The sequence below is a fragment of the Dyella sp. SG562 genome, from assembly GCF_011759495.1.
Taxonomy (GTDB): domain Bacteria; phylum Pseudomonadota; class Gammaproteobacteria; order Xanthomonadales; family Rhodanobacteraceae; genus Dyella_D; species Dyella_D marensis.
In genome coordinates this window covers 56,806-111,658 of record NZ_JAAOYS010000007.1, presented here as the reverse complement: position 1 = coordinate 111,658, position 54,853 = coordinate 56,806, and the positions used below count along the sequence as shown (strand labels likewise).

General features: G+C 65.4%; 62 protein-coding genes (2 of these 62 running past the window's edge). 52 read left to right on the top strand and 10 right to left on the bottom strand.

Annotated features, from left to right (window positions below):
• Window positions 1-2,274, bottom strand: partial view of an ATP-dependent RNA helicase HrpA gene (hrpA, locus tag FHW84_RS14150; RefSeq protein ID WP_167256585.1) — the 5' portion only. 1,788 nt of this gene lie to the left of the window's left edge; only the first 2,274 of its 4,062 coding nucleotides appear in the window; its start codon is at window positions 2,272-2,274; its stop codon lies off the left edge, out of view.
• Window positions 2,275-2,408: 134 nt separating this feature from the next.
• Between hrpA and FHW84_RS14145 the strand changes: the two genes are divergently transcribed.
• The 4 genes from FHW84_RS14145 to FHW84_RS14130 all read left to right on the top strand — a co-directional run bounded on the left by FHW84_RS14145 (window position 2,409) and on the right by FHW84_RS14130 (window position 11,469).
• Window positions 2,409-2,876: a Dps family protein gene (locus tag FHW84_RS14145; RefSeq protein ID WP_167256583.1), complete on the top strand. Its 468-nt coding sequence runs from the start codon at window positions 2,409-2,411 to the stop codon at window positions 2,874-2,876.
• Window positions 2,877-3,135: 259 nt separating this feature from the next.
• The gene (locus tag FHW84_RS14140) at window positions 3,136-5,739 is read left to right on the top strand and encodes a glycosyltransferase family 2 protein (RefSeq protein WP_167256581.1); all 2,604 of its coding nucleotides are present in this window, start codon (window positions 3,136-3,138) and stop codon (window positions 5,737-5,739) included.
• A 202-nt stretch (window positions 5,740-5,941) separates the two neighbouring features.
• On the top strand, window positions 5,942-7,708 hold the full coding sequence (locus FHW84_RS14135) for an autotransporter assembly complex family protein (protein ID WP_167256579.1): 1,767 nt from the start codon (window positions 5,942-5,944) through the stop codon (window positions 7,706-7,708).
• 11 nt (window positions 7,709-7,719) lie between these two features.
• Window positions 7,720-11,469: a translocation/assembly module TamB domain-containing protein gene (locus tag FHW84_RS14130; RefSeq protein WP_167256577.1), complete on the top strand. Its 3,750-nt coding sequence runs from the start codon at window positions 7,720-7,722 to the stop codon at window positions 11,467-11,469.
• 56 nt (window positions 11,470-11,525) lie between these two features.
• Here FHW84_RS14130 and FHW84_RS14125 read toward each other — a convergent pair whose 3' ends face one another.
• From FHW84_RS14125 to FHW84_RS14115, 3 genes are all read right to left on the bottom strand, one after another.
• A complete protein-coding gene (locus FHW84_RS14125; protein ID WP_167256575.1) occupies window positions 11,526-12,695 on the bottom strand; it encodes a hypothetical protein in 1,170 nt (389 codons plus the stop codon).
• A gap of 214 nt (window positions 12,696-12,909) precedes the next feature.
• Complete coding sequence (locus tag FHW84_RS14120; protein ID WP_167256573.1) at window positions 12,910-13,650, bottom strand: thioredoxin family protein; 741 nt, start codon at window positions 13,648-13,650, stop codon at window positions 12,910-12,912.
• Between the two features lie 22 nt (window positions 13,651-13,672).
• Window positions 13,673-15,136: an MFS transporter gene (locus FHW84_RS14115; RefSeq protein ID WP_167256571.1), complete on the bottom strand. Its 1,464-nt coding sequence runs from the start codon at window positions 15,134-15,136 to the stop codon at window positions 13,673-13,675.
• A gap of 313 nt (window positions 15,137-15,449) precedes the next feature.
• Here FHW84_RS14115 and FHW84_RS14110 point away from each other — a divergent pair, with 313 nt between their 5' ends.
• The 3 genes from FHW84_RS14110 (at window position 15,450) to FHW84_RS14100 (ending at window position 21,136) form a co-directional block, all read left to right on the top strand.
• The gene (locus FHW84_RS14110; RefSeq protein ID WP_167256569.1) at window positions 15,450-18,785 is read left to right on the top strand and encodes a GH92 family glycosyl hydrolase; all 3,336 of its coding nucleotides are present in this window, start codon (window positions 15,450-15,452) and stop codon (window positions 18,783-18,785) included.
• Window positions 18,786-18,805: 20 nt separating this feature from the next.
• A complete protein-coding gene (locus FHW84_RS14105; RefSeq protein WP_168647875.1) occupies window positions 18,806-20,296 on the top strand; it encodes a serine hydrolase domain-containing protein in 1,491 nt (496 codons plus the stop codon).
• Window positions 20,297-20,842: 546 nt separating this feature from the next.
• Window positions 20,843-21,136, top strand: coding sequence for a hypothetical protein (locus FHW84_RS14100; protein ID WP_167256565.1), 294 nt, complete (start codon window positions 20,843-20,845; stop codon window positions 21,134-21,136).
• A 154-nt stretch (window positions 21,137-21,290) separates the two neighbouring features.
• On the opposite strand, the gene FHW84_RS14095 is transcribed toward FHW84_RS14100, so the two are convergent.
• Both FHW84_RS14095 and FHW84_RS14090 read right to left on the bottom strand, forming a co-directional pair.
• Window positions 21,291-22,322 (bottom strand): NADP-dependent oxidoreductase, encoded by a 1,032-nt coding sequence (locus FHW84_RS14095; protein ID WP_167256563.1) that lies wholly within the window; start codon window positions 22,320-22,322, stop codon window positions 21,291-21,293.
• An 82-nt stretch (window positions 22,323-22,404) separates the two neighbouring features.
• Window positions 22,405-23,007, bottom strand: a complete 603-nt coding sequence (locus FHW84_RS14090) for a TetR/AcrR family transcriptional regulator (RefSeq protein WP_167256561.1) — start codon at window positions 23,005-23,007, stop codon at window positions 22,405-22,407.
• 126 nt (window positions 23,008-23,133) lie between these two features.
• Between FHW84_RS14090 and FHW84_RS14085 the strand changes: the two genes are divergently transcribed.
• The gene (locus tag FHW84_RS14085; RefSeq protein ID WP_167256559.1) at window positions 23,134-25,191 is read left to right on the top strand and encodes a M13 family metallopeptidase; all 2,058 of its coding nucleotides are present in this window, start codon (window positions 23,134-23,136) and stop codon (window positions 25,189-25,191) included.
• Between the two features lie 318 nt (window positions 25,192-25,509).
• Here FHW84_RS14085 and FHW84_RS14080 read toward each other — a convergent pair whose 3' ends face one another.
• Together FHW84_RS14080 and FHW84_RS14075 are read right to left on the bottom strand one after the other, a co-directional pair.
• Window positions 25,510-26,091, bottom strand: coding sequence for a hypothetical protein (locus FHW84_RS14080; protein WP_167256557.1), 582 nt, complete (start codon window positions 26,089-26,091; stop codon window positions 25,510-25,512).
• A 3-nt stretch (window positions 26,092-26,094) separates the two neighbouring features.
• Window positions 26,095-26,649, bottom strand: coding sequence for a helix-turn-helix transcriptional regulator (locus FHW84_RS14075; protein WP_167256555.1), 555 nt, complete (start codon window positions 26,647-26,649; stop codon window positions 26,095-26,097).
• A gap of 111 nt (window positions 26,650-26,760) precedes the next feature.
• On the opposite strand from FHW84_RS14075, the gene FHW84_RS14070 reads away from it, so the two are divergent.
• From FHW84_RS14070 to FHW84_RS13965, 23 genes are all read left to right on the top strand, one after another.
• A complete protein-coding gene (locus FHW84_RS14070; protein ID WP_167256553.1) occupies window positions 26,761-27,117 on the top strand; it encodes a helix-turn-helix transcriptional regulator in 357 nt (118 codons plus the stop codon).
• A gap of 2 nt (window positions 27,118-27,119) precedes the next feature.
• Complete coding sequence (locus FHW84_RS14065; protein WP_167256551.1) at window positions 27,120-27,410, top strand: hypothetical protein; 291 nt, start codon at window positions 27,120-27,122, stop codon at window positions 27,408-27,410.
• Window positions 27,407-27,859, top strand: coding sequence for a hypothetical protein (locus tag FHW84_RS14060; protein ID WP_167256549.1), 453 nt, complete (start codon window positions 27,407-27,409; stop codon window positions 27,857-27,859). The genes FHW84_RS14065 and FHW84_RS14060 overlap by 4 nt, the downstream gene beginning before the upstream one ends.
• Window positions 27,859-29,811, top strand: coding sequence for a transposase domain-containing protein (locus FHW84_RS14055; RefSeq protein ID WP_167256547.1), 1,953 nt, complete (start codon window positions 27,859-27,861; stop codon window positions 29,809-29,811). The genes FHW84_RS14060 and FHW84_RS14055 overlap by 1 nt, the downstream gene beginning before the upstream one ends.
• Window positions 29,812-29,888: 77 nt before the next feature.
• Window positions 29,889-30,851 (top strand): AAA family ATPase, encoded by a 963-nt coding sequence (locus FHW84_RS14050; RefSeq protein WP_167256545.1) that lies wholly within the window; start codon window positions 29,889-29,891, stop codon window positions 30,849-30,851.
• A 50-nt stretch (window positions 30,852-30,901) separates the two neighbouring features.
• On the top strand, window positions 30,902-31,102 hold the full coding sequence (locus FHW84_RS14045) for a hypothetical protein (RefSeq protein WP_167256543.1): 201 nt from the start codon (window positions 30,902-30,904) through the stop codon (window positions 31,100-31,102).
• A gap of 3 nt (window positions 31,103-31,105) precedes the next feature.
• Window positions 31,106-31,477: a hypothetical protein gene (locus FHW84_RS14040; RefSeq protein ID WP_167256541.1), complete on the top strand. Its 372-nt coding sequence runs from the start codon at window positions 31,106-31,108 to the stop codon at window positions 31,475-31,477.
• On the top strand, window positions 31,474-31,794 hold the full coding sequence (locus tag FHW84_RS14035; protein ID WP_167256539.1) for a hypothetical protein: 321 nt from the start codon (window positions 31,474-31,476) through the stop codon (window positions 31,792-31,794). Before FHW84_RS14040 ends, FHW84_RS14035 begins: the two co-directional genes overlap by 4 nt.
• 2 nt (window positions 31,795-31,796) lie before the next feature.
• Window positions 31,797-32,033 carry a hypothetical protein gene (locus tag FHW84_RS14030; RefSeq protein ID WP_167256537.1) on the top strand — a complete coding sequence of 79 codons (237 nt, stop codon included), beginning with the start codon at window positions 31,797-31,799 and terminating at the stop codon, window positions 32,031-32,033.
• Complete coding sequence (locus tag FHW84_RS14025; protein WP_167256535.1) at window positions 32,030-32,638, top strand: hypothetical protein; 609 nt, start codon at window positions 32,030-32,032, stop codon at window positions 32,636-32,638. Before FHW84_RS14030 ends, FHW84_RS14025 begins: the two co-directional genes overlap by 4 nt.
• Entirely contained in the window at window positions 32,635-32,868 is a 234-nt protein-coding gene (locus FHW84_RS14020) for a hypothetical protein (protein ID WP_167256533.1), read from the top strand. Before FHW84_RS14025 ends, FHW84_RS14020 begins: the two co-directional genes overlap by 4 nt.
• On the top strand, window positions 32,865-32,999 hold the full coding sequence (locus FHW84_RS23400; protein ID WP_279589741.1) for a hypothetical protein: 135 nt from the start codon (window positions 32,865-32,867) through the stop codon (window positions 32,997-32,999). The genes FHW84_RS14020 and FHW84_RS23400 overlap by 4 nt, the downstream gene beginning before the upstream one ends.
• A 9-nt stretch (window positions 33,000-33,008) precedes the next feature.
• Window positions 33,009-33,623 carry a DUF3164 family protein gene (locus FHW84_RS14015; RefSeq protein WP_167256531.1) on the top strand — a complete coding sequence of 205 codons (615 nt, stop codon included), beginning with the start codon at window positions 33,009-33,011 and terminating at the stop codon, window positions 33,621-33,623.
• Window position 33,624: 1 nt separating this feature from the next.
• Window positions 33,625-33,831 carry a hypothetical protein gene (locus FHW84_RS14010; RefSeq protein ID WP_167256529.1) on the top strand — a complete coding sequence of 69 codons (207 nt, stop codon included), beginning with the start codon at window positions 33,625-33,627 and terminating at the stop codon, window positions 33,829-33,831.
• Entirely contained in the window at window positions 33,828-34,259 is a 432-nt protein-coding gene (locus FHW84_RS14005) for a hypothetical protein (protein ID WP_167256527.1), read from the top strand. The genes FHW84_RS14010 and FHW84_RS14005 overlap by 4 nt, the downstream gene beginning before the upstream one ends.
• On the top strand, window positions 34,256-34,471 hold the full coding sequence (locus FHW84_RS14000; protein WP_167256525.1) for a hypothetical protein: 216 nt from the start codon (window positions 34,256-34,258) through the stop codon (window positions 34,469-34,471). Before FHW84_RS14005 ends, FHW84_RS14000 begins: the two co-directional genes overlap by 4 nt.
• An 8-nt stretch (window positions 34,472-34,479) precedes the next feature.
• Complete coding sequence (locus FHW84_RS13995; protein ID WP_167256523.1) at window positions 34,480-34,917, top strand: regulatory protein GemA; 438 nt, start codon at window positions 34,480-34,482, stop codon at window positions 34,915-34,917.
• Window positions 34,917-35,111 (top strand): hypothetical protein, encoded by a 195-nt coding sequence (locus FHW84_RS13990; RefSeq protein WP_167256521.1) that lies wholly within the window; start codon window positions 34,917-34,919, stop codon window positions 35,109-35,111. Before FHW84_RS13995 ends, FHW84_RS13990 begins: the two co-directional genes overlap by 1 nt.
• Window positions 35,111-35,353 carry a hypothetical protein gene (locus tag FHW84_RS13985; RefSeq protein WP_167256519.1) on the top strand — a complete coding sequence of 81 codons (243 nt, stop codon included), beginning with the start codon at window positions 35,111-35,113 and terminating at the stop codon, window positions 35,351-35,353. The genes FHW84_RS13990 and FHW84_RS13985 overlap by 1 nt, the downstream gene beginning before the upstream one ends.
• A 3-nt stretch (window positions 35,354-35,356) precedes the next feature.
• The gene (locus FHW84_RS13980; RefSeq protein WP_167256517.1) at window positions 35,357-35,965 is read left to right on the top strand and encodes a hypothetical protein; all 609 of its coding nucleotides are present in this window, start codon (window positions 35,357-35,359) and stop codon (window positions 35,963-35,965) included.
• The gene (locus FHW84_RS13975) at window positions 35,949-36,359 is read left to right on the top strand and encodes a Mor transcription activator family protein (protein ID WP_167256515.1); all 411 of its coding nucleotides are present in this window, start codon (window positions 35,949-35,951) and stop codon (window positions 36,357-36,359) included. Before FHW84_RS13980 ends, FHW84_RS13975 begins: the two co-directional genes overlap by 17 nt.
• 215 nt (window positions 36,360-36,574) lie before the next feature.
• A complete protein-coding gene (locus FHW84_RS13970) occupies window positions 36,575-36,901 on the top strand; it encodes a putative holin (protein WP_167256513.1) in 327 nt (108 codons plus the stop codon).
• A complete protein-coding gene (locus tag FHW84_RS13965) occupies window positions 36,898-37,665 on the top strand; it encodes a transglycosylase SLT domain-containing protein (protein WP_167256511.1) in 768 nt (255 codons plus the stop codon). Before FHW84_RS13970 ends, FHW84_RS13965 begins: the two co-directional genes overlap by 4 nt.
• Here the strand turns inward: FHW84_RS13965 and FHW84_RS13960 are convergent.
• Complete coding sequence (locus FHW84_RS13960) at window positions 37,623-38,015, bottom strand: hypothetical protein (protein ID WP_167256509.1); 393 nt, start codon at window positions 38,013-38,015, stop codon at window positions 37,623-37,625. The genes FHW84_RS13965 and FHW84_RS13960 overlap by 43 nt on opposite strands.
• On the opposite strand from FHW84_RS13960, the gene FHW84_RS13955 reads away from it, so the two are divergent.
• The 20 genes from FHW84_RS13955 (at window position 37,984) to FHW84_RS13860 (ending at window position 51,310) form a co-directional block, all read left to right on the top strand.
• Window positions 37,984-38,301, top strand: coding sequence for a hypothetical protein (locus tag FHW84_RS13955; protein WP_167256507.1), 318 nt, complete (start codon window positions 37,984-37,986; stop codon window positions 38,299-38,301). The two genes, FHW84_RS13960 and FHW84_RS13955, sit on opposite strands and share 32 nt — an antisense overlap.
• Entirely contained in the window at window positions 38,298-38,525 is a 228-nt protein-coding gene (locus FHW84_RS13950) for a hypothetical protein (protein ID WP_167256505.1), read from the top strand. Before FHW84_RS13955 ends, FHW84_RS13950 begins: the two co-directional genes overlap by 4 nt.
• A complete protein-coding gene (locus FHW84_RS13945; RefSeq protein WP_167256503.1) occupies window positions 38,522-38,761 on the top strand; it encodes a hypothetical protein in 240 nt (79 codons plus the stop codon). The genes FHW84_RS13950 and FHW84_RS13945 overlap by 4 nt, the downstream gene beginning before the upstream one ends.
• Window positions 38,758-39,060: a DUF2730 family protein gene (locus FHW84_RS13940; RefSeq protein WP_167256501.1), complete on the top strand. Its 303-nt coding sequence runs from the start codon at window positions 38,758-38,760 to the stop codon at window positions 39,058-39,060. The genes FHW84_RS13945 and FHW84_RS13940 overlap by 4 nt, the downstream gene beginning before the upstream one ends.
• Window positions 39,061-39,372 (top strand): ArsR family transcriptional regulator, encoded by a 312-nt coding sequence (locus FHW84_RS13935; RefSeq protein ID WP_167256499.1) that lies wholly within the window; start codon window positions 39,061-39,063, stop codon window positions 39,370-39,372.
• A 31-nt stretch (window positions 39,373-39,403) separates the two neighbouring features.
• On the top strand, window positions 39,404-39,928 hold the full coding sequence (locus FHW84_RS13930) for a phage protein Gp27 family protein (RefSeq protein WP_243868119.1): 525 nt from the start codon (window positions 39,404-39,406) through the stop codon (window positions 39,926-39,928).
• A complete protein-coding gene (locus FHW84_RS13925) occupies window positions 39,925-41,547 on the top strand; it encodes a hypothetical protein (protein ID WP_167256495.1) in 1,623 nt (540 codons plus the stop codon). Before FHW84_RS13930 ends, FHW84_RS13925 begins: the two co-directional genes overlap by 4 nt.
• On the top strand, window positions 41,541-43,118 hold the full coding sequence (locus FHW84_RS13920) for a DUF935 domain-containing protein (protein ID WP_167256493.1): 1,578 nt from the start codon (window positions 41,541-41,543) through the stop codon (window positions 43,116-43,118). The genes FHW84_RS13925 and FHW84_RS13920 overlap by 7 nt, the downstream gene beginning before the upstream one ends.
• A 22-nt stretch (window positions 43,119-43,140) precedes the next feature.
• Window positions 43,141-44,421: a phage minor head protein gene (locus tag FHW84_RS13915; RefSeq protein ID WP_167256491.1), complete on the top strand. Its 1,281-nt coding sequence runs from the start codon at window positions 43,141-43,143 to the stop codon at window positions 44,419-44,421.
• A 99-nt stretch (window positions 44,422-44,520) separates the two neighbouring features.
• A complete protein-coding gene (locus FHW84_RS13910) occupies window positions 44,521-45,003 on the top strand; it encodes a hypothetical protein (protein ID WP_167256489.1) in 483 nt (160 codons plus the stop codon).
• A 4-nt stretch (window positions 45,004-45,007) separates the two neighbouring features.
• Window positions 45,008-45,586 (top strand): phage virion morphogenesis protein, encoded by a 579-nt coding sequence (locus tag FHW84_RS13905; RefSeq protein WP_167256487.1) that lies wholly within the window; start codon window positions 45,008-45,010, stop codon window positions 45,584-45,586.
• A 256-nt stretch (window positions 45,587-45,842) separates the two neighbouring features.
• The gene (locus FHW84_RS13900) at window positions 45,843-46,958 is read left to right on the top strand and encodes a phage protease (RefSeq protein WP_167256485.1); all 1,116 of its coding nucleotides are present in this window, start codon (window positions 45,843-45,845) and stop codon (window positions 46,956-46,958) included.
• Between the two features lie 65 nt (window positions 46,959-47,023).
• Complete coding sequence (locus tag FHW84_RS13895) at window positions 47,024-47,428, top strand: hypothetical protein (protein WP_167256483.1); 405 nt, start codon at window positions 47,024-47,026, stop codon at window positions 47,426-47,428.
• A 78-nt stretch (window positions 47,429-47,506) separates the two neighbouring features.
• Complete coding sequence (locus FHW84_RS13890; protein ID WP_167256481.1) at window positions 47,507-48,403, top strand: Mu-like prophage major head subunit gpT family protein; 897 nt, start codon at window positions 47,507-47,509, stop codon at window positions 48,401-48,403.
• A 76-nt stretch (window positions 48,404-48,479) separates the two neighbouring features.
• On the top strand, window positions 48,480-48,743 hold the full coding sequence (locus FHW84_RS13885) for an HI1506-related protein (RefSeq protein ID WP_167256479.1): 264 nt from the start codon (window positions 48,480-48,482) through the stop codon (window positions 48,741-48,743).
• 82 nt (window positions 48,744-48,825) lie between these two features.
• Window positions 48,826-49,338, top strand: coding sequence for a DUF1320 domain-containing protein (locus tag FHW84_RS13880; RefSeq protein WP_167256477.1), 513 nt, complete (start codon window positions 48,826-48,828; stop codon window positions 49,336-49,338).
• Complete coding sequence (locus FHW84_RS13875; protein ID WP_167256475.1) at window positions 49,335-49,802, top strand: hypothetical protein; 468 nt, start codon at window positions 49,335-49,337, stop codon at window positions 49,800-49,802. Before FHW84_RS13880 ends, FHW84_RS13875 begins: the two co-directional genes overlap by 4 nt.
• Window positions 49,803-49,804: 2 nt before the next feature.
• Window positions 49,805-49,993, top strand: coding sequence for a hypothetical protein (locus tag FHW84_RS13870; RefSeq protein ID WP_167256473.1), 189 nt, complete (start codon window positions 49,805-49,807; stop codon window positions 49,991-49,993).
• 3 nt (window positions 49,994-49,996) lie between these two features.
• The gene (locus FHW84_RS13865; protein ID WP_167256471.1) at window positions 49,997-50,761 is read left to right on the top strand and encodes a hypothetical protein; all 765 of its coding nucleotides are present in this window, start codon (window positions 49,997-49,999) and stop codon (window positions 50,759-50,761) included.
• Window positions 50,762-50,764: 3 nt separating this feature from the next.
• Window positions 50,765-51,310: a DUF6631 family protein gene (locus tag FHW84_RS13860; protein ID WP_167256470.1), complete on the top strand. Its 546-nt coding sequence runs from the start codon at window positions 50,765-50,767 to the stop codon at window positions 51,308-51,310.
• Between the two features lie 166 nt (window positions 51,311-51,476).
• Here FHW84_RS13860 and FHW84_RS13855 read toward each other — a convergent pair whose 3' ends face one another.
• Complete coding sequence (locus FHW84_RS13855; RefSeq protein ID WP_167256468.1) at window positions 51,477-51,758, bottom strand: zinc-ribbon domain-containing protein; 282 nt, start codon at window positions 51,756-51,758, stop codon at window positions 51,477-51,479.
• Between the two features lie 57 nt (window positions 51,759-51,815).
• On the opposite strand from FHW84_RS13855, the gene FHW84_RS13850 reads away from it, so the two are divergent.
• Window positions 51,816-54,853, top strand: the 5' portion of a protein-coding gene (locus FHW84_RS13850) for a phage tail length tape measure family protein (RefSeq protein ID WP_167256466.1). Its footprint extends 247 nt past the window's final position; only the first 3,038 of its 3,285 coding nucleotides appear in the window; the start codon lies at window positions 51,816-51,818; the stop codon falls past the right edge of the window.

Here is a 54,853-nt window from a genome sequence, read left to right as displayed (position 1 = left end):
GGCCTGCTGCTCGATCCACAGCGGCTCCACGCGGGCGCACATCATGCCCCACACCTTGCCGCCGACATCGAGGATCTGCGCGGCGAAGATCCAGTTCGGCGGCACTTTCGCCAGGGCCGAGCCGGGGAACACCTGGAAGCGGCGTTCGCGGGTGCCGCGGTAGAGGCCTTTTTCGTCCTTGTGGCCGACCTGGGTGGGCAGGCCTGCCAGAAGGCTGCGATGCACGGCCTCATACAAACGCTGGTCGGCGTCGTCACTCCCTCTCCCCTCCGGGGAGAGGGCTGGGGTGAGGGGCCGGGGCTCGCGGGAAGGTTTGTTCGGAGCGGCTTTTTTTGCCTGAGGCGCTGACAGAGTCTGTCGCACCCGTGGCCCCTCACCCCGGCCCTCTCCCCCGTGCACAGAGTTGGTAAACGGGGGAGAGGGAGAAGTGTGGTTCCACCCTAATTCCTCCGACACCAGCAACAACTGCCGATGCAGCTCCCGCCACTCCCGCATCCGCATGAAGCTCAGGAAATGGCGCGAACACCAATCCCGCAGCTTCGACTGCGTCAGCTCCTTGTGCGACTCGTCATAAGCCCGCCAAAGATTCAGCACCCCAGCAAAATCCGACTTCGGATCGCTGAACTGCGCATGCGCCTGATCCGCCTGCTGCCGTGCATCGGCCGGCCGCTCGCGCGGGTCCTGGATACTGAGGAAGGCCACCAGCACCAGCAGTTCGCGCAGGCTGCCCAGCTGGTTGGCTTCCACCAGCATGCGCGCCAGCTGCACGTCGATCGGCAGCCGGGCCAGGGTGCGGCCCACCGGCGTCAGCTTCTTGTGCTCGTCGATCGCCGAAATCTCGGCCAGGCGCCGATAGCCGTCGGCCACCACGCGCGGATCCGGCGTCTCCAGGAACGGGAACTCGTCCACCTCGCCCAGCTGCAGCGACAGCATGCGCAGGATCACGTTGGCCAGCGAGGAGCGCAGCAGCTCCGGGTCGGTGAAGGCAGCGCGCGCGTGGTAGTCCGCCTCGTCGTACAGGCGGTAGCAGATGCCCGGCCCGACGCGGCCGCAGCGGCCCTTGCGCTGGTCGGCCGCGGCGCGCGACACCGGCTCCACGTGCAGGCGTTCGAGCTGGCTGCGCTGGCTGTAGCGCTTGACGCGCGCCAGGCCCGAGTCGATCACGTAGCGGATGCGCGGCACGGTCAGCGAGGTCTCGGCCACGTTGGTGGTCAGCACCACGCGGCGCCTGGGGCCGGGCTTGAACACGCGGTCCTGGTCGGCGGCGGACAGGCGCGCGTACAGCGGCAGGATTTCCGTCTCGCGGTATTGCCGGCGCGACAGCAGCAGGTGCGCGTCGCGGATCTCGCGCTCGCCGGGCAGGAACACCAGCACGTCGCCGCGCGGGTCCTCGCGGGTGAGTTCGTCTAGCACCGCGGCCACGTGCTCGGCGCCGCCCTGCTGCATGTCGCGGCCGCGGCGTTCGCCCAGTTCGTCCAGCGAGCGCCAGCGCACGTCCACCGGATAGGCGCGGCCCTCCACCGACACCACCGGCGCGTTGCCGAAATGCTCGGCGAAGCGCGCGGTGTCGATGGTGGCCGAGGTGACGATGATCTTGAGGTCCGGCCGCTTCACCGCCAGGCGCTTCAAGTACCCCAGCAGGAAATCGATGTTGAGGCTGCGCTCGTGCGCCTCGTCGATGATGATCGTGTCGTAGGCCGACAGCCACGGATCGCCCTGCGTCTCGGCCAGCAGGATGCCGTCGGTCATGAACTTGACCAGGCTGCGCTCGGACACCTGGTCGTTGAAGCGCACCTGGAAACCGACCTGGTCGCCGAGCTGGGTGCCCAGTTCTTCCGCCACGCGGCGCGCCACCGAGCGGGCGGCCAGGCGGCGCGGCTGGGTGCAGCCGATCATGCCGGCCTCGCCGCGGCCGGCGGCCAGGCACAGCTTGGGCAGCTGGGTGGTCTTGCCGGAGCCGGTCTCGCCGGCGATCACCACCACCTGGTGGCGGCGGATCAGCTCGACGATCTCCTCGGCGCGCGCGGCGATCGGCAGCGATTCGTCCAGGCGGATCGCCGGCTTGGCCTCGGCGCGGACGCGGCGCTTTGCCGCGGAACGCTCGATGTCGCCGGCCAGCGCCTCCAGCTTCTTGTCGTCGGCACGGCGCGACAGGCCGCGCCAGCGCCCCAGCAAGCGGCCGAAATCGCGGCTGGAAACGCCGTCCAGCGCCTTGCGCAGGCTGCGCAGGCGGGCATCGGGCGGAACGGGGCGGGAGGCAGGTGTGTCGCTCATCGGACCGCACATTGTACCGGCAGCGCGGCCGTCATAGCCCACAACTATCGCGCGCATCGGAAGCATTCATTTCTTCCTAACGGGACGCCCCGCTAAGCTCGACGACAGACTTTCATCACTCAAGGAGTACGGCCATGGCCATCGATATCGGCATTGCCAAGAAAGATCGCGAGCAGGTCGCCAAGCACCTGTCCAAGCTGCTGGCGGACACCTACTCCCTGTACCTGAAGACCCACAGCTTCCACTGGAACGTCACCGGCCCGCAGTTCAACAGCCTGCACGCCATGTTCGAGACCCAGTACAACGAGCTGTGGCTGGCCGCCGACGAAGTGGCCGAGCGCATCCGCACCCTGGACGTGTTCGCCCCCGGCTCCTACAGCCAGTTCGGCAAACTCACCACCATCAAGGAAGAAGCCGGCGTGCCGGACTGGAAGGACATGGTCGGCCAGCTGGTCGAGGGGCATGAAATCGCCGCCCACACCTCCCGCGAGACCATCAAGGTGGCCGATGCGGCCGGGGACGAGGGCACGGCGGACATGGTCACCGGGCGGCTGAAGGAGCATGAGAAGACGGCGTGGATGCTGCGTTCGCTATTGAAGTGAGGGGCCGGCGGCCTCTCACAGGTAGGTTGGGGTGAGCCTCCGGCGAACCCCAACGGCGCTCGGGCCCGGCAGGCCGGACATGAGCTCGTTGGACGCATATGTTGGGGTTCGCCTGCGGCTCACCCCAACCTACGCCGGGTCCCCCGCCCTGACCTCGCGCTGACCACCTGCCCCCCGCCTTTATTGAGCCTGCTGCCCACCCTCGGTAAGCTCCTCAAGCTTTGGCGCCTCGTGTGAGAGGCAACCACGGGGATCGTTCTTGAGCGCTACCGCTGCAGCAGCCACCCATCCCAGCCGGTCCACGCTGTTTTCAGCCATTCTGCTGGCGCTGGTCGTCGCGGCGCTGAATGTCGGCCTGTGGTGGTGGGGCAACCTTCCGAACGGTCCCAAGGACTGGAGCGGCCCGGTCGGCGGCTTCGCCCTGTCGGCCTTCCAGCGCTACCAGAACCCGCTGAAGAACGATTTCCCCAGCGAGGAGGAGATCGAGGGCGACCTGAAGCTGCTCAGCCGCTACACCTCGCGCATCCGCACCTATTCCACCCTGCAGAATCCCCAGGTCTACCGCCTGGCCGAGCGCGACGGGCTGGACGTCATGGCCGGCGCCTGGATGGACCGCCGCCTGGACAACAACGAGCTGGAGCTGGACGCGCTGATCGCCCAGGCCCGCCGCTACCCCAATTCGATCACCCGCGTGATCGTCGGCAACGAGGTGCTGTTCCGCGGCGACCTCACCCCCGAGCAGCTGATGGCCTATGCCGACCGCGCCCGCGCGGCGCTGAAGCAGCCGGTGTCGATCGCCGAGCCCTGGCATATCTGGGCCATGTACCCGGAACTGGCCGACCACGTGGACTTCATCACCGTCCACCTGTTCCCGTACTGGAACGGGGTGCCCCGCGCCGACGCCGTCGTGGACGCGATGAAGAGCTACGAGGCCCTGCAGCAGCTGTTCCCGAACAAGCACATCGTGATCGGCGAGATCGGCTGGCCGTCCAACGGCGACCGCTTCAAGTACGCCCAGCCCTCGGTCTCCGACGAAGCGATCTTCCTGCGCCTGTGGTTCAACAAGGCCAAGCAGGAAAAGCTCGACTACTACGTGATGGAAGCCTTCGACCAGCCCTGGAAGGAAAAGCTGGCCGGCCGCACCGAAGCCTATTGGGGCATGTTCAATGCCGACCGCCAGCCCAAGTTCCCGTTCACCGGCCCGGTGACCGAGGACACCGGCTGGCCGTGGAAGGCGCTGGCCGCCGGCCTGCTGGCACTGGTGCCGATGATCTGGTTCGGGCGCCGCTTCGCGCGCTTCAAGCTCACCGGCCGCTTCTTCTTCGCCGCGCTGATCCAGCTGGCCTGCGGCCTGGTGGTGTGGTCGGCCACCCTGCCCTTCAATTTCTACCTGAGCTGGATCGACTGGACCATGCTGGTCCTGCTGTTCCCGGCGCAGATCGCCATCCTGGCCATCCTGCTGATCAACGGCTTCGAATTCACCGAAGTGCTGTGGCGGCGCTCGTGGGTGCGCCACGCCGGCATGCTGCGGCCGGATCCGCCGGCGAAGCAGCCATTCGTGTCGATCCACCTGGCCTGCTACAACGAGCCGCCGGAAATGGTGATCGTCACGCTCGACTCGCTGGCCGAGCTCGAGTACGAGAACTACGAAGTCCTGGTGATCGACAACAACACCAAGGACCCGGCGATCTGGCAGCCGGTGCAGGAATACTGCGAAAAGCTCGGCCACCGCTTCCGCTTCTTCCACCTGGAGCCGTGGCCCGGCTTCAAGGCCGGCGCGCTGAACTTCGGCCTGAAGGAAACCGATCCGCGCGCCGACGTGGTGGCGGTGATCGACGCCGACTACGTGGTGCGCCAGGACTGGCTGGCCACGCTCACCGGCCACTTCCACGACCCCAAGGTGGCCGTGGTGCAGTGCCCGCAGGCGCACCGCGATTTCGAGCACAACCGCTTCCGCCGCATGACCGCGTGGGAATACGACGGCTTCTTCCGCATCGGCATGCACCACCGCAACGAGCGCAACGCGATCATCCAGCACGGCACCATGACCATGGTGCGCCGCTCGGCGCTGGAAGGCACCGGCGGCTGGTCCGAATGGACCATCTGCGAAGACGCGGAACTGGGCCTGCGCCTGATGCATGCCGGCTACGAGCTGGTCTACGTCGACGAGCTGATGGGCAAGGGCCTCACCCCGGCGGACTTCAAGGCCTACAAGAGCCAGCGCTACCGCTGGGCCTTCGGCGCCATGCAGATCCTCAAGGGCCGCTGGGACTGGATGACGCGCAAGGGTCCGCTCTCGGTGGGCCAGCGCTTCCACTTCCTCACCGGCTGGTTCAGCTGGTTCGCCGACGCGCTGCATCTGATCTTCACCCTGATGGCGATCTTCTGGACCGCCGGCATGGTGGCCGCGCCGAAGCTGTTCACCCTGCCGATGCAGCTGTTCCTGATCCCGGTGATCGGCTTCTTCTTCGCCAAGGCCATCTTCGGCATCGTGCTGTACCGCGCCCGCGTGCCCTGCAGCTGGTACGACACCTTGATGGCCTCGCTGGCCAGCATGGGCCTGTCGCACGCCATCGCGCGCGGCATCCTGCATGGCCTCACGCGCGAGAAGACCTCGTTCGTGGTCACCGCCAAGAGCCGCCGCCTGGGCGGCAGCAACTTCGCCGCCTTCGCGCCGGTGCGCGAGGAAATGCTGATGGCCATCGCCCTGCTGCTGTGCGTGGTGGGCATGGGCATGGCCTACGGCACGCACTACGTGGAGAGCAAGCTGTGGATGTTCATCCTCAGCGCGCAGGCGATTCCGTACGTGTCGGCCGTGGTCGGCGCGTGGATCGCGCACAAGGCCGGCGACAAGGCCGGCTGATCCCCGCCGCGCCGGCGTAGGTTGGGGTGAGCGCCAGCGAACCCCAACACCGCAGTACCCTCCACGCGCGTTGAAGTTCGCATTCGCCCACCCCACCGCACGAACCCGCGAACGGCAGCCCGAGGTTGCGGTCTCACCTCCACCCGCTAAGCTCGGACCAGGCGATGCATTCGCCTGCCGCCCCAATGGATGGAACCCCCGCATGCGCCGACAACGACGCCTGGGCCTGGCCGCCCTGCCCCTGCTGTTGCTGAGCCCGTTCGCGCGGGCCGGCGTGCAGCTGGTGGTGGACGGGGTGGACGACACGCTCAAGGCTCCGGTGATCGCCGGCGTCGAACTCTCCCAGTACGCCAACCGCGACGTGAGCGAAGCCCAGGTGCGCCGCCTGTTCGAGCGCGCGCCGGAGCAGGTGCGCAGCGCGCTGGAGCCCTACGGCTATTACGAAGCCAGCGCCGCAGGCGACATCCAGCAGAACGGCGCCGACTGGCGCGTCACCCTGCACGTGAAACCGGGTGAGCCGGTGCTGGTCAGCGCGGTCGAGGTCAAGCTCGACGACGAGGCCATGAAGATTCCCGCCGTGCGCCGCGCCGAGCGCGCGGTGGAACGGCTCAAGAGCCAGCAGCTCAATCACGGCACCTACACCAGCACCCGCGACGCGCTTGCCGGCGCGCTCACCGCCAACGGTTATCTGTCCGCGCGCATGGTCACCCACCGCGTGGAGGTCAACCGCGGCGAGCGCACCGCCACCATCGCGCTGGCGTGGGAAGCCGGCAAGCGCTACCGCTACGGCGAAGTGCACTTCGAAGGCTCGCAATTCAAGCAAGGCTTCCTGCAGCGCTACGTGCCGTTCAAAAGCGGCGACTATTTCCAGCAGGACCAGCTGCTGCAGCTGCAGCAGGCGCTCAACGGCGCCGACTATTTCTCGGTGGTCAATGTGCTGCCCGACGTGGACGAGGCCAGGGACGGCGTGGTCGACGTCACCGTGCAGCTGGCGCCGGCCAAGCGCACCATCTACACCGGCGGTCCCTTCGTCGGCACCGACACCGGCGCCGGCGTGCGCGCCGGCATGGAGCGGCGCTGGATCAACCGCAGCGGCCATAAGTGGAAGAACGAACTGGTGCTGGCGCAGCGATTGAAGACGCTGTCCACGCTGTATTCCATCCCCATGCCGGGCGACAACCAGCGCTCGTTCAACTTCGGCGCCAACTTCCGCGACGCCAACACCGACACCTCGAAATCGCGCACGCTCGAACTGGTCGCCAACGAAACCCGCCTGTGGCACGGCTGGACGCGCACCGTCGGCCTGCATGCGCTGTCCGGCACCTTCACCGTGGGCAAGCAGGCCGGCGAGAACGACAACGTCGCCGGCATCGAGCACGGCCGCAGCACGCTGTTCTATCCGGAGGCCTCGCTGTCGCGCAAACAGGCCGACAATCCCACCTTCGTGCGCAACGGCTGGGCGATCGACATCTACGCGCGCAGCACGGTCGGCACCTTGCTGTCCGACGCCAGCTTCAGCCAGCTCGCCGCGGATGCGAAGTGGATCCGCGCCTTCACCAAACGCGACCGCCTGATCCTGCGCGGCAGCGTCGGCTATACCTGGACCAACGACTTCAACGCGCTGCCGCCGCAGCTGCGCTTCTTCGCCGGCGGCGACCGCTCGGTGCGCGGCTACGGCTTCCAGACCATCGGCCCGCGCAACGACTTCGACCGCGTGGTCGGCGGGCGCAACCTGCTTGTGGCCAGCTCCGAGGTGGAGCACTACTTCACCCGCAACTGGGGCATGGCCGCCTTCGTCGACGCCGGCAATGCTTTCGACGGCACCGATTACCGGCCGCGCGTCGGCGCCGGCCTGGGCGTGCGCTGGCTGTCGCCGGTGGGCATGATCCGCGTGGACGTCGGCACGCCGGTCAATGACAAGCGCGAACACGGGGTGCAGTTGCATCTCGTGATCGGGCCGGACTTGTGAGGAACATGACGATGGCCAAGTGGCTCAAGCGCATCGGCATCTTCCTCGGCATCGTGGTGCTGTTGCTGGCGGTTGCGCTGTGGTGGCTGCTGGGCAGCGCGTCCGGCCTGCGTTTCGCCTTGGCGCGCGCGCAAGCCTTCACCGATGGCGCGCTTACCGTGCAGCAGGCGGATGGCCATCTCGCCGGCCCGCTGCAGCTCAAGGGCCTGCGCTACGCCGACGGCCAGGGCATGGAAGTGAAGGTGGCCAGCGCCACGCTCGACCTGCGTCTGTGGCCGCTGCTGCGCAAGCGCGCGCATGTGCTGAACCTGGACGCCGACGGCATCGAGGTCGCGCTGCCCAAGCCGAAGGAAGAAGAAAAACCCGGCGAAAGCAGCTTCTCGCTCAAGCCGCCGCTGGACATCGTGCTCGACCGCGTCCACGTCGGCGCCGTGCGCATCGCGCAGGCGGGTGAGCCGCTGTTCGTTTCCAACCGCCTGGACCTGGCCGGCCAGTGGACGTCAGCGGGCATCGAGCTGCACCAGCTCAACCTGCTGGCGCCGGATGGCCACGCCGACCTCAACGGCAAGCTCGTCATTGCCGCCGGCGAACAAGGCGACGGCGCCGCGGGCTTCGCCTGGAAGGTAGCAGGCGTGGAATACGCCGGCAGCATCGAAGCGCACGGCGACGGCAAGCGCATCAAGACCGAACTCAAACTCACCCAGCCCACCGCGCTGCAACTCACCGTGGACGCCGCGCAGCGCGGCGACTACGACTGGAACGCGCGCCTGGACGCGCCGCGCTTCGATCCCAAGCCCCTGCTCGGCGACAGCTCGCTCACCGCGCTGGGCCTGGCCCTGCAGGGCAGCGGCGACCGCCACGGCGGCACGCTGCAGGGCAAGGTCGATCTCAACGACTACCAGCTGCTGCTGCAGCCGCTGAGCGCGCGCTTCAGCGACGACTTCAAGACGCTGCAACTGCAGAAGCTCACCCTGGGCTCGCCGCAGATCAAGGGCCAGCTCGAAGCCAACGGCACCGTGCAGCTCGGCGCGCAACCGGTGAGCGGCGACCTGACCATCGCCTGGAAAGACCTGCTGCTGCCCGCGTCGCTCGCCGGCCAGGACCTGGCCAGTCAGGGCAGCCTGAAAGCACGCGGCAGCGCCGATGCCTTCCATGCCGAAGGCGATGTGGACGTCGGCCCGCCCGGCAAGCTGGCCAAGCTCGCGCTCAATCTGGACGGCACGCCGAAACTCATCACCCTGCACACGCTGGAACTCAAGCAGCCGCAGGGCGGCATGCAGGCCAAGGGCACGCTCACCCTGCAGCCCGCGCTGGCCTGGCAGCTCGAAGCCACGGCGAACAAGCTCGACCCGGGCCAGCTGCTGGCCGGCTGGAACGGCGCGCTCGATTTCGACATCGCCACCGACGGCACGCTGCCGCAGAACCAGCCCGACGCCACGCTGGATATCCGCAAGCTCGCCGGCACCCTGCGCGACCGACCCGTGCGCGCGCAGGGCAAGCTGCATCTCACGCCGCAACAAGTGGTGGACGGCAAGCTCGATCTCGCCTCCGGCGGCAGCACGGTCAAGCTCGACGCCAAACCCGGCGCCAGCAACGACGCGCAGCTCGACCTGGCCATCGCCTCGCTGGGCGACTGGCTGCCGGATGCGCAAGGCCGCGTGCAGGGCGACCTGCGCCTGCGCGGCAAGGCGCCGAAGTTCTCGCTCGACGCCAGGCTGCAAGGCAATGGCATCGCCTACGCCGGCCAGACCGTCGACAGCCTGCACCTCAACGCCAGCCTGCCCGACCTCAGCAACCCGGGTGGACAGCTAGACCTGGAAACCGGCGCCGCCAGGCTCGGCGGCCTGGATTTCAAGCGCATCGACCTGCACGGCGAAGGCAGCTCCGCACGCCACAGCCTCACCCTGCAGGCCAGCGGCCAGCAGCTTTCCACGCGCGTCGCGCTCAGCGGCGGCATGAAGGGCAGCGCGTGGAACGGCACGCTGTCCACGCTGGACCTGGAGCCGCAGGGCATTCCGCGCTGGCATCTGCAGCAGCCCTCGCAGCTGGGCTACGACAACGGTGCGATGAGCCTGTCCGAGCTGTGCCTCACCGCCGGCGAGCCGCAGCTGTGCGTGGCCGCCAGGCAGGACAAGGCCGGCAATCTCGACGCCAACTATCGCCTGCGCGACTTGCCGCTCGCGCTGCTGATGACCTTCGCCGGCCCCGGCATGCCGATCCGCGCCGACGGCACCCTCGGCGGCAGCGGCAGCATCCGCCGCAACGCGGCCGGCGCGCTCAGCGGCAGCGCCTCGATCACCTCGCCGCGCGGCACCGTCACCTATGTCGACCGCGCCGACCAGCCGCTGCTGTCCTACAACGAACTCGCGCTGCAGGCCCAGCTCAGCCCCTCCAGCCAGAACGCCACCTTGCACGCGGGCCTCAACGACGGCGGCCGCGTCGACGGGCAGGTCTCGATCAACGGTGCGCAGCAGGCGCTGGGCGGGCAACTGGAACTGCACCTCAACAATCTCAAGTTCATCGAACTCTTCAGCAATGAAGTCGCGGAAGTGAAAGGCGCGGCCAACGGCAGCTTCCGCTTCGCCGGCACCGTGGCGCAGCCGCTGGTTTCGGGCCAGGCGGCCGTCACCGGCTTCGCCGCCGAAGTGCCGTCGGCAGGCTTGAAGCTCAGCCAGGGCCAGCTCACCGTCAGCACCACCGACGCCAGGCAGTTCCTGATCGGCGGCAGCGTGCAGTCGGGCAAGGGTTCGCTGCGCATCGACGGGCATGCGGGCGTCGGCGAAGGCGCCACCACCGCGATCAACGTCAAGGGCAGCCAGTTCACCGCCGCCGACATTCCCTCGGCCAAGGTGATCATCTCGCCCGACCTGCAGATCACCCAGGACGCCAAGGGCATCAACGTCGGCGGCGACGTCACGCTCGACACCGCCGACATCGACGTCTCCCGCCTGCCCGGCGCGGGCGCCACGCAGGCCTCGCCCGACGTGGTGGTGGTGGACCAGGAGCAGCAGGCGGAGAAAGCCAAGGCCTTGCCGATCACCGCGTCGGTGAAGGTCGATCTGGGGCGCAAGACGCATCTGGTCGGCTTCGGCCTGGACGGCCGCCTCAGCGGAACGCTTACCGTCAGCGAGCGTCCCGGCCGCGCCACCACGGGCCAGGGGCAGATCACCGTCGACGGTATCTACAAGGCTTACGGGCAGAGCCTGCAGATCGAGCAGGGACGCTTGCTGTTCGCGAGCACGCCGGTCGACAACCCCGGCCTGGATATCCGCGCGGCACGCAAGCTCAATCCGAATGCCACCATCGACGAAGGCCAGAAGGTGGGCCTGATGGTGTCCGGAACGGCGCAGCGCCCGGTGCTTACCGTGTTCTCCAATCCGGTGATGGAGCAGTCGGATGCGTTGTCTTATCTGATCACCGGCAAGCCACTGTCGCAGGTGAAAGGCGGCGAAGGCGATATGGTCGGCGCGGCGGCGCAGGCGCTGGGTTCGGCGGCGGGCGATCTGCTGGCCAAGAGTGTGGGCAGCAAGCTCGGTATCGACGACGTGGGGGTTTCGAGCAACGAGGCGCTGGGCGGAACGTCGGCGTTTACCGTCGGCAAATTCCTGTCGCCGCGTTTGTATCTGAGCTATGGCGTGGGGCTGTTCGAGCCTGGGCAGGTGGTGACGCTGCGTTATCGCTTGAGCCACCGGTGGAATTTCGAGGCGCAGAGTGCGACGGATTTCAATCGGGCGAGTTTGAATTACCGCCTGGAGAAATAGCATCAGATATCGCGCACGGGCGCCGCAGCCAGGCGCCCGTGCACCGGCGATGCGCTTCAATTCAGCGGCACTACCGCTTCGGCTTCGGCGGACATCGCCTCAGCCCGCTCCCTCCAAAGACGCGCCATATTCGCGACGCCAGGCTTTCCCAGGGCCACTCCGTGCGTGTCCTTCACCGCAGGATTCGAGTAGTAATTCACCCGCTTGCTCTGCGTCTGGTATCCCTGCGTATGACTGCAGAGGATCGTGAGGGATTTGCCATTGTCATAACCATGCCGATAACTGGCATCGCCCTCCGCGCAGTGATGGCCGCCGACGATATGACCTATTTCGTGCTTGAAAACATGCTTGAACTTCACGGTCTGTATGCTCGCCCGGCCTCCCGTCCACGCCATGCCTTCGGTCCCGTCTTCGGCCGTGGTATCGAAAAAGCCGGCGAACAGATCGGCTCCCTTATCGAACATGTCCTGCTCGAACAGATCGTAGCTCTTGTCCAGGTTCTCCGCGCTGATGATGAAGTCCTGCTTGATGGTCCGCACTCCCACCAGCCGCAGGCGAACCTTCTGCACCTTCGAGTTCTGCAAGGCCCGGTTGACCGAAGCGACCTGGGCGAGCGCATAGGCTTTCGCGTCTCCGACTTTCTTGACGGCAGCCTCCGAAAATCCCGCGAAGACATCGATCACGATAAAGCCCTTGGAATCGACGTCCGCTTTTCCAGCACGGTCCGCCGGCTTGGGCGGCCGGGGATTTTCGATACCGTCCGGATCCTTGAAGCCGTTGCCGCCATCGTCGTCGGCCGCATCGCGCATGCGTTGCAACCCGTGGCGGTCTCCGGCAATCAAGCCGCTTCGATGCGGCGCTTCGAGCATGGCGAGAAACTCGCCGTTATCGCGATTTACCACCACCAGAGAACCTTGTACTTCGCCGCGCCCGTCGGTCAGAACGCTGCTCGCGACCCGGTAGTCCTCGTATCGATCAACCCAGCCATCGGGCGAAACCGTCAGGTCGTGCAGGACCGGCGACCCCTTGCCGAAACTCGAACCGACCAGCCCCCTGGGCGAGGCGGCCGGAAAAGCAAGAATACCCGGATCAAGAAAATGCCCGACCGATGGCGCCTGTTCTTCGGCGGCGATCGCGGTGGCCATGCTTCCACCGATCAACAACAGCATGGCGCCGATAAAGTAATACCTGCGCATAAATCCCCCGACATCCTGGCTTCGCTGCACGCCGCGCCACCTCGCCGTGGCGACGGCGCTCCCAAGGTCTGCAGCGTGCCGGCTCGAAGCCGGCTCAACAGGGCCGCAGCCTTGTGGACCAAGCTTTGACTCACCCCTGGTTTGCGGGCAAGAGCAGCCGGTGGCGAGGGGATGCAAAGCGCATCAAAGACGTACTCAGAAATCGCGAGAGCCCGATATCCGCTTATCCGGAGCCGCGATGGCTTCAGGACGAAGAGTCTTTGCACCCGCATCCTGTCGAAGATCCATACCTGTCGCGCAATCGCACCCAATCCCCCAGCGACCGATACGGCCCGTTCTCGGCACGCCCCTTCGGCATCACATCCAGAAACCCATAGATCCCGAGGAACTGCTCGCCACCGCGCCCGAAAGTCGAGTACGTATGGAAGATCCTGCCATCCGCATCCTTGTAGAACACACTGTCGCCCGAGTAATCCGTGCCCTCCGGTTTCTCTTCGCGATAGTTGTAGGTCGCCTTGCCCTGGGCCATCTGCTCCGGCGTGAACGACACCTGGAAGTCGTAGTTGAAGTCGCTGCGATGCGACGAGACGAACGGAAACTGCCAGCCCATGCGTTGCCGCAGCGCTTCTATCTCCGCGATCGGCGCGCGCGCTATCGCCACATACGCCACGTCGTGGTTTTCCAGATGCACCAGGATGCCGGCCAGATGATCCACTTCGAAGGAGCAGCCGATGCAGGGATTCTCCTGCCCCGGCCGCAGCATGAAGTGCTTCACGAACAGCTGGCTGCGCCCGCCGAACAGCTCGGCCAGCGTCACCGGACCCTGCGGCCCGTCGAACACATAGGGCTCGGTTACCTCGACCCACGGCAGCTCGCGCCGCGCGGCGCTGAGCTCGTCCTTCAATCGCGTGAACTCCTTTTCCTTCTCCAGCAAGGCCACGCGCGCTTTTGTCCAGGCGTCGCGCGATACGGTCTGATGTTCCATCACGGCATCTCCTCGCAAGGTTTCAATGCGCCGACGCGGGCGCTTCGGCAGCCGCCGCTTCGCGCGGCCGCAGCAGCGTCGCGCCCAGCACCGCGCCCACCGCGGCAAAGCACGCGCCGGCCAGGAAGGCCGTGCTATAACCGGTCAGCAAGGCCGCGCCGCGCTCGACGCCACCGGCCAGCGCGGTGCCGGTCTGCGAGGCGGCAAGACTGGCCAGCACCGCCAGGCCCAGCGCGCCGCCCATCATGAAGGCGGTATTGACCAGGCCGGAAGCGAGTCCCGATTCCGACGGCTCCACATCGCCCATCGCCGCCAGCAGCAACGGATTGAACGCGATGCCCGCGCCCAGCCCCAGCAGCACCATGCCCGGCATGATGTCGATCAGGTAATGCCCGTCCTGCGGCGCACGCGCGAACAACAGCAGGCCCAACGCGGCAAACGCCAACCCCGCCGCCAAGGGCTTGCGGATGCCGAAGCGCATCACCAACCTGGCCGAGATGCCAAGCGAGAACACCGCCATGATCAGGTTGGCCGGCAGAAACGCCAGGCCCACTTCCAGCGGCCCATAGCCCAGCACCAGCTGCATGTAGAGCGCGGACAGGAAGAACCACGCGAACATCGCCGCCGCCCACAGCACACCCACCGTGTTGGACACCGCGATATTGCGCCGTACGAACAGGCGCAGCGGCATCAGCGGCTTGCGCACGCGCGCCTCGATCACGAAGAAAACCGCCAACAGCAGCACCGCAACCGCCAGCTCGCCCAGCGTGCGCGCGGAAGTCCAACCCAGCTCATTGCCGTTGACGATGGCGTACACCGCCAGCATCAGCGCACTGGTGACGGTGATCGCACCGCTGACGTCGAGATGGCGCGTATCCGACACGCCCTTGGTCGACGGCAGCAGCTTCGGCGCGAACGCGATCACCGCGATGCCGATCGGCAGGTTCACCAGGAACACCCAATGCCAGGTCAGCGTGCTGGTCAGCACGCCGCCGAGCATCGCGCCCAGGCTGCCGCCGCCCGCGCAGACGAAGCCATAGATGCCCATCGCCTTGGCGCGATCGGCCGGCTCGGTAAACAGATCCATGATCAGCGACAGCGCCACCGCCGTAACCACCGCACCGCCCAGGCCCTGAATCGCCCGCGAGGCGATCAGGAAGCCCTGCGTCTGCGACAGCCCGCAGGCCAGCGAGGCCAGCGTGAACAGCGCGATGCCGAGCAGGAAGAACCGCCCGTGGCCATACAGATCGCCCAATCGCCCGCCGAGCAGCAGGAAGCCGCCGTAGGTAAGCATGTAGGCGTTGACCACCCAGGCCAGCTCGATGTCGCTGAACTTCAGGTCGGTTTTGATCGAGGGCAGCGCCACGTTCACGATGGTCGTGTCGAGCACGATCATCAGCACACCCATGCAGAGCACCAGGAGTGCGATCCAGCGTCGGCGCTCGGGGTGGTCGGCGTGCGTTCCGGGGGAAACGTCGTTCGTCATGTTCGGCTCGCTTGCGGGGGAGTTGGCCGGGGCATCTTGCGCCGGGTTTGTGAGGATGACGAATGTGGATGGCCGGAATCGACATCGGCTCGCGCAGTTCGATCGGCGTAGGTTGGGGTGAGCGGAGCGAACCCCAACGCGGGGATCGCGGTGGCGCGCGATGTTGGGGTTCGCTCCGCTCACCCCAACCTACGCCCGCATCCCGCACGCATTGCTGCGGCGCGGTTTGACAGACCTCATTTAGAACGATTCAAATCGGGCCTCCCGCGCCCGGTCCCCTCGCACCGCGCGCCCACGAGGGGAAGACCTACGCATGCGCCACCGCCTCCGCATCTCCGCTGTGAACCTCCTGACCTGCGCCCTGCTGCTCGCCCTGCCCCTGGCGCATGCCAGCCAGGACGGCGCCTTCTTCAGCTCGTTCGAACCGGGCGACCCGGCGCTGCAGACGTCCAAGTCCCCGCTCGCCGTCGACATCGCCGGCGGCCCGGATAAAAACGTGGTGCTCACCGCCAAACCCGGCGTCGGCTTCACCGGCCTGCACTCGCTGCATTACCGCGGCCAGGGTGGCAAGGCGCAGGAAGCCGCGCTGTTCGACGTCAATCTGCCGGTCGGCGCGCATACGCAACTCTCCTACCTGCTGTTCCCGGTCACCGTGGGCGACAACCTCGCCAACCCGTCCACCTACACCGCGGTGGACCTGGTCTTCGACGACGGCTCGCATCTCTCGACCCACACCGCCTACGACCAGCGCCACGTCGCCGCCACCGCGCGCGCGCAGGGCGAAGGCCGCACGCTCTATCCCAACCAGTGGAACCGCCTCGTCATCGACGTGGGCGCGGTGGCGCAGGGCCGCACCATCAAGCGCATCGTGCTCGCGCAGGACGGCCCCGCCGGCACGGTGGAAGGTTTCCTCGACGACGTGCGCATCGGCGAAGCGCCAGCGGATACCGCCACGCGCCCCAGCGACTACGTCAGCACCCTGCGCGGCACCAACTCCAACGCCGACTTCTCGCGCGGCAACAACGTCGTCGCCACCGCCCTGCCGCATGGCTTCAACTTCTGGGCGCCGGTGACGGATGCCGGCTCCGACTGGATGTACCAGTACCAGCAGCGCAACGGCGACGACAACCGCCCGCGCCTGGAAGCCCTGGTGCTGTCGCACGAACCCAGCCCGTGGATGGGCGACCGCCAGACCTTCCAGCTGATGCCGGCCAGCGTCGCCAGCGGCGCGCCCACCGCCAACCGCAAGGCACGTGCGCTGAGCTTCGGCCACGACCACGAGGTGGCGCGCGCCGATTACTACAAGGTGGCGTTCGACAACGGCATCGTCAGCGAGATCGCGCCCACCGACCACGCCGCGATCTTCCGCTTCACCTTCCCCGCCGCGCGCGGCCAGCTGGTGTTCGACAACCGCACCGACCAGGGAGGCATTACGCTCGATCCTTCCGGCCGCAGCTTCAGCGGCTACTCCGACGTGAAGAGCCGCCTTTCCACCGGCGCCACGCGTCTGTTCTTCTATGCCGAAGCCGACCAGCCCGTCAGCGAAAGCGGCAAGCTCGCCGGTGAAGGCCGCGACCACGTCGCGGCCTGGTTCGGCTTCGACACGTCGAAGAACAAGACCGTCAACCTGCGCATCGCCACCTCGCTGATCGGCGTCGACCAGGCCAAGCACAATCTCGAACTGGAGATCGCCAAGGGCGATACCTTCGACGCAGTGCGCGAACGCGCGCGCAAGCGCTGGGACGAACAGCTCGGCATCGTTGCGGTCAAGGGTGCCAACCACGACGAGCTGGTCACGCTGTATTCCAACCTGTACCGCCTGTTCCTCTACCCCAACTCCGCCTACGAGAACACCGGCGACCAGGCCAGGCCCGTCTACCGCTACGCCAGCCCGTTCTCCGCCGCCACCGGCGACAACACGCCCACCCATACCGGCGCGCGCGTGCTCGACGGCAAGGTCTACGTCAACAACGGTTTCTGGGACACCTACCGCACGGCCTGGCCCGCCTACACCTTGCTGGCGCCGCGGCAGGCCGGCGAGCTGATCGACGGCTTCGTGCAGGAGTACCGCGACGGCGGCTGGATCGCGCGCTGGTCCTCGCCCGGCTATGCCGACCTGATGGTCGGCACCAGCGCCGACGTGGCCTTCGCCGACGCCTGGCTCAAGGGCATCCGCAACTTCGACGTGCGCAGCTTCTACCAGGCCGCGCTGAAGGACGCGACCGTGCTCAGCCCGATCGCCGGCACCGGCCGCAAGGGGCTGGACCGCTCCAACTTCAACGGCTACGTGGACACCGGCACCAAGGAAGGCCTGTCCTGGTCGATGGACGGCTATATCAACGATTTCGCCATCGGCAACCTCGCCGCCGCGCTGGCCGCCGACCAGAACACCAAGGATCCCTACCGCGCCAACTACGCCGCCGACGCCGCGTATTTCCACTCGCGCGCACAGGACTACGTCAACCTGTTCAGCCCCGAGATCGGCTTCTTCGTCGGCCGCGATGCCAAGGGCCAGTGGCGCTACACCAAGGCGCAGTTCGACCCGCTGCGCTGGGGCGACGACTACACCGAGACCAATGCCTGGAACATGGCCTTCCACGCCCCGCACGACGGCGCCGGCCTGGCCGCGCTGTACGGCGGTCGCGACAAACTCGCGGCAAAGCTGGACCAGTTCTTCGCTACGCCCGGCGAGTTCCACGTCGGTGGCTACGGCGAGCCGATCCACGAGATGCTGGAAGCGCGCGACATCCGCATGGGCCAGTATGGCCACAGCAACCAGCCATCGCACCACATCCTCTACATGTACGCCTACGCCGGGCAGCCTTGGAAGACGCAGGACAAGGTGCGCGATCTGCTGTCGCGCGTGTACCTGGGCAGCGATATCGGCCAGGGCTATCCGGGCGACGAGGACAACGGTGAGATGTCGGCCTGGTATGTGTTCAGCGCCGCCGGCTTCTATCCGCTGCGCATGGGCGCGCCGGAGTATGTGATCGGCGCGCCTTTCTTCCCGCATATGGACATCAAGCTGGACAGCGGCAAGCACATCGTGATCGATGCGCCGCAGGTCAGCGACCGCAACCGCTACGTGCAGAGCCTGAAGGTGAACGGCCAGCCGTGGCATCGCCTCACCTTGCCGCATGAGCTGCTGGCGAAGGGCGCCACCCTGAGTTTCGAGATGGGGCCGCAGCCTTCGCCCTGGGGAAGCGACGAAGCGGACTTGCCCGCTTCGCTGAGCGGCGCGGCCGGTCCGAAGCCGCTGCGCGACGTTACCGATGGCGGCAAGGGCGAGCGCGAAGCAACCGGTGTCGCCAAACCGGACGCCCTGTTCGACAACGACGGGCGCACCGACACCACGTTTGCCGCGCACGCCGTGGTGCGTTGGCATGCCCCGGCAGCGGCGAAGGTGGCGATGTATACGCTCACCTCGGCAGCAGTGGGCAATGCACCCGGCGATTGGACGCTGGAAGGCTCGAACGACGGCAAGCAGTGGACGGCGCTGGACAGCCGCCATGGCGAGCGTTTCCCGTGGCCGGGGCAGACGCGTGCTTTCGGCATTGCCAAGCCAGGCACCTACGCGTGGTATCGGGTGAGCTTCGGCAATGGCGCCAACGTGTCGCTCGCCGAACTGGAGCTGCTCGGCAACGACTAAAAACGCCGGCGTAGGTTGGGGTGAGCCGCCAGGCGAACCCCAACAACCCGCAAGCCACACGCCTCGCCATGTTGGGGTTCGCCTGGCGGCTCACCCCAACCTACGCTGCGACGCTGCTACATTCCCTCGCCATCATCCACAGATGCAGGGACGCCATGAACCACTTCCGCACCGGCTGTCTGTTCGGCCTGCTGTGTTCCCTCGCCCTGCCGGCGCTGGCCAGCGAAGATCTCGCCGCGCGTGCGCAAGCGATGCTTGCCGCCGATATCGCCAATGGCAACCCCGGCGCCGCCGTGCTGGTGGCGCGTGGCAACCAGGTGCTCTACCGCGGCGCGGCCGGCATGGCCAATGTCGAACTCAGCGTGCCGCTTTCCGCGGACCAGCGCTTCCATATCGGCTCGATCACCAAGACGCTGACCGCCACCACCGTGTTGAAGCTGGCGGCGATGCACAAGCTGTCGGTGAGCGATCCGCTGTCGCGCTATCTGCCCGACTTCCCCAACGCCGCGCACATCACCCTGGCGCAGCTGCTGGACCATACCTCCGGCGTCAGCGACGACTGGGACGCCGGTCCGGCCGAGACCTTCGATACCAAGTCGCTGGTCGAGCGCATCGCAACCAAGGCGCCGGATTTCGCGCCCGGCGCGCAATGGCGCTACAGCAACTCCGGCTACATGCTGCTGGGCGCGGTGATCGAGCGCGTGACTGGCCAATCATGGGATCGCGCCATGCACGACCTGGTGCTGGCACCGGTCGGCATGCAGCGCACGCTGTATGCCGGCGACGAGTCCATCGTGTCCGGCCAGGTCGAGGGTTACAGCACCGATGCCAAGGGCAACGCGACGCGCGCGCCCTACTCCAGCATGACCGGTCCCGGCGCCGCCGGTGCGCTGAGTTCCACGGTGGACGATCTGTTCAAATTTCTGCGCGCGCTGCATCGCGAGCTGTTGCCGTCCGCATTGCGCGAAGCGATGACCACACCGAAGACCACGTCCGACGGCCAACCCGTGCCTTACGGCTACGGCATCGCGGTTGGCACTGTGCGTGGCAAACCCGTGTACGAACACAATGGTGGCATTGCGGGCTTCGCCACGCAGTTCACCTACTTTCCCGAGCAGGACGTGACCGTGGTGGTGCTTGCCAACACCGATGGTGGACGTCCGAATCCGCGCGCCCTTGCGCACCGCCTGGGTGCGCTTGCGGTTGGCGATCCGTATACGAGCTGGATGCCGCAAGCGCTATCCGCAGGTGACATGCAGGCACTGGCGGGCAGCTATCGCATCGCCGGCGACAGCAAGCATGTGCTCGTGATTCGCGATGCAAAGCTGACGATCCGGCGCGACGGCGGCCCCGAGCGCGAGCTGGCCGCGGCGAAGGGCGACGTGCTGTATTACGCGGGCGATGGCACCGACTACATCCACGTTGCGCGCGATGCGAAGGGGCATCCGATAGCGCTTGAGTTCCATTCTGATGGAATGCTCACCGCTCGCCGTGAACCACGACTGCCCTGACGGTTGCGATCTGCATCAACGATGCATTTATCGGATTACGACTACAGACAACCCTAAGTTGCTCTGCTAGCGTGATTGCGTTGCCCGCGCTGTGATGTCAAGACGCGTCGCGGGCAACCATGGCAGCAATGTCGTGAGTAGCGCGGGCCGAGGGTGTTAGAGCACCCCCGACCCGCTAACCACAACCAATTGGCTAAGGAATTGATCATGGCTACCCCAGATCATACGTCACTCGCACGCTCGCCGATCCCCAGGGCGACACACCCGCCGACTAATCGGGCCGTCCGCTTCTCTCGCGGACACGGTTGAAGAACCGCGGCCTAAGAGTTTTCGCAGGTAATGATTCCTAGCCGTGAAACCCGGCGCGTTGCTTCGTACAACGGCGAAAGTGCCTGAAGCCGCAACCCACTTCCTCAATCAAGCCGCCCGGCGCCCCTTCCAAGGGCCGTCGGTAAACCCCGAGTCCGTAAGATCGGCGGCGCGTCGTGCTGTCCGGCGGCGCGCCGTTTTACGGAGCGAAGGGCGGCGCTCAGCAAGGAGTTGCTTATGGATATCTATGGCGAAGCGTGGCTCACACGCCACGTGGAATATTTTTCCGATCCGGAGGCGGGGCCGGATGCGTTGTTGAACGATGCCACCGAGTGGCTGCATTACGCACACAACGCGATTCGGTTGTTGGCAGAGATGGTCGAAGAACGCGGCAGTGTAAATGCGCAGCGGTTGCCGACCATGCTGGAAAGCATCGCGGTGCTTATCGAAATGGGGACGCGTTGCGCAACGCAGGCGCACCTGCGGATGCAGTGGCTGCAAGTTAGGAGTGAGGCAGAAGCAGCGGACTGACCTCAGCTCGTCATTCCGGCGCAGGCCGGAATCCAGTAGCGGGGCGCACCATGGAGTGTTGATCCCCAAGCGCCGCTCTTGGGCGCTCTCACGACGACCGTGCGTTGTCGTTACTGGATTCCGGCCTGCGCCGGAATGACGGAAAAACTATGCGTCAGTCAGCGACCTTGACCACCAACTTTCCAAAATTCTTCCCCTCCAGCAGCCCGATAAACGCCTGCGGCGCATGCTCCAACCCCTCCACCACATCCTCGCGCAGCTTCACCTTCCCCTGCGCGATCCACTCCCCCATCTCACACCGGAACTGCGCAAACCGCTCGCCATAGTGGTCGAGAATGATGAAGCCCTCCATCCGCACCCGCTTCTGCAGCACGGTGGACATCGCCAGCGGCAAGCGATTCGGCCCCGCCGGCAGCGACTTGTCGTTGTAGTGCGCGATGATCCCGCACACCGGCACGCGCGCATGGTTGTTGAGCAGCGGCAACACCGCGTCGAACACTTCGCCGCCGACGTTCTCGAAGTAGACGTCGATCCCCTTCGGGCATGCCTCCGCCAGCTTCTTCGCCAACTCCGGATCGCGCCGGTCCAGGCACACATCGAAACCCAATTCGTCTACCGCGTACTGGCACTTGTCCACGCCACCGGCAATGCCAACCACACGCGCACCCTTCAACTTGGCAATCTGCCCCACCACCGAGCCCACCGCGCCGGTAGCGGCTGCCACGACCACCGTCTCGCCCGCCTTCGGCTGCCCGATATCGAGCAGGCCGTAGTGCGCCGTAAACGCCGGCATGCCCAGCCCGCCCAAGGCCAGCGACGGATGCGCCATATCGCCCAGCGGCAACAGGTCCTTGCCATCCGACAGCGCATAGTCCTGCCAACCGGCATTGCTCAACACCAGATCGCCCACCTTGAATTGCGGATGCTTCGACGCCGCCACCCGGCTCACCGTGCCGCCCGCCATCGGCGCGCCGATCTTCACCGCTTCCGCGTAGCTCGGGCCGACCACGTCCATCAGGTTGCGCATATACGGATCGAGCGAAAGATACAGCGTGCGCAGCAGCACCTGGCCTTCGGCGGGCTGCGGCACCGGCACTTCTTCCAGGCGCAGGTCCTGCGGCGTCGGCGCGCCCTTCGGATGCGCGGCAAGTACCAGGCGGCGATTGACGGTGTCGTTCCGGGGCATGGGGATCACTCCTGTGGGGGATTAGACCGATCGTCTAGTCATCGGCCGCAAAAAAAGCGGGAGCGCTTGCGCATCTCCCGCCTCAAACTTTGTCGTGCAGTCCGAGCAGTTGGCGTGTGCCGGTCATTGCCGTGTCGAGCGGCGCGCGGTCGCGCGCGATCTTCGCCAGCAGGCTCGCGCCCAGCCAACTTTGATAAAGCATGGCCGCAACGGCGCGCGGTTCCAGCGCCGGCTTCACCGAGCCATCCGCGCGCCCCTGCTCGATGCAGCGCGCCAACCGCTCGATCACACCGCCGGTGCCGCGCTCCAGCGCCGTGCGCATGCTCTCCGACAGATCGCACACTTCCGCGCCCAGCTTTACCGCCAGGCAGCGGCTCTGCGCTTCGTCGCCGGTCTGCGTATCCAGCCAGTCGTTGAAGTAGGCCAGCAGGCGCTGCGCCGCCGTGCCCTGCTGGGCCAGCAGCGCGTCGGTATGCGCGAGGTAGTTGCCGAAGTAGTCCTCCAGCACGGCTTCGCCGAAGGCCTCCTTCGAACCGAAGTAGTGATAGAACGACCCCTTCGGCACCCGCGCCGCGGCCAGCACCTCGGCCAGCCCCACGGCGGTGAATCCCTTGCTCAGCAACAGCGGCCTGGCTACATCCAGGATGTGCTGGCGGACGTCGGTGACTGGAGCGCTGGCGGTCATGGCGGCGCACTTTAATCGCCATTGGACCGGTCGTCTAGCAATCCACCGGTGGCTAGCCCATTGGTCATGCCTGCGCATCCGCAAGCCCGGGTCTATCGTGAGCCACCTCTTCCCAGGAGCTCCACCATGAAGTCGAACCGATGGATTCTCGCCGCCACCATTGCGGCCGCTTGCGGCGTTGCACACGCGGCGCCCGCCCCTGCCGCCTCCGCCTCGGGCGTGGACCTGGCCGGCATCGATCACGCCGTGAAACCCGGCGACGACTTCAACGGCTACGCCAGCGGCAACTGGGCGAAGACCGCGCAGATTCCCGCCGACCGTTCCAGCACCGGCATCTTCCTCAAGGTGTTCGAGAAGGCCGAGAACCGCAACGCGGAACTGATCCGCGACATCGGCAAGAGCAACCCCAAGGCCGGCAGCAACGAGCGCAAGATCGCCGACTACTACGCCGCCTATATGAACGAAGCGGCGATCGAAAAGGCCGGCCTCGCGCCGATCAAGGCGCAGCTGGCCGAAGTCGACGCGATCAAGACCAAGGCCGACCTCGCCCGCGTATTGGGCGGCACGCTGCGCGCCGACGTCGATCCGGTCAATGCCACCAACTGGTGGACGGAGAACCTGTTCGGCCTGTTCGTCACGCAAGGCCTGGAAGACCCTTCGCACAACGTGCCCTATCTGCTGCAGGGCGGCCTCGGCATGCCCAACCGCGACTACTACCTCAACGACGACGCCCAGATGAAGGGCTATCGCGAGAAGTACCAGGCGTATATCGCCGCGCAGCTCAAGCAGGCCGGCGTGCCGGATGTCGACGCCAAGGCGAAGGCCGTGCTGGATCTTGAAATCAAGATCGCCAAGGCGCAGGCCAGCATCGTCGACAGCGAGGACGTGCATAAGGCCAACAATCCGTGGGCGATGGCCGACTTCGCCAAGAAGGCGCCGGGCCTGGACTGGAACGCCTACTTCAGCGCGGCCGGCCTCTCGGGCCAGAAGACGGTGATCGCATGGCAGCCGGAGGCAATCAGCAAGCTCTCCGCCCTCACCGCCAGCGAACCGCTGCAGACCTGGAAGGACTGGCTGAGCTTCCACACCATCAACCACAGCGCCGGCCTGCTGCCCAAGGCCTATGCCGACGCCCGCTTCGAGTTCTACGGCCACACCCTGAACGGCACGCCCAAGCAGCGCGACCGCTGGAAGCGCGCCGTGGGTTCCACCGGCGATGCGCTGGGCGATGCGGTGGGCCAGATCTACGTGCAGCGTTACTTTCCCGCCTCGTCCAAGGCGCGCGTGACGCAGATGGTGGACAACCTCAAGGCCGCCTTCAACGAGCACGTCGACACGCTGGACTGGATGAGCCCCGCCACCAAGCAGAAGGCCAAGGCCAAGATCGCCACCTTGAAGGTGGGCGTGGGCTATCCGGAAACCTGGCGCGACTATTCATCGCTGGAGATCCGCGCCGACGACGCGCTCGGCAATTCGCTGCGCGCGGAGCAGTTCGAGTACAAGCACCAGCTGGCCAAGCTCGGCCAGCCGGTGGACAAGGGTGAGTGGTGGATGACGCCGCAGACGGTGAATGCGGTGAACCTGCCGCTGCAGAACGCGCTGAATTTCCCAGCCGCCATTCTGGAAGCGCCGTTCTTCGACCCCAAGGCCGACGATGCCGCCAACTACGGTTCGATCGGCGCGGTGATCGGCCACGAGATCAGCCACAGCTTCGACAACACCGGCGCGGAATTCGACGCCGAAGGCCGCCTCGCCAACTGGTGGACACCGGACGACCAGGCCCACTTCAAGGCCGCCGGCCAGAAGCTGGTGGAGCAGTACAACGCCTACGAGCCGCTGCCGGGCCTGCATATCAACGGCCAGCAGACCTTGGGCGAGAACATCGCCGATGTGTCCGGCCTGGCGATTGCGCATGCGGCGTATGTGAAGTCGCTGAGCGGCAAGCCGGCGCCGGTGATCGACGGACTGAGCGGCGACCAGCGCTTCTTCCTGGCGTTTGCGCAGTCGTGGCGCACCAAGACGCGCGATGCGGCGCTGCGGGCGCAGGTGATTGGCGATGGGCATTCGCCGGGGTCGTTCCGGGCGCAGACGGTGCGCAACCTGGACGCGTGGTATGACGCGTTCAAGGTGCAGGCGGGGCAGAAGCTTTATCTGGATCCGAAGCAGCGGGTGAAGATCTGGTAAGGGTTTTTTCGTTCGATCTGGAGAGCCGCATCCGAAGGGGTGCGGCTTTCTTTTTTGGGTAAAGCGGAAGGGGGTATGGCTAGCCTTTGGCGTTGCGCTTGTTGGGGGACACCCGGTTTAGGGAATCGGGATCAGGCGGAAAATAAAGGGACGAAATGGGACGAAATCCAACAACCGCGCGGGTTCCGGTAGATATCGCCAATGGCGCCGAGCCGATCACCTAGGTTTGCGAAACGCGCCGCCGAAGACGGCGTTGGACACTAGGATTGTAAATTGAAGCCGGCCAGCGGGCCGGCTTCATTACGATTCGAAGTGCGTTTAAACCCAGGTTGAGACGGCCCTGAAGACCTCATCCAACTCGCCGTCGCGCAGCTCGATCAGGACGGTGGCGCCATAACGCGTGGCGAGCAGCTGCTCGAGCTGCCGGGTCCGGTCAAGCTGCTTGCAGGTCGAAAGGATTCTGGCCACACGCCGCTTGCGCCACTTTTCGTCGTGTCCGGCCTCAGCATTGGGCTCAACTGCGGCGACCCGCGCCAACCACCCGCGCAGATACCGCTCGATGCGGCCATGCTCACCAGCGGCCGGGCGCACCGGAAGATCCAGGGCACGGCGCGTGGCAAGCCACACGCTCGCGGCGCGGTATGGCTTGCCCCGCTTGATGCTTTCGTGGAATGCGACCTCATTAACCAGGTCATCCAAGGTGGCCCTGGCTTCGTCGCCCAGCGGCACCTCGCTCGCGGCGGCGCCCATGACGAGCACTACGTTCCCACTGCCAGCGACGTTGCCCGTTCCGGTCAACGTCCGAGGAGCCGCGGGACTCTTCATCTGCTCGGCGTTCGGCCGCACGACGCGCGCCACGATGTCCGAGACCTTCCCTAGCAATTCCTCTGTGTACTCCATCACTTACCCCTGCTTTGACCGTACTCCCGCAGCCTTGGAAGCCGCCCGCAGCATGGCTGACACCACACGCTCGGCGGCTCCCTCCGCTGCGCCCTGCTCTAACAGCTCATAGATCGCTACCAGTAGTTCGGCGCGACCAGCGGAATCTGTAGACGCATTCGCCGAGGCGAGCGCCTTTTCCAGAACGTCAGCAGCGAGGCGCAAGGTTTCACGGTCAGGTCTCGCAGGCTGAGAAGCGCTCCCTGGAGCGCCCTGCCAAGGGTTATCGGTCATCGAACCGCGGCCCGAGGCGATCCATTCCATGCTGACGTCGGCGGCCTTGCACAGCCGAGCCACGGCCTCGAACGGCGGCATGTTTTCCCCACGGATGTAGCGCTGTAGCGCAGCCAGAGACACACCCATCACATCTGACGCGTCTTCGCGGCGCCCAAGACGCCCGCAGGCGTCACTTATGCGTGTTCCGATTCCAAGAAGCTCGTCCGGAACCCCGGTTCCGCCCTTGATTTCGGTTCCGATTCCACCGGATCGCTTTGTTTTATCGACACTTTTAGCGGTCATGTTCAGATTTGATCTTCTTTTTGAATCGGAACCGTCAGAAGTGGTTGCTAGGCATGTCAGATGTGACTAGTATCTACGCCATAGACACCACGCTGAGGGGACTACAACAACATGCGCACAACCGCTGCCCAGAAAAAGCCAGTCCCGCAGGACTGGCATCCGGCCGACATCATCGCGGCCGTTCGCAAGGCGGGCTGGTCGATGCGGCAGCTGGCATTCGCCAACGGCTACGAATCCAGCACGGCCATCGCGCATGCGCTCCGTCGGGCGTATCCAAAGGCGGAGCGAATCATTGCCGACGCCCTGGGCATTCCGCCCCAGGAGATCTGGCCCAGCCGCTACAACGCCGATGGCACGCCGAACCGCACACCTGGTTCCAAGCCACTTCGCCCGGCCCACATCACGGTCATTCCCAAGGCTACCACCCAGGGCTCTGGCCGCAATCCGCAAAAGCGCTCAGGGGGTTAAACATGACTGCTATCTATGCCCGCCATGCCGGGCCGCGCCGCCGCATCCATCGCCAGGTCCAACCGACCAGTCGGCCGGTCTTCCCGGTGGGCGCCATCCTCACCAACCGGTTTGATGAGGTCGACCGCGACCTGAAGGGCGACAGGCGGGTCACCAAGGCGGGGAACCGGTGGAGCGTGTTCTACGTCGACGGCGACATCCGGCACATCTGCTGTGAGGAGACCGGTGGGTGGCTTTCCCCGACGGTCAAAGAACTGCGGGCGCTCTTCGTGGCCGCGAGGGAGTGGCCATGAGCCGCCGCGCGCGTGGCCACGCCGGCATCGGCGACCTGTTTGAGACCCCGCAGCCGCCGAAGTGGCAGCCGGGATCGATGGATTTCCGCGCCGAGGTCTGCGAGTCGCTGACCGGCATGCTCGCGGACGCCCACAAGGCAGGCATGGATCGCCATGAGGTTGCCGCTCGCGCTAGCCGGCTTACCGGCAAGGACGTCACCAAGAACATGCTGGACGGATATACCGCGCCGGCGCGTGAGGAATTCAACTGCCCGCTCTGGCTTTCGCCAGTCCTCGAAGTGGTCTGCGCAAGCACGTCACTGGCCACATGGCACGGCCAGAAGCACGGCGGCCGCCTGCTCGTCGGCGCCGAAACGCTCGACGCGGAAATCGGCCGCCTCATGAGCGAGCGAGAGTCCGCTGACGCCCGGCTGCGCCAGCTCAAGGATCTGCGGCGGAGGATCGGTTGATGGCAGATGGCGCAGCATTGGACCGTTGGTATACAGCGGCCGAGTTGGCGGGTCTGCCCGGGCTGCCTGGCACTGAGCGGGGAATCAATAAGGCGGGTGAACGAGAGGGCTGGGCGCGCCGTCAGCGCGAGCAGGGAAAAGGCTGGCAGTACTCATTTCGTGCGCTCCCCTCCCAGGCGCAGGCCGCAATACTCCTACGCGAGCGTCCGCACCAGGTCATACCACGCCAAGCGGCGACGCCCAAAGGCGACGCGCAGATCCGCTCCGCTTGGCAACGCTACGACGCCGTCAAACAGGGCCAAAAAGATAAGGCCGCCACGCGTCTGAAAGCGCTGCAGGCAGTCGGCGCGCTCGTCAAAGCAGGCACGCCGTTGATGCAGGCCCGCGAAGTCGTTGCTGATCGCCTGATCGACGAAGGCGTGGAAGTCAGTGCCGCGTCAATCGCGCGCTGGCAAGCGTCTGTCGATGGCGTCGACATCAAGGACTGGCTAGCCATGCTGGTGCCTCACTATGCCGGCCGCACTAGCACCGCGCAGATCGAGCCACAGGCATGGGAGATCTTCAAGGCCGACTACCTCCGCCTGGAGCAGCCCACCGCCAGCAGTTGCTACGACCGCCTAGTGCGCATCGCGAACGCGCGTGGCTGGACGCTCCCTAGCCTCAAGACCTTTACGCGACGCATCGAGCGCGAGTTGCCGCGCGCCGTTCGCCTTCTTGCACGCCAGGGCGAGGACGCTCTTATGCGTTCCTATCCAGCGCAGGAGCGCGATCGCAGCATGTTCACCGCGCTGGAGGCCGTCAACGCCGATGGTCATCGCTGGGACGTACGGGTGCGCTTTCCTGATGGAAGCGAGGGTCGGCCGTGCATCGTTGGCTGGCAAGACCTATACAGCGGAAGGATTCTCGCGTGGCGCCTATGCGACCACGAAAGCAGCGACGTGGTGCGCCTTAGCTTCGGCGACATGCTGCGCAACTACGGCGTGCCGGGCAGCGTGTACCTCGACAACGGCCGCGCGTTCGCGAGCAAGTGGATGACGGGCGGCACGCCGACCCGCTACCGCTTCAAGGTGCGCGAGGAAGATCCGGCTGGCCTGATCACCGCGCTAGTCGGCGAGGACAACGTCCATTGGGTGACTCCGTACCACGGTCAGGCAAAGCCTATCGAGCGCGCTTGGCTCGACTTCTGTGAGCGAATCTCCAAGCATCCGGCGTTCGCGGGTGCCTACGTCGGCAACAGCGTGGTTAACAAGCCCGAGAACTACGGCAGCCGTGTGATCGAGTGGGACGTGTTCGAACGCACGGTCAACAGCGAGATCCATGAGCACAACGCTCGCCACGGACGGCGCTCCAAGGTATGTAACGGCCGCAGCTTCAACCAGGTCTTTGACGAGAGCTTCGCCAAGATTGCGGTCCGCCGCGTAAGCGAAGAACAGCTGCGCCTGTTGCTCCTTGCGGCCGAGGCAGTCACTGCAAGTGCGCTTGACGGAAGCGTGCGCCTTGCCGGCAATCGCTACTGGGCCGAGGCACTGAGCGAACATGCTGGCCGCAAAGTGGTCCTCCGCGTCGATCCGTGGCACCTGCAAGGCGAGGCGCATGTCTACGCGCTGGATGGCACGTTCATCACGTCGGCGCCATGCACGATGGCCGTGGGCTTCGCGGACGTCAATGCTGCGCGCGAACACTCTCGCGGCCGCAAGCAGTACCGCAAGGCAGCCAAGGCCATGCTGGATGCAGAGCGCCTGATGGATGCCGCGCAGGTCGCCGCGCAGTTGCCGCCGACCAGTGCACCTACGCCGCCAATCGCGGGAATCGTCGCGCCGGTATTCGGTCTGCATGGCAAGAAGCCAGAACCCAGGTCGGAGCGCTTCGCCGCGACCGGCACCGAAGGGCCGAGCGCCCTGGACCTGCTCATGTTCCAGCAGGCCAAGCAACGCAAAGAGAACGAGATCTAGCGCCGCAGCGGCGTTGGCGCGCCGCTGCGACTAGGAAACGGCAAGACCCACTAACCACCCACTGCAAGGGGAGCACCATGAGCGATACCGCATCCATCTCCACAATCTACCAGGGCGACAACGAACTGCGCGAGCAGATCCGTGGTGTCCAGAGCCGCGATAAGCGGCTCAGCCAGGCTGTCCTCTCCAAAGAGGCCGGCATCAGCGCCACCACGTTCAACCAGTGGTTGAACGGCAAGTATCAGGGCGACAACGAGGGCGTCGAGCAGAAGATCCGGCTCTGGCTGGAAGCCGACACCAACCGTCGCGCCGCCGGCAACCAGATGCCCGAGGCGCCGACCTTCGTGAACACGCCCACCGCCGCGCGCGTGCTCGGCACGCTGGCCTACGCGCAGATGGCTGGTGACATCGCCGTCATCCACGGCCTGGCTGGCATCGGCAAGACCAAAGCCGGGGAGTACTACTCGCAGAACAGTCCGAACGTGTGGATCGCGACGATGGACCCGAGCACGGCGGGCGTAGTGACCGCCCTGCAGGAGATTTGCGAGGCGCTCGGCCTCGCTGCGATCGGCGGCGCGCGCCAGATGGCCAGGGCCATCGGAAAGCGCGTTAAGGACACGAACGGCTTGCTGCTCATCGACGAAGCGCAGCACCTCTCGGTGGGCGCATTGGACGTCATCCGCAGCATCCACGATTCCACGGGCATCGCGATTGCGCTGATGGGCAACGACGGCGTGTTCGCGCGCATGGCTGGCGGGCGCAACGCCCAGCAGCTGGATCGGCTGTACAGCCGAGTTGGCAAGCGCCTGAGCCTCAAGCGTCCGACCGAGACCGACGTCATCACCCTCCTGAAAGCGTGGGGCATTGAGGACACCAAATGCCACAGCACGCTGCTGCAGATCGCCGGCAGCGGCGGCGCCCTCCGCTCGCTCACCAAGGTGCTTCGCCTGGCCAACATGTATGCCGGCGCCGAAGGCCGTGCCGTGTGCTGCGAGGACGTGCGCGCCGCCGCTTCTGAGCTGATGGAGGGCGCGAAATGAGCAGCATCGCTCGTCACATTATCAAGGGACCGGCTGCCTTCCTGATCGTCATGAGGGCGCGGAAGATCTCGGAGTCCAGCGGCAAGGTGATCTACCACCTGGACAACGATCCGCTGCTGGTGGCGGTGTACGACAGCCGCGCGGAGACGCTCGTGGTGTTCGACGACGCCGGCCTGGTGGCTTTGGCGGCGGCCGAGGTCAGCTGCAGCCACCCGGTCGAACGGACCGGCGGCATCGACGTGGTGGTGTAGCCCATGCAGGCCGATCTGTTCTGCGGCAAAGAGCTGACACCGGACTCGGTGCTGGCCGTCCTGCAGCATTGCGTCGGCCGGGCCAACGGCCGAACGGCGGAAGAGCTGGCACGTGCCGTCACGGGCCGCACCAGCCTTGCCGACCAGCGGAAGCTCCGTCAGATGATCGAAGCGCTCCGCATCGCTGGTCACGCCGTCTGCGCCAACCCCACCCACGGCTATTTCATGGCCGAGATCGAGTCCGAGCTGGTTGAGGAATGCCAGTTCCTCCTCGATCGCGCCAACACATCTCTCCGGCAGATCGCCGCCATGCGGCGCGTGGCCATGCCGGACCTACGTGGGCAGCTGGGCCTGCCCCTGGAGACCACACCGTGAAAACGCTGGAACAGGTCAAAGAGAACATCAAGCTCCGCCTGCGCGATCACAGCATCGAGCTGAAAGCGACGGTCGAGAAGGCAGCCAAGTGCATCGTCTACCTGATGGACCACGGCTGCGCCATCGAGCAGGTGACGGTGCGCTACGACTACGCCGTGATCGACATCGCCGAGCCGAGCGAGTGGCTCAAAGGCTCGATCCATGTTCGCCGCGTCAACGGTGGATACCGCGAGTTGGTCATGGTGACGACGGTGCGCGGATGCCAGGTGCAGTGGCTCGTCCGCGAGCCGCATCCGCTCCTGCAAAGGGAGGGCTGATCGTGCGCATCCACTTCGAGGATCACGGGCAAGACTTCGAGCGCTGGACGCTCGATGAGGACGGCGTCGTCATCGATAGCTTCCCGTTCCAGAACCGCTTGTGGTGCGGTTGCCGCGTCCTGTGGCACACCCAGCTGCGCGTCGGCGACTGTCTGATCTATCGCACCGCCGACGGCAAGCAGACCCACAACATCCGCTATCCCATCGTGAAGATCGAGAAGACGGAGGCCATGTCATGACGCTCACCGATCAGATGCGCGACCTGCTGAGAAGGGCCGCGGCACCGCTCAACCTCGACCAGATCATGGAGCAGTTGCCGCATGCCAACCGGCAAACGGCGTCGCAACTCCTCCACCAGCGCAAGCATGCCGGCGAGATCGTCGTGTGCATCGAAGACGGAAAGGCATGCTTCGCGCTGTCCGAAGGCTTTCGCGCATCGCCGCGTTCCGTGCAAAAGCACACCGACAAGGCTGCAGGCGCGCCCGCCGCCAGTGACAGCCCCGAGCCTGCCGCTGTGGTGGTCAGCACTACGGTTGTCCAGGCGGTGAAAGAAACGCTGGCCAACCCTATCGGCGAGTCCGCTCTGAGCGCAGTGCTGCAGCCAAACGGCCGTAAGAAAAGGCGCGCGCTGGACAAGCCCCAAAGTACCGCCGTTGTGGGCGCCGAACGCCCGGCGGAAGACGGGCAGACGCTGGAAGCTCTCCGCAAGGCCGTCACGCTTGCCGAGGTCGCGCGCGAAGCCTACATCGACACCGTAGTGGACCAGCGCTTCTACGGTTGGTTGCAGGAAAGCGTACGCGCGTCGCGGGAGGCGTTGGCTGCGTTCGAGCGGAGCGCCCGATGAGCATCACCACCTTGAATGAGGCGACCGCCGTAAACACGCTCCTGCGCTTCCTGCTGGTCAGCATCGACCTGTGGGGCAACAGGGTGGCACCGACCAGCGAGGAGGCGAAGGAGGCGGCGGCCATCCTGGCCAAGGGCGCGCACGACAAGTTGTGCGCCGGCATCAACGAGCACCAGGTCCGTGAGGCATGGGATATCAGCGAGCTTAGTTTCAGGAGGCCAGGCACATGACGGACATCGACGCCCAGCGGGGCGACGAACAACTCGACGATGACGATGAGCTGCCCCCCGTGCTTGGCGAGCGGTACCGCGACGTCCTCTACGACATTCACCACGCGGCGAACAATGCCGCCCACCAGTAAAGGAAGACCATGAACTCCGACATCATTCCGCCCGGCCATCGCAAGGACAGCCGCGGCCGCCTGGTTCCCGAGAGCCAGATCAAGGACATCGACCTGCTGCGCGACGAGATGGTGCGCGAGCTGCATGCCGAGGCACTGGCCGTACAGGCGGTCCTGGCCAAGTTCAAGCAGAAGGCATTCGACACCATCCATTCCTTCGTCGACCTGAGCGCACAGCAGTACGGCGTCAAGCTGGGCGGTGCCAAGGGCAACGTGTCGCTCCTGACGTTTGACGGGACGCTCCGCGTGCAGCTCGCCATCCAGGAAAGCATCCAGTTCGACGAGCGACTGCAGGCAGCAAAGGAGCTGATCGATCAGTGCCTGCGCGAGTGGACCGAAGGTGCGCGCCCCGAAATCGCCACCCTGGTGCAGGATGCGTTCCGCGTCGACAACGCCGGCAAGCTTCGCACTGGGTCTGTGCTGGCTCTGAGTCGGCTCAACATCACCGACCCGCGCTGGCGGAAGGCGATGGACGCCATCGGTGAAGCCGTGCAGGTGGTGGGCAGCAAGAGCTACGTCCGCTTCCACCAGCGTGACGCCAACGGCCAGTACCAGGCCACCAGCCTCGACATTGCGGCGGTCTGACATGGGTCAGATCACGCTCGACTTCGAAGATGCCCAGAAGATCATCAACAACCCGGACGCCGGTGGCGACGCCCGGGTGATCGCTGCCTTCACCATCGCCTTCTTCGTGGCGATGGCGCATGCACACACGATCGAACCCACCACCACGGCGATCGCTCTGAAGCTGGCGCACAAGAGCGCGGACGCCATCTATAGGGGAGTCGAATGATGGTTACGCTACAGATCAAAACCAGCGAGGCTTGGCGCGACGTCCTCAGCTTCGACGAAGAACGCGCCGCGGAGATCATTTCCGGCCTGTCCGCGCTTGCCGGCATCCTCGGCGAGTCAGCCAGCTGGTGCTTTCTCTACGAAGATGGGCGCCGCCGCTGGCTGGACCAGATTCTCACCCTTGCCGAATTTCCGGGTTGGCAGGACGTGACGCCCGACCTGCCTGGGCCGCTGCAGGACGTGATGGTGAGCGTCTATAACCCGGGCGACGACGAGCCGCTCACGTTCATGGCCTACCGCAAAGTGGCCGGCTCTGACGAGTTCTACATCAGCGGAAGCACCAACGACGAGCGGGTCAAGGGTGTCTACGCATGGGGGCCGCTCATGATGCCGGCCGCTCGCAATGACTTCGAGCAGGCCGCTGCATGAGCGCCGGCCTCGATGGCAAGCGCGACCCGCGCGTGGACCCACAGACGGGCGACCTGGTCACCGTCGATGGCGAAACGCGCGAGGTCGAAATGGTGCGCGACGGGCGCGTGTATTACAGCTGGCCGGGCAAGGTGACCGTCCGGTCGCTGTTTCCGGAAGGCTGGAAGAGCTGGGCTGCCGCGGCAACCTGGTGGATCGCCGGAGCGCCGTAGGAAGAGCCATGCGCAAGTTCGACCCAGCGACTACGCGTACACGTCAACTCGCCGCGATCCACGTGATCGCTAACAAGCAGCTGCGCCTGGATCGGGAAACGTACGTAGGGCTGCTGCAGCGGATCGGTGGCGTATCCAGTTCCGCGGACTTGGACGAGCGCGGCCGAGTGCGCGTCCTAAAGGAGCTTCGGCGCCTCACCGGAGAGGGCGACAGGCAGATGGCCAATGCCGTCGCCATGCCTGATGCGCCGCAGACCGTGCGTGACGAGATCGCCAGCATGGTGAGTAAAGTGGCGGCAATTCTCGCCGAGATCGATAAGCCGTGGAGTTACGCCCACGGCACTGCCAGGCGGATGTTCAAAGTCCAGCGTGTCGAGTGGTTGCGCGCGGACCAGCTGCACCGCCTCGTGGCGGCCCTGCAGATCAGCGCCAACCGGAGGAAGTGATGCACCCCGAAGAAGTCGAAGAGCGGCGGCTTCGCTGGCAGCAGCTGTGGCGCACGCGCTTTCAGTCCGAGGTGTCCAAGATTCGCCCGATCTACCAGGGCGTCGTCCACCTTCTGCTCAAGCAAGCCTATTACGCCGGCACTAATGACGAGCGCCGGAAGCACGAACCGACCCAGCTGGGAGGGATGGACTGATGAAGATCGAAAACGTTCCGGACATGAAGGCCGCGCGCGCGAGATATGAGCAGACGGACGCGGCCGGACTTATCGGCCAGCAGGTCGCGCCGCGTGGCGCCATCCATTCCATCGAATGGTTGGCCACCCACCAGGCCGATGGCGTGACGCCTCAGATGATGCTCGAATCCCTCCGCACGCAGCTCTTCGAGCTGCACGAAGTCGCCCATGCGCGTGGCATTGCGCTCCCCAGCTATCGCTAACCCATGCATCTGACCTGTCCAAGCTGCAGCGACTCTTTCCCCATTGCCGCCGGCTTCCTGGAGCCGGATGGCAAGCGTTTCGGCATGCAGCTTGCCGGCATGGAGCCGGCGCTCGGTCGCGCGGTTATCGAGTACCTGGCGCTCTTTTCTCCTGCCAAGCAGCGCCTGCGGCTGTCCAAAGCGGTAAGGCTGGTGGCCGAACTGGACGCCCTCGTGAAGGAAGGAAGCGTATGCCGAGACGACCGCGCGGGGATGCGGCGTCCATGTTCGACGTCGCAATGGGTCAACGGCATCGAGCAGATGCTGGAGAAACGCTCGGCGCTCACGCTGCCGCTCGCGAACCACAACTATTTGCGCAGTGTGGTGTTTGGCCTTGCTGAGCAGGCAGGCGCGCAAGCCGAGATCCGCCGCGAAGCGGACGCCCGGGCGGGCCGTCCTCCGTCGCGCGGCACCGGCGTCAGTCCGCCGCAGCCACGCGAAGACCCCCTTCAAAACGAGTTGGCCTACCTCGACCAGTTGCACAGCTATGGCCAGTTGAGCGACGCGGAGTATGACGAGAAGCGCGCTGCAGCCTATCTGAAGTTTGGAGGCGACCGTGAACGATCAGACTGAACTGCCCCTGGGCGAAATCGACGGCGCGCTGCTCGCCGATCACATCGGCGACCTGGATCTGCCCACCGAGAAGTGGGCGGCGACGCTGGCCGGCCTGGTCGATCACCTGGCCGACTTCTATCGGCGCAACGGCCGTGATGACGACGCGGCTGTCGGTGAGGCGCAGAAGGTCGTAGCGCTGCTCGCCCATGACTTCGGTGGTCGACCGATCTACCTGCCGCGCGGTGATCGCTTGCAACAGGCGTTGATCGCGCGCCAGATCTATCTGCTTCACAACGGACGCAACGTCGAAGAGTTGGCCGAGCGGTTCGGATATACCGTGCGCCACGTCCAGCGGGTCTACGCCGAACAGCGCTCAATCGAGATTCGCAAGCGGCAGGCCAGCCTGTTCTAGTTGCACGCGCACCGCCGGCTGCCGTAACGTCTTTCCGAAGCCCCGCCACCGAGCGGGGCTTTCTATTTGCAGCGACAGATGTCGCATCCATCGCCATGCCATGCATCCGTAGCCTGACCGCGTAGCGCGCTTTCCCTCCCCCTGGAGCGCGCACAACCGCCGGCGGGCTGTACTCCCCTGCAGCCCGCCGGCACCTCTTATCTAGGAGCGCAGGCATGTCAGGAATCAAAGAGCGTTTGAATGTGGTTTTCCAGGGCTTCCTGGCGGCCGCGAACGGCTTCGGTCGCATGGCGGTGTGGGCGCTGATTTCGCTTGCCCTGCTGGTCGTCATCGCGGTGGTGTTCAACCCCGCGAAGTTCGGCAGCTACCTGTGGATCGTCAGCAAGCTGAGCCTCGCCGCCGTGCTGGGCTACTGCTACGACCGAGCTGCGTTTCCCGACGAACGCCCCAGTCAGCTCGATGGCCTGGAGAAGTCGATGGCGCAGACTAGGCGCAACATGCTGATGGCGGCCTGCATCGTCGCCGCGGGACTGATGCCGTGATCGGCGGCGCGCTGCTGGTGCTGATCGGCCTGGTCTGGACGCTGACTGATCTGACCTGCGGCCGCGGCGAGTGGTGCATCGGGCCGGGTGGCGTGCAGCGCACCTGGCGCGGCCGGCTCGGCCCGGTGCTGGTGGTGATCGGCGTGCTGGTGCTCAGCCTGACTGCCACCGCGTCGCCGCAGAAGGCTGCGACGCCGGCACCGGCAGCCGTACGCATCCCCGAGGCCAGCGCAATGTATCGGCGCTGGGTCGAGCAGGCCGTGACTGAGGAATGGGGCGTCGACGGCTCTCCTGCGCGCCTGGCTGCGCAGATCCACGCCGAATCGAGCTGGAACGCCAAGGCGCGTAGCCCGGTCGGCGCGGAAGGGCTGACGCAGTTCATGCCGGCAACGAGCAAATGGATCGCCGACAAGTTCCCGGACAAGCTGGGAGGGTTCGATCCCTGGGACCCGCAGCAGGCGGCGCTCGCAGCGGCCATCTATGACCGCTGGTTAGCCGACCGCAATCCCGGCAACGGCACCTGCAGCACCTGGTCATTCGCCCTTAGTGCATACAACGGCGGCGAAGGTCGCCTGCACGCGGAGCAGCTCCTGGCCAGCCGGGCCGGGCGCGACCCCGGCCGCTGGTTCGGCCACGTCGCCAACATGCGCGCGCGATCGCCGGGAGCATGGAGGGAGAACCGCACCTACGTGCAGCGCATCCTCACTGTGCTTGAACCGGCCTATATCACCGCGGGCTGGACGGGCAAGGCGGCATGCGCATGAAGGTCGGAACCATCATCGGAAGCGCGCTCTTGCTGCTCGCCGTTGGCGCTGCGGGCTTCGGCCTGGGTGTCGCGCATGAATCTCGAATCAGTGCGGAAGCGATCGGCACCGCCAAGGGCGAGGCGACGAATGCGAACGGTGATGCCAAGGCCGCCCGCGACGCCCTGACCGATGTGCAGCGGCGCCTGGAGCAGCAGAAGGCCGACCTCGATCACGCCCGTCAGATTGCATCCCTCGCGCTCCAACAGCGCGACGCCGCATTGAACGACCTCTCCATGCTCACCCAACAGCGCAGTGAAGCGCTGAGGACGGCCGCCCGTGAAAGCCCTGAATGCGCTGATCTTCGTCATCTGCCTATCTGTCCCGCTATTGCTGATCGCCTGTTCTCACCAGCAAACGACCCGCCCAGCAGCGGTCATTGAGGTACCGGTGCCGGCATACCGGCCGCTCGATCGGACGCTGACGCAGCCGATCGTCGAGCCGTTACCGCCGCCGAAGAACTGCAGCTACCAAGGGAAGCCCGCCTGGTGCGTGCTTGATGGTCTGGTTTGGATCGAGGAGTGGCGAGGCAAGGTGCGCGAAGCGAACACCGATCGCGCGGCGGCAGCGAAGACCAGCGCGGGGCCGACACCATGACGCCCTTCGAGAAGGATGTGGACGCACTGATTAGAGAAGTGCGGCGCGAGGGTTGGGAGCAATTGACCGTCGCCGGCAAGCTCAAGGGCATCGAGCGTGCTGCCGCGACGACACACGCCAACGTCAAGGCGTCGATTGCCGATCGACTGACCCGCCTGATGTGGCAGCACGGCCTGGGCATCGAGCCTGGCTCGGACAAGAAGCAAACCGGAGCAAGGCGTTGACCGACGATATCGAGCGCGCACAAGAGATCGAGCAAAGAGACAGAGACATGGCGTTGCGCCTGCAGCTCGAACGCATCGCGGCCAGCTTCGCGCCGCGGGAAGACGGCGCCGAAGCAATGTGCATCGATTGCGACGAAGCCATTGAGCCGGAGCGGCTGAAGGTCCTAGCCCGCAAGACCAGCCGCTGCGCGCAATGCGCACGAGATCACGAGCATCGCATGCGGGGGTATCGATGAACGAGCCAGTTTTCGCCGTCGTCGCGGCGATCATCATCGTCCTCCTGCTCATCAATCTGGTTGGCCTGCTGGTGATTGGCGCCCGCGTCGGCCGCCAGGCAAACGATGCGCACCAGCTCGAACAGCGCCTTACGAAGCTGGAGGCACGCGTCGACAACTTGCCCACGCATCGCGACTTCACCGAGCTGCGCGGTGATCTGTCTGAAGTCGTCGAGACCACGGCCGGGTTATCCGGCCAGATGACCACCGTCGCGCAGATGCTGCGCACGATCCAGGAACACCTGCTGGAGAACGACTGAATGTCCACCAAGTCCTTTGCCGAACGCGTGCGGGAAGATCGCCGTCTGGTCATCCTGCGCCTGCTCTCTGAGCAGCCCGGGTATCGCATGAACAGCTCGAACATCCATGCGGGCCTCCACCACCTTGCCATCGCTGCCAGTCGCGATGATGTGGCCACCGACATCCACTGGCTGCGCGATCAGAGCCTGCTGCAGATCACGCCGGTGCCGGAGGCGCCGTCGCTGTATATCTGCGAACTTACCGGGCGCGGCAACGACGTGGCCGTGGGCAACGCCACGGTGCCCGGCGTCAACCGCCCGAGTCCGCGTTGACGCCATGCCCCGCGCATCGAGCATCAAACGCATGCCGGCGGACGAGCGCGCCTTCCTGGAGAAGCTGCTGCGCGAGGACCGCTACACCCTGGACGAGATGCTGGGCCAGTTGCGCGAACGTTTCCCGGATGCGCAGGCGCCGAGTCGCAGCGCCCTCGGCCGGTACAGCCAGCAGTTCGACGAACTGGCCGGCCGGATGCGTGACATCAAGGCCGCCGGCACCGCGCTGGTTGCTGAGCTGGGTGAAGACCCGAACGACCGGGCCGGCCAGCTGCTCGTCGAGGCTGTCACCACCCTCGCCACCCATGCCGCGCTCAAGGCCACCGGTGCCGAGGAGGAAGTGTCGATCAAAGAGATCGGCCAGCTCGCCCGGGCGGCGCACGTCACCATGCAAAGCCGGAAGATGAGCCTGGCCGAGCGGCAGGAGATCGCCCGGATCGCCCGGGAGCAGCTGCAGCAGGAACAGGAAGAGAAGCTCAAGGACGTGGTCAAGACCGGCGGCATGTCGGCTTCCACCGCCGAAACGATCCGCAAGCAGATCCTGGGCATCGCATGACCGAAGTAATCGCCAAGCGGCCGCCGGCTAGCACGCTGACCGAGCAGCTGCGCGCGGATCTGCCCAGCACGGTGGATAGTGCTGTGCCGGCTGCGTTCATGCCGTACCAGCAGCGCTGGGTCGCCGATCAATCCGACTTCAAGGTGGCGGAGAAGAGCCGCCGCACCGGCCTGACGTGGGCGGAGGCTGGTGACGACGTGCTGATCGCCGGTGCCGATCGCGCGGCGGGCGGCATGAATGTGTATTACATCGGCTACAACATGGACATGGCCATCGAGTACATCGAGGCCTGCGCCATGTGGGCGCGCATCTTCAACCAGGCGGCCGGCCAGATCGAGGAAGGCGAGGAACTGTTCGAGGATGGCAAGGAAGAGAAGTCGATCAAAACCTACACGATCCGCTTCGCTTCGGGCTTCCGCATCGTGGCGCTATCCAGCCGGCCAGCGAACCTGCGTGGCAAGCAAGGCGTGGTGGTGATCGACGAAGCTGCCTTCCACGGGCAACTGGACGAGCTGCTCAAGGCGGCGATCGCACTGTTGATGTGGGGCGGCAAGGTTCGCGTCATTTCCACACACGACGGCACTGACAATCCCTTCAACCAGCTGATCGAAGACATCCGCGCCGGCAAGCGCTCAGGCAGCATCCATCGCATCACCTTCGAGGATGCCTGTGCGGAGGGTCTCTACGAGCGCGTGTGTTTGCGCCAGGGCAAGGCGTGGTCGCCTGAAACCGAGGAGGCTTGGAAAGCGGCCATCCGTAAGACCTACGGTGACGCGGCCACGGAAGAGCTGGATGTCATCCCGTCGACGGGATCAGGCACCTGGCTGTCTGGGGTACTCATCGAAGCGCGCATGATCGACGCACCGGTCCTACGCTACACATGCGAGCCGGGCTTCGAGAAGGAACCGGATACCTACCGCTATGGCGTCATCCAGCAGTGGCTGGAGCGCGAAGTGGCACCGCTGCTCGCCCAGCTCGATCCCCGCCTGCAGAGCGTCATGGGCGAAGACTTCGGTCGCACCGGTGACCAGACCGTCATCACCCCCGCGCAGATCCAACAGGATCTGACGCGCCGAGTCCCGTTCATGCTGGAGCTGCGCAACATGCCGCATCGCCAGCAGGAGCAGATTCTGTTCTTCGTGTGCGACCGCCTCCCCAACTTCGCCAAGGGCGCCGTCGACGCGCGTGGCAACGGCAGCGCGGTCGCGGAGTTCCTGGCACAGCGATACGGGTACACGCGCATTGAGCTGGTGATGCTGACGGAGACCTGGTATCGCGAGGAAATGCCGCCACTGAAAGCCGCCTTCCAGGATGGGACCGTCGAGGTGCCGCGCGATAAAGACGTCGCGGCGGATCTGCGCATGGTCAAGCTGGTCAACGGTGTTGCCCGGGTGCCTGACCAGCGCACCACGGGCAAGGACGGCGGACAGCGTCACGGCGATGCCGCGATATCGGTCGCGCTCATGCACTTCGCCAGCCGGAACCTGTCGGCGCCGATCGAGTTCGAGGCTGCACCGAAGAATTCTCGCGGCTTCGACAACGTTCGCACCGACGGCATGCGTATGCATGCCACTGATGATTTTTCTGATCTAGAAGCACCGGAGCCGAAGGCATGGTAACGACCACGCGGATTGTGGGGCCGGACGGCCAGCCCTTCGCCCTTGCTGACCTGAAAGAGCCGCAGACCAGCCGCACCGAGCAGCTGCGCAACGAATGGCAGGGCCATCCCAGCCGCGGCCTGACGCCTTCGCGCCTGGCGGCGATTCTGGTCGACGCGGAACAGGGCAGCTTGGTCGCGCAGTCCGAGCTGTTCGAGGACATGGAAGAGCGTGATGGCCACCTGGCCAGCGAAATGCTCAAGCGTCGCGGTGCGGTGATCGAGCTGCCCTGGGACATCGTGCCGCCGTCCAGTCCTTTTCCGAAGGAGAAGGCCGCCGCCAAGCAGCTGAAGGAACTGCTTGCCGAAATCCCTGGGTTCGACGAGCTGCTGTTCGACACCACCGACGCCATCGGCAAGGGGTACACCAACCTCGAAATCGAGTGGCACCAGGTCGAGGGTTTCTGGCTACCCGCAAGCGTGACGCACCGACCGCAATCCTGGTTCCAGATCTACCGCGGCTATCGCGAAGAGATCCGACTGCGCGATGGAACCGCCGATGGTGAACCGCTCCAGCCGTTCGGATGGATCAGGCATATCCATAAAGCCAAGAGCGGGCTGCTGGCGCGCGCATCGTTGTTCCGCGTGCTGGTGTGGCCCTACCTCTTCAAGAACTATGCCGTAGGCGATCTGGCCGAGTTCCTGGAGATCTATGGCATCCCGATGCGCCTGGGCAAATACCCGCCCGGCAGCAGCAAGGAAGACAAGCTCACGCTGCTGCGTGCGCTGTCCGAGCTGGGGCACAATGCCGCCGGCATCATTCCGGCGGGCATGGAACTGGAGTTCCTGGATGCCGCCACGGGCGACCCCAAGGCGTACCAGGCGATGATCGACTGGTGCGAACGCACGCAGTCGAAAATGATCCTCGGCGGAACCCTGACCAGCCAGGCCGACGGGAAGAGCAGCACCAATGCGTTAGGCAACGTCCACAACGAGGTGCGCAAGGACATCCGCAACGGCGATGCCAAGCAGGTGGCCGCTACGCTGACGCGCGACCTGATCTATCCCATCGCGCTGTTCAACGGCTTGACGGACAGCCTGCGCCGCTCACCTCGGATGTTCTTCCCTGTAGAAGAGACGGGGGACATCGAGACCTACTCGGCGGCGTTGCCGACGTTCGTCAGTATGGGCATGAAGATCTCGCGGCAGTGGGCACAGGAGCGAGTCGGCATCCCGGAGCCGGAAACGGACGAGACAGATCTGCTTCAGGCCCCGGCGCCGGCACGGCCTCTCGGCCTGCCAGTAGCGGACGTGGCAGCGGCGAGTGCGCAGATGAGCAACCAGCCCCAGGACCCACCTGCGAAGATGACGGGGCAGCTCGACCAGGCCGTCTCTCCGGCGCTCGCCGGGTGGGTGGGTCAGATCCGCGACCTGGCCAGCCAGGCCGAGTCCCTGGAGCAGCTCCGCGATGGCTTGTTCGCGCTGCTGCCAGATCTGAGCCTGGACGACTATGCCGCGGCGATGCGCGTCGGCTTGGCCGCCGCCGCACTGGCTGGACACTACGAGATCCTGCGGGAAGCGGGTGGTGCATGATCTGCGTCGCGGGTGACCACTGATGGCCGATGCAGCAGTCGCCTATGCGTCGCTTCCTTTCCAGGAGCAGATCGCGTTTTTCCGCCGCAAGGGCAACGTCACGACCGACCGGTGGACGGATGTGTGGCAGGAGGAGCATGACCACGCCTTCATGGTGGCCGGCGCCAATCGCATCGATCTGCTCGTCGACCTTCGTGATGCCGTCGACAAGGCGATCTCCAGTGGCACGGGGCTGGAACAGTTCCGGAAGGACTTCGACGGGATCGTTGCGAAATACGGCTGGGACTACACGGGCGGTCGCAACTGGCGCACGCGCGTGATCTTCGAGACCAACCTTCGCGCCAGCTACGCCGCCGGCCGCTATGCACAGCTGCAGGCGCTGAAGAAGGTGCGGCCGTACTGGCGATATCGCCATAGCGACAGCGTGCAACACCCGCGTCCTCAGCATCTCGCCTGGAACGGCCTGGTGCTTGTGGCGGACGATCCCTGGTGGGACACGCATTACCCGCCGAATGGCTGGGGTTGCCAGTGCACTGTCGAGGCTCTGAATGCGCGTGACTTGAAGCGGCTCGGCAAGGAAGCGCCGGACGCCGCACCTGACGATGACATGCAGGACGTCATCGTCGGCAAGCAGGGGCCGTCACCGATGACGGTGCAAACGCCAGCCGGTGTTGATCCTGGCTTCGGCTATGCACCAGGTCGCAGCGCCTTCGAGCAGCTCGGGCAGAACACCGTGGCGAAGGCTGCGCAGTTGCCGGCGCCGATCGGCGCCAAGGCCCTGGAGCCGGTCATGGCGCTACCGCGGGCACGGCAGGCGCTCGACGATGGCTATCGCGCCTGGCAGACCCAGGTCGTCAATGAAGGGCGCGCCCGTGGCCTGGCGGTACCTGTCGGCATGCTCGATGTGAACACGGTGATGCAGATGGCCAAGGTCAACGCGGAGCCAGCGGCGTCGTCGATCATGGCAAAGGACGCTGAAGTGTTACGTACCCTGGGACGGGGCGCCGATGGCGCATCTGGTGGTGGTGAGACGCGCGTAGCGCCCGAGGATCTGGCCCACCTTCCGAACATTCTGTCGGCGCCAAAGGCAGTGCTGCTTGATCTGGCCACCAACGCGTTGATCTATGTTGCCCCCAGCAGCAACGGTAACAGCCTGGTCGTGTCGGTTACCTATCGGCCCAAGGGGTCGGGCACACCGAATCTGGCCAATACGTTCCGCGCCGCCTCGATCGGCACGATGACCGATATCCGCGCACAGGTTGCCGCGGGATCGCTGTTGCTTGTCCAGGGATCATTGGACTGATATGTCGGCGTCGCGCCTGTTGCCGGCCCCCTTGGAATCTGCCGAGCCAGGCAGGATGCTAGGGCCGCCGGGCCGCGCCGGCCTACAGGGGAATGGCCAATGAATGACCTAGTCAAAGGGCTGCTGACAATCCTAACGAGCGGTCTCGTTTCCGCCAGCGCAACAACGCTCTTCAACTTCTGCCAGTCTGAACGACAGATTCGGCGCAACAAGTTGGAGGAGGTTTGCGTCGCTACGATCAAGAGTATCCATGTGGCTCAGGAGATCCGGAGAAACTTCGACAAAATCTTTGACAGCGGCGTGTCGGCAAAGCAGATGGACGAGTTGTTGCAGAAAATAGGGTCAATGGTTGGCGACGACGTTTTGCGCATCAATACACTCACATCGCTTTACTTCCCCGAGGTCTATCCGTTGCTCCTGAACTGCAGCAAGTCTGTTGCGGACTTGAACGCAACCTCGCCCACCGATCGCGAGAAAATGGGTGCTGCGATGGATCGTGTTATTGCTGATCGGGGCGAGTTTCTAAGAGGCCTGTACAGGCTTGCCCCGCAGGTCAATGCGCCAATCTGGAAGGCCTGGTAAGGGCATGGGCGGCGCACGCATCGAGTACGACCTGGACATCGAGCGCGTAAGCACCGCGCTCAACAATGCTGCGCGTGCACTGGATACGGAGGGCCAGGCGCTCCTGCTATCCGATATCGGCGAGTACTTGGTGCGCTCCACGCGCGATCGCGCGGCAGCGCAGGTATCCCCGGATGGGACGCCCTGGGCGGCGCTATCGCCACGGTACGCAAAATGGAAGGAGCGCCAGCGGCCGGGTGTGCCCAAGCTGAAATTCGACAACCACATGATCGGTGACCAGTTCACCCACCAGGTGGATGGCACCACGCTCTATGTCGGCACCAATGCGCCCTACGGCGCGATCCATCAGCAAGGCGGTGAGATTCACATCGCCGCCAGGTCGCAGCAGGCGTACTTCCACGAACGCAACGGCGAGGTAAGCCCGCACTTCGTCAACAAGCGCAAGTCCAACTTCGCGCAGTGGGTGACCCTGCCGGCCTACACGATCAAGATGCCGGCGCGCCCCTGGCTCGGAGTCAGCGAGCAGGATGCCAACGAGATCGTCCAGCTCACCCTGGACCATCTGGCCGCGGCCGTCGGCTGACCCCCTCTCAGATCGCGCCTGTGGGCGCCTCCGGCGCCCCTGGGGGCGGCAACGGTATGTCCTCGGGGGCGGTCGGCGCTCTCAAACGGGTTTTAAATGCCCTCAAATGGGATTCGGGTCGGTTGCCGGCGTCCGTCGACCCGGCGTAGGCTGGAAACACCCCCGGATCTGGCGCCCTCGGCCACGACTCCTCGGCCCCGGGAGCAGCGACGCATGTCGCATCCATGTACACCGTCTCGACACCGAGACTGGCCGCATGGCCCGTTCCCCGATCTCCATCGCGCTTGCCGCGTGCACCTTCGAGCTGACCGCTCCCGCGGATGGCTCCAACCTGGTCAGCCTGCAGCTGACGCCCACCGGCGACTTCAAGCCCTGGGACGGCCGCGACTTGCCGTCCGGCCACTGGCATATCGACCAGGCGGTCGCCGCAAAGGTGATCAGCAACTTTACCGCGCGCCGCAACGACAGGGTGCTCGACTATGAGCATCAGACTCTCCTCGCGGAGAAGAATGGCCAGCCCGCTCCCGCAGCAGGCTGGATCAAGGGCCTGGAATGGCGAGAAGGCTCCGGCCTATGGGGCACCGTCGAGCTGACGGCGCGCGCCGGTGATGCCATCGCCGCCAAGGAATATCGGTACGTCTCCCCCGTCTTCAGCTTCGATCGCCGCACCGGCGACGTGCTGGACATCCAGATGGCGGCCATCACGAACAACCCCGCCATCGACGGCATGGAGCCCCTCGCGCTCCGAGCCGCAGCCACTTTCGGCATCCAACTCGACACTGAGGAAACCACCATGAAGAAGTCGTTGCTCGCGACGGCCATCGCCCTGCTCGCGCTGAATGCCAACGCGACCGAAGAGGACGCCGTCGCTGCGCTGACTGCGCGCCTGGAAGCGGACCCGCTGGCGAAGGTGCGCAAGGCGCTGGGCGTGGAAGCGAATGTCACCGAGGACGTTCTGGTCACGGCCTGCACGGCGCTCAAGACCAAGGCCGATACGGCCGCCACCGCCGCCCAGCCCGACCCGGCCAAGTTCGTGCCGGTCTCCGTGGTCGAAGACCTGAAGAAGGACCTGGCCGTGCTTTCCGCCAAGGTGCAGGGCGACGACGTCGAGAAGCTGGTCGAGAAGGGCCTGGCCGACGGCCGCCTGCTCAAGGGCCAGGCGGAATGGGCGCGCAACCTGGGCAAGAGCGACCTGGCCGCGCTGACGGCCTACCTCGACACCGCCCAGCCCATCGTCGCCCTCACGGCGACGCAGACCGCCAATCGTCGCGCGCCGGTGGCGGACAAGGACAACAACCTCACCGAGGAAGAGCTGGCGGTCTGCTCGGCCACCGGCATCGATCCGAAGGACTTCGCCGCTGCGAAAGCCTGATCCCTGATCACCGCGCGGCCGCAGCCGCCTGAGCCAAGACGCTCCAGTCAACGAGGAATCCACCGATGTCCGCTACCACCGTCGAACGCAATACCCCGCGTCGCGCCGCGCGCGAACTATCCTTCCCGGCGGCGGCCGTGAAGATCCTGGCCGGCACCATCGTGGTGCTCAACGCAAGCGGCTATGCGGAGCCGGCCACCACCGCCACCGGCAAGATCGCCCTCGGCGTCGCCGAGGCGACCATCGACAACAGTGCCGGTGCGGCCGGCGACCAGCAGGTGCCGATCAGCCGCGGCTGTTTCCGCCTGGCCAACAGTGCGTCGGCCGATGCCATCGCCAACACCGACTACGGCGCCACCTGCTACCTGGTCGACAACCAGACCGTCGCCAAGACGGATGGCTCGACCACGCGCTCGAAGGCCGGCGTCATCCGCGGCGTCGACGCCGCCGGCGTGTGGGTCGAGTTCTAGCCCGCTGCCCGTCACCCACACCGTTAACCGTGTCGAGCTGCTGAAGCTGGCTGCACATCCATTCGAGAGGAACCACCAATGTTCATCAATGCGGGCAATCTGAAGACCATTTTCATCGCCTTCAAAGCGGCGTTCCAGGGCGGCCTGACGCAAGCGCAGTCGCAGTACCTGAAGATCGCGACCGTCGTGCCGTCGAGCACCGGCAGCGAGGAATACGGCTGGCTCGGCAACTTCCCGGGCATGCGCGAGTGGGTGGGCGACCGCGTCATCAACGGCGTGAAAGCGCACGGCTATACGATTAAGAACAAGCCGTTCGAGCTGACCGTGAGCGTGCCGCGCGCCGCGATCGAGGATGACCAGTACGGCATCTTCGCGCCGATGATGCAGGAGATGGGTCGCTCGACGGCGGCGCACCCGGACGAGTTGGTGTTCGGCCTGCTCAAGAGCGGCATCAACCAGCCGTGCTACGACGGTCAGTACTTCTTCGACACCGATCACCCGGTCACCAATGCCGACGGCACGGTCGGGTCCGTGCCCAACGTCGACTCCGGCGGCAGCGGTCCCTACTGGTATCTGCTCGATACCTCTCGCGCGCTGAAGCCGGTCATCTACCAGGACCGCAAGGCGGCCAATTTCGTGTCCAAGACCGCCGAGACCGACGACAACGTGTTCGATCGTGCCGAGTACGTCTACGGCGTCGATGCGCGCCGCAACGTCGGCTACGGCTTCTGGCAGATGGCCTACGCAAGCAACCAGCCGCTCGATGAAGCACACCTGACGGCGGCGTACACCGCGATGCGCGAGCAGAAGGGCGACAACGGCCGGCCCCTGGGCATTCGCCCCAACCTCCTGGTGGTCCGCCCGAGCATGAAGATCGCGGCCGACAAGCTGGTCAACGCGACCACGCTGGCCAACGGCGCCGACAACGTCATGAAGGGCATCGTGAACACCATCGATTCCGAGTGGCTCGTCTGACCCATTCGGCGATCTGACGCAACGTGATGGGCGGCGGTGACTAGCCGTCGCCCATCCTTCACCAGGAGAACCCGCTGTGCCCAAGTTCATTGTGAAGTCCATGCGCGAAAGCTTCCGCCGTGCCGGCATCACGTTCACCCGGGAGGGCGTCCCTGTCGACACCGACGACCTCACCGATGGCCAGCTGCAGGCGATCAACGACGAGCCGCTGCTGGTCGTCTATCGCGTCGACGAGGACGGCAATCCCGCCGGTGCCGCCGAGGGCGGTGGCAAGCCGCAACTGACCAAGACCGCCAAGAAGCCCCCGGTCAAGCCCGCGAAGGACCCCGCGGCGAAGTAATTCGAAAGGAGCGAGAGCGCCGCACGGCGCGATGCGGGGTGGCCGGGAGCGCCCGGCCACCGCCGCACCATCGAGAGAACGCATGTACGTCACCACCGCACAACTCGCCGAACGACCCGCCGCCCGCGAGCTGGCCCAGGTGGCAACGCGCGAGCGGGACGCGATCGTGGACGACACGCTCATGGATGCCACGCTGCGCGGTTTGGACCGCAGCGCGTGGACGCCCGAAGACATCGCCATCGCGGACGACGCCCTGGCGCGCATCGTCGAAGCGATCGGCGAAGCCGACGGCATCATCGATGGGTACCTGGCCAAGCGCTATCCGGTGCCGCTTACCCGCGTGTATCCCGTGGTGACCAACTGGTCGAGGGCGATCACTCGCTACCTGTTGCACAAAGACCGGCACTCAATGGAGCAGAACGACCCCATCGTCCGCGACTACCGCGATGCGCAGAAGCTCCTGCAGCTCGCGGCGACAGGCCAGTTCAGCCTGGGCGCAGACGATCCAGTGTTGACCGACCCGCAGGACAACGATGTGCAGTTCGTCAGCGATGGCAATCCCTTCCGACGCAAGAGCCTCAGGGACTGCCTGTGACCTTCGCTCCCTTCGACGTGCGCACCGTGGCCGCCAGGCTCAAGACGCTGGGCAAAACCTTGCGCTTGGTCGGCGTCGCGGCTGACTACGCGGCCGTGAAGAACCTGCGCGACTTCCCGACGCCATGCGCCTATGTGCTGCTCGCTCAGGAACAGTTTCAGGACAACGCAACTGGTCATGCCCCTCGCGGTTCCCAGGTGGCGGTGACCCAGAAGGGGCTGGCCACATTCGGGGTGGTGTTGGCGGGACGCAACTACCGCGAGCAGGCCGGCGGACAGCTCGCCGGGGAGATCGTGGATCTGATCCATGCCGCCCGTTCGTGCTTGCAAGGATGGGTGCCGGATGTGCCCGGAGCGCGGCCGCTGCAGATTGATCGCGGCGATCTCCTCCAATACGACGACTCGATCGCACTGTGGTGCGACGTGTGGAAGACGCAAACCATCATCGGCCCGGAGGCTCGATAGCTATGCAGGACACCAACGTGAAGACCTTCAAGGTCACCCTCAAGAAGGAGCACACGCATGCCGGCGCGAGGCTCCCGCCCGGAACGGAGATCGATGTGCAGGAGCACGACAAGTCCTGGCTGGAAGAGAACGGCATCGTCGATCCGCCGGCGGCCACCACCAAGGGCGGCAAGATCGCCGAGGAGAAGTAAGCCATGAAAGACTTCAGCTTCCAGGGAAAGATCTACCTCGCTCAGCGCGGCACCGATGGCAAGCCGCTGGCGCTTGCGTGGGTGGGTGATGCCAGCCAGCTGCAGGTGAAGCTCTCGGTGGATACCGACGAGCGCCAGGAGAGCTACAGCGGCTCGCGCCTGACGAGCGTCCGCCTGATCAAGGCACGCAAGGCCGAGTTCAGCCTCACGCTGAACTACTTCTCCAAGCTCAACCTCGGCATTGCCCTGTCGGCAACTCCGGTCGACGTCACATCTGGTTCGGTGACTGCCGAACCGACCCCCACCGGCCTGGTCGTCGGTGACGTGATCGCTCTGGACCACAAGGATGTCAGCGCGCTGACGATTACCGACAGCTCAGCCACGCCGAAAACGCTCGTCAAGGACGTGGACTACGCCGAGGAGTCGCTCGCGGGTGGACTGTGGCGCCTGCTGTCCGTGGGCACGCCGACGCCTTACACGCAGCCGTTCAAGAACGCGTACACGCACGCGGCGGAGGTCCGCTTGCCGGCGTTCACCGGCCCGACGCCGGAGCGCTACCTGGTGCTCGACGGCATTAATACCGTCGACGACAGCCGCGTGCGCGTGCGCCTGTTCCGCTGCAGCTTCAATCCGACGGACACGCTCGACCTGATCACCGACTCGCTCGGCACGCTGCAGCTGTCGGGGGCCGTGCTCTACGACAGCACCAACGCGGCCGACTCGAACATGGGTGGCTTCGGTCGCATTGAGCTTCCGTCGGAGACCTAACGCATGGCCAGGAAGTTGCGGAAGGATGAACACAACAAGGCGCCGCCCAAGAGCGGCGCCGATGATCTCTCGACTATTCATCCCGATCGCTCGATATCGATCGGCGGTCGCGACGTCACCGTGCGCGAGTATGGATTCATCGAGGGCCTGGGGGTTCGGGGCTTCATGAAGCCCTTCACCGAAGACCTGGATCGTATGTTCGTCACCAAAGAAACGCTGGTCGACGAGATCCTGGACGTGCTCGGCGATCACGCAAAGCTGGTCGAACGTGCGATGGCGCAGAGCATCGCCGAACCCGGCACCGACGCCACACCGGAAGACATGGCCTGGGTCAGATCGTTGAACGACGCTGACGGCGACGTTCTGATCCATACCTGGTGGGGGGTCAACGGCCTTTTTTTCGTCCGGTCGGTCGTTCGCAGAGCGGCCGAGAGGGCGCGGCGGGCGACGCTGGAGCGCGCGATCGAGGAAGCGAGCAAAAAGGACCTCGCTGGGGCGACGTCTATGCCGCCCTCACCGACGCGGGATTCGGCGACCCGCAGCGACTAGGGCAGTACACCGAGCGCCAGCTAACGCTGTTCTACGAGCGCGTGAAGGCGGCTCAACGGCATCGTAAAGCAGAACTGATGGAGGCGATCAGCACTGGCTATAGCAGTTGCAAGAGCAAGGATGGAATTCGGCAACTGAACCAGTACATCGCACAACTATTGAAGGACTAGCCGTTGCGCCACCAGGCCCCGGCAATAGCACCCAGATAAGCGATCAACGCAGTCACGGCGATCGCGAAAGTCGGCCAGATGGGCTTGTTCATGCCGAAGAGGATCGCGGTGGCAATGAAAAAAAGAATGGAAACGATGAAGCTGCCGGCCATCCATCCCTTGTACTTCTTGGCGGTCTGCTCGATCTGCAGCGCAGCGATCGGGCGACCGCAATGCGGGCAAGCCGGAGCGGAATCCGACACCTGGTTGCTGCAGTCCGGGCAATTGACGAGTGCCATGACGATCTCCTCCCCTGAGTTGGCGCGGACGGGAGTGTAACAGTGGGCACCCAGAACATGGATATCGCCCTCCGGATCAAGGCTGACCTCGACCAGGCCGAGGCCCGGGTCGAATCGTTCAATGCGGCCGTCGCCGATACCGGTAAGGCCGCGGACGCGACGGCGACAGCCCTGACCAGGTCAGGGCAGCGCATCGACGCGCTGCTGGCCAACACCAGTCAGATGGTTCAAATCCTCCAGAGCATGGATACGCGCCTGGCCGAGTTCACGCAGGGCGCGGGCCAAGCGGCCCAGGCGACTGCACAGGTGGAGGTGGCCACCGAGGCCGCGGCCGCCGGCATTCGCGCCCTTGCCGAAAGCGAAGATGAGGCAGCGGCCAGAATCCGCGCTGTGATCCAGGCATCGCGTGAAGAAGCGTCAGCAGTCGCGGCTGCGGCAACGGAAATCACAGCGGCCGCTGAGAGTACGGATCGCCACGCGTCGAGCGCGGACAACGTCGCGGATATCGTGCAACGCCAGAACGCGCGCATGCGCGAATCCAGCGTTGCTGCAGCGAGCATGGCCACGGCAGAGCGTCAGGCTGCCGGCGGCGCCCAAGAACACGCTGCGGAGCTGTCACGCCTTCTAGGTCAGATTGATCCTACGATCGCCGCTTTCGAGCGGCTCGATCAGCAGGAGCGAGAGCTGCTGAAGTACCGCAACCTGAAACTTCTCGATGACGAGACCTTCCAGCGGTTCCAGAACCAGATCAATGCCAGCCGACAGGCAATGGGCGGTCTTGGCATATCCGCAGGGCAAACGCAGCAGGCATTGCGCCAGCTTCCCGCCCAGATCACCGACATCACGGTGAGCTTGGCCTCCGGCATGCCCGTCTGGATGGTTTTCATGCAACAGGGCGGCCAGATCAAGGATAGCTTCGGCGGCGCCGTTCCCGCTCTCAATGCCGTGATGCAGCTGATCACGCCGATGCGTGTTGCGATCGCCGGCCTAGTGGGAACAATCGCATTGCTGACCTATGGAGCCGTCCAAGGATATAGGGAAAGCGAGCAGCTTGCGCACTCGATCACTCTTACAGGCAACGCAGCAGGTACGACGAGCAGCCAGGTCGATCTGCTTGCCACTGCGCTGGGTTCGGTCAACGGCCGTACCACGGAAGCGCGCGACATCCTCAATGGCCTGGTCAGCTCCGGGCGCGTTGCCGGTGATGCGCTTGCGGATGTCGGTCGCGCGGCCGTTAACATGGCCGCGCTATCCGGCGACAGCGCAAAGACCGTCGTCGCGGAGTGGACGAAGATTGCAGACGACCCGGTGCGCGCCGCCGTCGAGCTGGATCGCCAGTACCACTTTCTCACCACCACCATTTTTCAGCAGATTCAGACGCTACAGCAGGCAGGCGATCAGTACGGCGCGCTGAAGCTGATCGCAAAGTCGTTCGCCGACGAAACCGGACAGCGGATGGACGAACTGCACCAGCGCATGGGCTGGCTGGAGTCCTTCGCCGACCGCTGGTCGCGAGGTGTCGACAATCTCAAAGGCAGCTTGCTGGACATCGGCAAGCCCGCTGACGACATCACGCGTTTCCAGCAGGCGCTGGCCAAGTTCAACGAGACGTACGACGCGTATAAGCGGAGCCTGACCGCTGGATCTAGCAAGGACTACCAGGAGCAGCTGTTCGCTCAGTCACAGCAGGCATATGCGGAGCTGCAGAAGGCGCAGGTGGCGGCGAAGAATGCGCAGTCACAAGCGGCGGCGCAGGGCCTAACCAAGCAGGTGCAGTCGGAAGGTGTCGAAGCCGCTGCGCGCATCGATCAGCTCGCGACGAGCCTTGACCGCGCGAAGCAGCGCCAGGACGCTCTCAACAAGGCGGCTGCGGATCTCTACAAGATCCAGCTGGCGGGCGGAAAGCTTCCAGAGGGTATCAATTTCAATGGCCCCGCCGCGGACATGCCGCAAGGCGCAGGCTGGGACAAGCTGAAGGCGGAGATCGAGAAGCGCTACGCCGATCCGAAGGTCGCCACGCCGAAGATCAACACGAAGGAAGCAGTCAATGCACAACAAGAGCTGATCCAGATGCTCAACCAGTTGCAGGGGCAGCTGGACCCTACTGCGGCGGCCTGGGCGAAATACAACGAAACCGTCGCCCGTGCGACGAAGCAAGCGGAGGAGGCCAAGAAGGCGCCAGGCGCCAATGTCGCCGGCATCGACGCCGAGCGCCAGGCAGTGATCCAGCTTGCCGCCGCGATCCGTGCCGCGGACATCAAGCGCATCACCGACGAAGAACGCCAGGGATGGGAACGCCTCCGCGAGAGCCTGCGCACTCCGATCGAGGTGGCCGTGGAAACCGCCACCACGCGCATCGCCGAGCTGAACAAATATCTCAAAGACGGCATCATCACTGCCGGTCAATATCAGCAAGCTCTTGGCCGCACTGTGCAGGCTGGCTTCACCAAGCCGCCTCAGTTCTCCGGTCTGGCTCCCGAGGTGGGCGGCGCCTTCGGCGAGATCGGCAAGACCTTCGATGCGCAGAAGCAGCTGGAGCTGTGGTACCAGCAGCAACTGCAGATCCTCAACCAGTTCCGCGCCCAGAAGCTCGGGACCGAGGCGCAATGGAACGCCCAGGAGCAGGCGCTGCAGAAGCAGCACGAAGACTCCCTGCAGCAGATCGTCGTGGCACGGCAGACCGCCGAGCTGGCGGCGGCGAGCAGCGTGTTCGGCAACCTGGCGGACCTGGCCAAGGCCCGATTCGGCGAGGAGTCGAAGAGCTACCGTGCCCTGTTCGCGCTGAGCAAGGCTTTCTCGATCGCTCAGGCCGCGGTGAGCCTGGCCACCAATGTCTCCAAGGCATCGGAGGCAGGCTTCCCCGCCAACCTCCCGCTGATCGCCGCGGCGTTCGCACAAGGTGCGCAGATCGTCGGCCTACTGTCCGGTGCCAGCTTCGCGCCTTCGGGCTATGCGACGGGTGGCGAGATCGACGGCCCGGGCACCGCCACCAGCGACAGCGTGCTGATTCGGGCAAGCCGGGGCGAGTTCATGCAGCGGGCTGCGGCCGTCGACTACTACGGCCTCGACTTCATGCACGCGGTGAACAGTCTGCA

What these genes read in the sequence shown, in the direction of transcription:
- FHW84_RS13980 (WP_167256517.1), top strand. Translation starts at nt 35,357, where the DNA reads ATGCATCTGACCTGTCCAAGCTGCAGCGACTCTTTCCCCATTGCCGCC.
- FHW84_RS13995 (WP_167256523.1), top strand. Translation starts at nt 34,480, where the DNA reads ATGCGCAAGTTCGACCCAGCGACTACGCGTACACGTCAACTCGCCGCG.
- FHW84_RS23400 (WP_279589741.1), top strand. Translation starts at nt 32,865, where the DNA reads ATGACGGACATCGACGCCCAGCGGGGCGACGAACAACTCGACGATGAC.
- FHW84_RS13930 (WP_243868119.1), top strand. Translation starts at nt 39,404, where the DNA reads ATGCCGGCGGACGAGCGCGCCTTCCTGGAGAAGCTGCTGCGCGAGGAC.
- FHW84_RS14110 (WP_167256569.1), top strand. Translation starts at nt 15,450, where the DNA reads ATGCGCCACCGCCTCCGCATCTCCGCTGTGAACCTCCTGACCTGCGCC.
- FHW84_RS13940 (WP_167256501.1), top strand. Translation starts at nt 38,758, where the DNA reads ATGAACGAGCCAGTTTTCGCCGTCGTCGCGGCGATCATCATCGTCCTC.
- FHW84_RS14120 (WP_167256573.1), bottom strand. Translation starts at nt 13,650, where the DNA reads ATGGAACATCAGACCGTATCGCGCGACGCCTGGACAAAAGCGCGCGTG.
- FHW84_RS13920 (WP_167256493.1), top strand. Translation starts at nt 41,541, where the DNA reads ATGGTAACGACCACGCGGATTGTGGGGCCGGACGGCCAGCCCTTCGCC.
- FHW84_RS14085 (WP_167256559.1), top strand. Translation starts at nt 23,134, where the DNA reads ATGAAGTCGAACCGATGGATTCTCGCCGCCACCATTGCGGCCGCTTGC.
- FHW84_RS13985 (WP_167256519.1), top strand. Translation starts at nt 35,111, where the DNA reads ATGAAGATCGAAAACGTTCCGGACATGAAGGCCGCGCGCGCGAGATAT.
- FHW84_RS13880 (WP_167256477.1), top strand. Translation starts at nt 48,826, where the DNA reads ATGTACGTCACCACCGCACAACTCGCCGAACGACCCGCCGCCCGCGAG.
- FHW84_RS14100 (WP_167256565.1), top strand. Translation starts at nt 20,843, where the DNA reads ATGGATATCTATGGCGAAGCGTGGCTCACACGCCACGTGGAATATTTT.
- FHW84_RS14005 (WP_167256527.1), top strand. Translation starts at nt 33,828, where the DNA reads ATGATGGTTACGCTACAGATCAAAACCAGCGAGGCTTGGCGCGACGTC.
- FHW84_RS13855 (WP_167256468.1), bottom strand. Translation starts at nt 51,758, where the DNA reads ATGGCACTCGTCAATTGCCCGGACTGCAGCAACCAGGTGTCGGATTCC.
- FHW84_RS14060 (WP_167256549.1), top strand. Translation starts at nt 27,407, where the DNA reads ATGAGCCGCCGCGCGCGTGGCCACGCCGGCATCGGCGACCTGTTTGAG.
- FHW84_RS14070 (WP_167256553.1), top strand. Translation starts at nt 26,761, where the DNA reads ATGCGCACAACCGCTGCCCAGAAAAAGCCAGTCCCGCAGGACTGGCAT.
- FHW84_RS13895 (WP_167256483.1), top strand. Translation starts at nt 47,024, where the DNA reads ATGTCCGCTACCACCGTCGAACGCAATACCCCGCGTCGCGCCGCGCGC.
- FHW84_RS13910 (WP_167256489.1), top strand. Translation starts at nt 44,521, where the DNA reads ATGAATGACCTAGTCAAAGGGCTGCTGACAATCCTAACGAGCGGTCTC.
- FHW84_RS14145 (WP_167256583.1), top strand. Translation starts at nt 2,409, where the DNA reads ATGGCCATCGATATCGGCATTGCCAAGAAAGATCGCGAGCAGGTCGCC.
- FHW84_RS13950 (WP_167256505.1), top strand. Translation starts at nt 38,298, where the DNA reads ATGACGCCCTTCGAGAAGGATGTGGACGCACTGATTAGAGAAGTGCGG.
- FHW84_RS14010 (WP_167256529.1), top strand. Translation starts at nt 33,625, where the DNA reads ATGGGTCAGATCACGCTCGACTTCGAAGATGCCCAGAAGATCATCAAC.
- FHW84_RS14095 (WP_167256563.1), bottom strand. Translation starts at nt 22,322, where the DNA reads ATGCCCCGGAACGACACCGTCAATCGCCGCCTGGTACTTGCCGCGCAT.
- FHW84_RS14090 (WP_167256561.1), bottom strand. Translation starts at nt 23,007, where the DNA reads ATGACCGCCAGCGCTCCAGTCACCGACGTCCGCCAGCACATCCTGGAT.
- FHW84_RS14055 (WP_167256547.1), top strand. Translation starts at nt 27,859, where the DNA reads ATGGCAGATGGCGCAGCATTGGACCGTTGGTATACAGCGGCCGAGTTG.
- FHW84_RS14040 (WP_167256541.1), top strand. Translation starts at nt 31,106, where the DNA reads ATGCAGGCCGATCTGTTCTGCGGCAAAGAGCTGACACCGGACTCGGTG.
- FHW84_RS14025 (WP_167256535.1), top strand. Translation starts at nt 32,030, where the DNA reads ATGACGCTCACCGATCAGATGCGCGACCTGCTGAGAAGGGCCGCGGCA.
- FHW84_RS14080 (WP_167256557.1), bottom strand. Translation starts at nt 26,091, where the DNA reads ATGGAGTACACAGAGGAATTGCTAGGGAAGGTCTCGGACATCGTGGCG.
- FHW84_RS13970 (WP_167256513.1), top strand. Translation starts at nt 36,575, where the DNA reads ATGTCAGGAATCAAAGAGCGTTTGAATGTGGTTTTCCAGGGCTTCCTG.
- FHW84_RS14050 (WP_167256545.1), top strand. Translation starts at nt 29,889, where the DNA reads ATGAGCGATACCGCATCCATCTCCACAATCTACCAGGGCGACAACGAA.
- FHW84_RS13900 (WP_167256485.1), top strand. Translation starts at nt 45,843, where the DNA reads ATGGCCCGTTCCCCGATCTCCATCGCGCTTGCCGCGTGCACCTTCGAG.
- FHW84_RS13905 (WP_167256487.1), top strand. Translation starts at nt 45,008, where the DNA reads ATGGGCGGCGCACGCATCGAGTACGACCTGGACATCGAGCGCGTAAGC.
- FHW84_RS13990 (WP_167256521.1), top strand. Translation starts at nt 34,917, where the DNA reads ATGCACCCCGAAGAAGTCGAAGAGCGGCGGCTTCGCTGGCAGCAGCTG.
- FHW84_RS14065 (WP_167256551.1), top strand. Translation starts at nt 27,120, where the DNA reads ATGACTGCTATCTATGCCCGCCATGCCGGGCCGCGCCGCCGCATCCAT.
- FHW84_RS14015 (WP_167256531.1), top strand. Translation starts at nt 33,009, where the DNA reads ATGAACTCCGACATCATTCCGCCCGGCCATCGCAAGGACAGCCGCGGC.
- FHW84_RS14115 (WP_167256571.1), bottom strand. Translation starts at nt 15,136, where the DNA reads ATGACGAACGACGTTTCCCCCGGAACGCACGCCGACCACCCCGAGCGC.
- FHW84_RS13915 (WP_167256491.1), top strand. Translation starts at nt 43,141, where the DNA reads ATGGCCGATGCAGCAGTCGCCTATGCGTCGCTTCCTTTCCAGGAGCAG.
- FHW84_RS14075 (WP_167256555.1), bottom strand. Translation starts at nt 26,649, where the DNA reads ATGACCGCTAAAAGTGTCGATAAAACAAAGCGATCCGGTGGAATCGGA.
- FHW84_RS14045 (WP_167256543.1), top strand. Translation starts at nt 30,902, where the DNA reads ATGAGGGCGCGGAAGATCTCGGAGTCCAGCGGCAAGGTGATCTACCAC.
- FHW84_RS13960 (WP_167256509.1), bottom strand. Translation starts at nt 38,015, where the DNA reads ATGACGAAGATCAGCGCATTCAGGGCTTTCACGGGCGGCCGTCCTCAG.
- FHW84_RS14130 (WP_167256577.1), top strand. Translation starts at nt 7,720, where the DNA reads ATGGCCAAGTGGCTCAAGCGCATCGGCATCTTCCTCGGCATCGTGGTG.
- FHW84_RS14135 (WP_167256579.1), top strand. Translation starts at nt 5,942, where the DNA reads ATGCGCCGACAACGACGCCTGGGCCTGGCCGCCCTGCCCCTGCTGTTG.
- FHW84_RS13860 (WP_167256470.1), top strand. Translation starts at nt 50,765, where the DNA reads ATGGCCAGGAAGTTGCGGAAGGATGAACACAACAAGGCGCCGCCCAAG.
- FHW84_RS14000 (WP_167256525.1), top strand. Translation starts at nt 34,256, where the DNA reads ATGAGCGCCGGCCTCGATGGCAAGCGCGACCCGCGCGTGGACCCACAG.
- FHW84_RS14020 (WP_167256533.1), top strand. Translation starts at nt 32,635, where the DNA reads ATGAGCATCACCACCTTGAATGAGGCGACCGCCGTAAACACGCTCCTG.
- FHW84_RS13935 (WP_167256499.1), top strand. Translation starts at nt 39,061, where the DNA reads ATGTCCACCAAGTCCTTTGCCGAACGCGTGCGGGAAGATCGCCGTCTG.
- FHW84_RS13925 (WP_167256495.1), top strand. Translation starts at nt 39,925, where the DNA reads ATGACCGAAGTAATCGCCAAGCGGCCGCCGGCTAGCACGCTGACCGAG.
- FHW84_RS13865 (WP_167256471.1), top strand. Translation starts at nt 49,997, where the DNA reads ATGAAAGACTTCAGCTTCCAGGGAAAGATCTACCTCGCTCAGCGCGGC.
- FHW84_RS13870 (WP_167256473.1), top strand. Translation starts at nt 49,805, where the DNA reads ATGCAGGACACCAACGTGAAGACCTTCAAGGTCACCCTCAAGAAGGAG.
- FHW84_RS13890 (WP_167256481.1), top strand. Translation starts at nt 47,507, where the DNA reads ATGTTCATCAATGCGGGCAATCTGAAGACCATTTTCATCGCCTTCAAA.